The sequence below is a fragment of the Marinospirillum alkaliphilum DSM 21637 genome (genome assembly GCF_900119735.1).
GTDB lineage: Bacteria > Pseudomonadota > Gammaproteobacteria > Pseudomonadales > Halomonadaceae > Marinospirillum > Marinospirillum alkaliphilum.
In genome coordinates this window covers 1-57671 of sequence record NZ_FPJW01000008.1, presented here as the reverse complement: position 1 = coordinate 57671, position 57671 = coordinate 1, and the positions used below count along the sequence as shown (strand labels likewise).

The window sequence follows — 57671 nt, the reverse complement described above, 5'->3', positions numbered from 1 at the left end:
CGATTGCCCGGCGGGTGCTGCACCTGTTACAGGATGCCGGTCATGCCCATCCCTGCTGCCCGGACAGCTTTCAGCGCAACTGCTGGCTGACAGCACCACTGCCTGCTGACAGCCAACTGCCGACATCCCTGCAACGTTTTGGTTTTGATCAGGTGCAGCTACTGCCTGAACAGACCCTGCAGCCAGTCGCTGCCGACCTGACTGAACCCCATACCTGACATTCCTTCTGCAAGAGATCACAACCACTTATGTCATCCACCCTGCCGCAGGTGAATCCCGCACTTTATGACCAGCAACTGGCAAACAAGGCTGAGCGTCTGCGCCAGCAGTTTGCCCAGTTCCAGCCTCCGGAACTGGAAGTGTTTGCCTCACCACCCAGTCACTACCGACTGCGCACTGAATTTCGCATCTGGCATGAAGGGGAAGACCTGTTTTATGTGATGTTTGAGGTCGGTGAAGATCCGAAAAAAGACCGCACGCTGGTGCGCATGGATCAATACCCGGTGGCAGGCACAGCCATCAATCGCCTGATGCCGCTGTTGCTGGATTCCATTCGGGACCAGCCACTGCTGCGACGCAAACTGTTTCAGGTGGAGTTCCTCACTACCCTGTCCAACCAGGTGCTGATCACCCTGATTTACCACCGCCCGTTGGATGATGCATGGGAAACTGCGGCACGTGAACTGCAACAACAGCTGGGCGTGATGCTGATCGGGCGTTCGCGGGGGCAGAAGCGGGTGTTACAGCAGGATTTTGTACTGGAAACCCTGCAGGTCAACGGACGCTCACTGACCTACAAACAGGTGGAAGGCAGTTTCACCCAGCCCAACCCCTGGATGGGCCAGAAGATGCTGGAATGGGCACTCGATGCCTCGCGCCCGACAACCGATGAAACACCACGAGATCTGGTGGAGCTTTATTGCGGCAATGGCAACTTCACCCTGGCACTGGCACCCAACTTCCGCCGGGTGCTGGGCACCGAAATCAGCCGCACTTCGGTGGCTGCCGCCCAGTACAACATCACCGCCAACAACATCAGCAATGTCCGCATTGAGCGCATGGCAGCAGAAGACTTTTCTGTGGCACTGGACAACCCCACATCTGCAGAAGCGATAAAATTTGAACTGCAGGATTACGATTTTTCCACGGTGCTGGTTGACCCACCCCGGGCCGGTCTGGATGCCGCCACCCTGGCACAGGTACAGCGCTTTGAGCGAATTCTTTACATCTCCTGCAACCCGGATACCCTGGCGGACAACCTCAACACCCTGACCCGCACACACCGGGTGGAACGCTTTGCCTTTTTTGACCAGTTCCCTTACACCCATCATGCCGAGTGCGGGGTGTATCTGGTTAAAGAGGCCTGATCATTATGCAATATCCGTCAAGGCTTCTTGCCCTTGTGTTTGAGGTCTTGCTCCAGCTGTTCGATTTCCTTCAGATCAGCGGCATCGGCGGCTTGAGCCTCCGCAATGCGCCGCTTCTGGTCGAAAGCCTCATAACGTTCACGGGCGATCCGTTCCATGTTCTCGCGGCTGACTGAGCCTGCACCTGCAAGAATGGGTTGATCATTGAATGCCAGCATCTTGTCGACGTTTTTGCGCCAGAAGTCCAGGGTCAGCTCTTTCTGCTGCTTAACCCGCAGCTCCGCTTGCTCCAGGAAGATCACCACCAGCCGGTTGAGTGTGTCGATCTCGTCAGCCGTAAGATAATTCTTAGCCACGATGACATCCTGCTTCCGTACCCTTGAACCGCTCCAACTGGTCAATGCCATGTTAGGTTGGTTGGAGTCCGAGCGCTTCAGGATCAGCTCAGCAGCGGTGTATCCGGTGGTGGCATATAACAGCTTGTTCTGTACCTCGGCAAAGAACTGGGCCGTCTCTCGCTCCCGGGCCTGGTAATCCGAACTAAGGGCAAACAGATCGCGAACCTTCTGATAGAAACGCTTCTCCGAGGCCCGTATGTCTCGGATACGCTCCAGCAGCTCATCAAAATAATCCCAACCACCGGGGTTCTTAAGGCGTTCGTCATCCATCACGAAGCCCTTAAGCAGAAACTCCTTAAGATGGGTGCTGGCCCATTGACGAAACTGCATGCCGCGAGTTGAGCGCACGCGATAGCCGATAGCCAGGATCAGGTCGAGGTTGTAGTAACTGATCTTCCGCTTGACCTGGCGGTTACCCTCGGATTGAACTGTCAAGGATTCCTTGACAGTTACCCTGGGGTCTAACTCTTTGTCCTCGAATATATTTCTGGCGTGAAGAGAAACATTCTGCTTGGTGGTCTGGAACAACTCAGCTATTTCCAGCTGGCTGAGCCAGATACTTTCACTGTCCACTCGAAGGTGTAGTTGGGTTCGGCCATCATCTGTAATATAGAGGATCAACTCACTCACGACCTTTCCCCTGCAACACTCGCAAGTGCTGCTTTAAGCACCTGAAAACAAACTTTCGCAGTATGCTCATCAGGCGAAAACCCTGACGACATCTGTTCATATGGATGGATATAATTACGAAAATCCCGAAGCCCATGACTGAACTTCTTTACATCAGGTTTCAACAGGCCAACCTCACACGCAACATCTATAAACTGAGCAAGACTCCAGTCATGAAAACGCTTTGCATTACCTCCGACCGTCTTTGGACAAGCTAAAGCCTGATTGAAACGCGCGGGAAATTTCTGCGCTGCTCCAAGTAGCACAGCTTCCAATACACTGCCACACAGGAATATCGTAGAAAGATAAGCGCCTGCCTCCATAGTTTTCCGAGCCTCGCTGAGTCGGCCTTCTATGATCGAGACAGCCATCGCTTCAATAGGGAGCTTACGGATGTTGGGTATTGTAAATTCGTTATGAAGAAAGTCATCAATGGTTTTGGGTAATACTGAGGATGTAGGCATGCCTGATAGTCGTGCAATAATCTCCCGAGCTTTTTTGAGAATGGGAGCATCCATATCACGGTTATTCAGGTCATAATCTGCCTCATAAGCATCCAGCATTTCACTCAGTACTCTGCTGACCAGCGCGTCTGACTCATGCTCCCAAAATGCCCGTATCTTCTTGGCTTTTGATGTGCCATAAGTCTGGTATTCAGGACCGTGAATGTTAATTTCATGACGATTGAAAAATTCACCGAATGTTGCATCAGAGTAGTCCAATACATAGCCACTTTGCATTCCAAGGAGCTTTTCAAGATAGCGCTTTTCAACGTCATTAAGGCTGCTCATATTTTACCCACCTTTTCTGTTTTGATCGGTGTGGTCATTTTGGCAATAAAGCCCAAACAGCTTCTCCAAACGTTCGGTGTTGGTCTGCAATACGCCACCGCAACCTGGTTTGTTGGATGCTGTTGCATGACAGTGATCATGGTAATGATTTCTAAAAGGCGACCAAGGAGTCTACGAAGCCACACGGGTGAGCGCAAGCCCTGGCCATGCCTGACTGTGAAACTAATGAATCATGGATTAAGGGGAGGTAGCTCATCCTCCTCTCGAATCCACCAGCGTTTAAAAAGGCGCAGTGCCAGCACCAGCAGCAAGACACTGATAACCAGCAACAACAATCCGGCCAGGCCGGTCCAGACCAGGCGACTCCAGTTCGGTGGTGGTGTACCACTGTCCAGCCCAGCAGGTGACAGGGTTTCAGGCACACCGCTCACCTCAGCAGCACCGGGCTGGACCAGCACGGCTGGCAAGGTTTTGCGCACCACGCGGGGTTGATGGGCCTGCACATCCCACCAGTGCACTGCCAGTTCTGGCAGTGCCAGACGACCCGATGCCTGAGGATGCAGCAACAATCGCTGACGCAGGCTACCGACCAGTAAGCCATCCACCAGTCGATCCCGCATTTCTTCACTCAGTGGCTCCACCCGCCATTGCCCCTGCATACCTCCGGCAAAACGGGGCAGGTTACGTGCCTGCTGCCCAACCACATCCAGCTCCACTTGCAGTTCCAGTGCCTGACCGGCAGCCAGTTGTTGTGAAGCACTGACACCCTGTACCGTCAGCTGTGCACCCAGTGCCGGTAACCAGGCACGCTCGGTCGGCCAGTCAGCCGGGATGGAGCGTATCCGAAGGGGCAGTGCAGCAACTTCAGCTTCATACCGGCGGCTGTCACTCTGGCCGGGTAAGTTCAGCCGGGCACTGAAGTAACGGGGTTGTACCTGTGCGCTGGTTTCATGCAACTGGATCAGGTGTTGCCAACGTGCTTCCTGCCAACGGGTACCGCGCTGGCTGAAACCCTGTTCACGCCCATCACCCAACTCACGTACTGTAGCGCCGGTGACCTCCAGTTGACTCAGACGTGGCTCCACCGGATAACCCTGATAACGAATCAACAATTCATAAAGCAGTGTCTGACCGACATAGGCCTCGCTGAAATCCACCCGATGCTGCATTTCCAGTGGTTGACGCGGGGTCTGAACCGGCGTTCCTGCAGGTCGGCGGGCGGCTTCAATCAGGATTTCAAATGGCGGGGATGCACGACCATCCACCCGCAAGGGCGGCAAGGACAGGGTACGACTGATGCTGTCTGGCTGACGATGCTGCAACAACAACAGCCAGCGGTGCTGGAAATCCCCTCGGGCACTCTGCTGTACCTGATGGGTCTGTTCCAGCAATTCAAAATGACTGCTCCAGCCATCCGGCCAGATCAGTGTTGGTGCCTGCTCGCGACTGCTGCGGGTTTCCACCAGCAGCTCCAGGGTTTCACCAGCGGTCAGGCGTGGCTGACTGACCGTCAGCAATACCGCCCAGGCGGCCGGGCTGATCAGCAAAAGCAATGCTGACCCGATGCTCAGCCAGCGCTTCATGGTTGCTGCTCCCGCAGTTCAGTCTGAAAGCGCAAACGCAACAGCCGCCAGGGGTCTTCCTGCAATTGTTCCAGCTGCTGCTCCTGGACGTCGTCCAGCGGTGTACAACCGGGACAGCTGGCCTGACGGCGGGGCTGCCATGGCTGAGGCTGGGTCTGTGAATCGGCCTCCCCGCTATCACCGGCTTCCGGCTGCCGCTCACTGCCACCACTGCAGGCCTGTTGCAAGGCTTGCTGATCCGGCAGGGGTTGTTGCGCCAGAAGGGCCTCTGCCAGCACACGGTTGATGCAGGGTTCAATGCGCTGCGGTTGCAGCAGCTCCACCTGACGCAACAGCACCAGTGCGCGCTCCACTTCTGCGGCCAATAACAAGCTGGTACCGGCATTAAACAGCAGATCAGCCTGACGTTTGCCGGTTTCGACTTCAGCGGCAGCCAGAACAAATGCCTCTGCCGCCTCAACATAACGCTGCAACTCAAACAGCGCATGACCTTTCAGTTCATTGCTGCGAGCCTGTTGCAAGGCCCTGGCTGGCTGTTGCTGCTGCAAGGCCTGCCAGGCACGATAATCCTTGTTAAAAGGCCCGCCTGCCAGTAATGGTCGCGGCATTAAAAAACCTGCACACAGCAACAACACCATACCTGGCAACAGGCTATACCTTATTTTTTCTGTCCAGCCCCGTGGCAAAGGCTGACCTGTTGCATGCCAAGCCAGCAGTAACAGACCCGGCAACAGCAGCCAGTGCCCCAGCTCCCGAAACAACGGAACACCGGCAGCCACCACTGCTGCGCCGGCTGCAGACTGATTGATTTGCTGCAGCCGGGCAGCAGCCTGTTGGGAGTGCAGCAGTTGCAGGCGGTCAAACTCCTGCCACTGCTGTTGCTGTGCCTGCGCGTCTGCCGGTGTGGCATCCAGCCAGACCAGCACCAGGGCATCCACCCGGTCTGGCATCAGGCGCATCAGACGCTGCATCTCTGCCGTGGAAGGCAGTACCGGTGTCAGCCACAGCCACTGCAGGCTGCCCGACAGGCGAGGGTCTGCCGCCAGTTGCCCGGTTGTGGCCGCCAACCGGAAGGCTGCTTCCGGCTGTTGCCCAGCGCGGGGCATCACACTGGGATGAGTCAGACTGAGCAACTGACGCAGGGTTGCCGCATCCTCGGTCATCGGACTGGCCAGATGAGCACTGCCGGCATAAAAAATCAGTGCCGTCTGCCCTTGCTCACGGCTGTTCAGCAGGGGTACCAGCAAACGCTGGCTCAGTTCCAGCCAGCGATGGGCATCCGCAGTGCCACGTATTGGTGGGGACAGTTGCTGCAGAATCACCAGTTCCTGACGCGGCTGGGTCAGGTTGTCTGAAGGCAGGGTATAACCCGGACCGGACAGTGCCAGTGTCAACAGCAAAGCCAACAGTCCGGCCATCAGTCGCGGAGCGATCAGAAGCTGAGCACTGCCGCTTTGCTGTTGTGCCGCCAGCAACAGGCGTGCAGCCAGTTCCGGTGGCAGGATTTTCTCCCAGCCACCCGTCTGTTGTTGTGAATGAACCAGTCGCAGCACCAGCCAATAGATCAGGGGTGCCAGTAACAGCAATAATGGACGGGCAATGAATTCATTCATGAGCGGCTACGCCTTTTTAACCCGCTCAGTGATGGGTGGCTCCATCCACTTTTTTTTGCACTGTTTCCTTTTCCAGACCAGACCAGCAACAGCGCAATCAACAGCGCCAGCAGCAACGGCCAGTGCGCGAGGGATTGAGAGGGATTAAAGCGTTCCACACGGGTCTGGGGTTCCAGATGGTTGATCTGCGCGTAAACCTGCTCCAGCTCCCGTCGTGAAAAAGCACTGAAAACTTCACCACCGGTCTGACGGATGGCTGAAGCCATGTCTGGCTCGGGATTGAGGTCCACCACAATCAGATGGGTGCGGATGCCGGAAGCTTCGGCCATCGCCAGTGCCTGCACCGGACTGAGCTGTCCGGCATTGTTGGCACCATCCGTCAGCAGCAGGATCGCTGCCTCTCCTTCGGTCTGACGCAGACTGCGTACTGCCAGGCCCACTGCATCACCAATCGCTGTACCAGGGCCGGCCATGCCCGGCTGCAAACCCTGCAACTGCTGCAGCAACAGGGCATGATCGAGGGTTTTGGGAACATAAAGATAAGACTGGCCACCAAACACCACCAGACCCATGCGATCATCCGGGCGGCCATTCACAAAAGAGCGCACCACCTGGCGCACCTGATCCAGCCGGGTACGCCCCTGCATCAACTCATTCATGCTGCCGGAGATATCCACCACCAGCATCAGCTGACGACTGTGACGATTGATTTCCAGCTCGGCATGACGCCATTCAGGGCGCGCCAGCGCCAGCACCAGCAACAGCCAGATCAGCAAACGCCAGTCAAGCCGCCGCCTGACCCCACCAGTGACAGCCTCAGCAGCAGACACCGGCAGATTGGCCAGCGGAAGTTTTAATGCGGATTGACCTGTCTTGGGGGTTACATCAGGGGCTGCACCGGCTCCAGCTCGAAGCCAGCGATGCAACAGCCAGGGCAGACCGGCCAGTGCCAGTGCCCAGGGCCAGACCAGCGTCAGGTTTGCCGACGTATCCATGCCCGAACCAGGCGCTGCAACTTGTCAGCATCAAAGTGATCCGGCTCGGCCTTGTAGGCTCCCCAGGCCAGCACCCGACCACTGCCTTCCCGGAAACCCGGATCATCACCCCGCTTGCGACCGCGGCTCCAATCCAGAAAATCCAGCCAGTCTTCACCGGTCAGGGCCGCCACCTTTTCACGACGGAAATTACGCACCGCAATGCGGCGCAGCAGCAGATTCAATTCATAGAGGTAACGCTGGGCGTCCCGGGTATCACTATAACGCTGCTGAATGGCTTCCAGCTCACGATAGGCATAACGCCGCACATGGGTACGCCGGTACCAGCGCAGCAACACCAGCAACACCAGCAGCAGCAACAGGCCACCCAGTACCGCCAGCAACCAGGGCTGAGGTGGCCAGGCATCGGGTACTTGCGGAGGAACAAGAGGGGCAATGCGTTGTTTCAGTTCTTCAAGATTCATGGCTGGATATTTTGTCAGTCCCTGCGGTAAGGCGGATATTCTACCTTGTTTATGCAAAGATTCCTGTTGTTTGAGGGTAACTTTGACGTGAAAAAAGCTGCTCCATCCAGTTTGATCCACTACTGGTATCCAGTTGCAGGTAGCTTCCACTCTGCCCCAGTGCCTGTCGCAGTGCCTGTTGACGGGCATGAAAAGCTTCAGACCACTGCTGCTGCAGGTGTTTGCTGACCCTTTCAAACTGGCCGTTCAGCCACACAGGCCCGGCATCAGCAGGCAGGGTGTGGTCCAGCGGATCGGTCAAATGCAGTACCTGAACCGGATGACGTCGAACCAGTTGTTTCAGCAGAACAGCAGACTGCCAGCCGACAAAATCACTGATCAGCATCACCAGACTGCCACGCGGCAAACGCCGGGCAAAGGCATCCAGCGCAGCATCCAACTGACCCGCTGGCCGCAACTGCATGTCCGCCAGTTGCGCAGTACAGTCTGCCAGCCGGGCCAGCCAGGGGCTGTAGGTCTGGGGCCGATCCACCGGCGCCTGCCAGTAACGCTGCTGGTCAGTTTCAATCCAGCCACCGACCTGATCCTTGCCCTGCAGCGCCGACCAGCCCAGCAACCCGGCCACCCTGGCAGCCAGCACTGCCTTGCTGCCCGCCTGACCAAACTGCAGTTGTGATGCCAGATCCACAAACAACATCAAAGGGCGACGATGCTCTTCATGAAAGGTACGGGTATAGGGTTCACCCCGCCGTGCAGTGACCTTCCAATCCAGATAACGTAGATCATCACCAGGTTGGTAACTGCGGATTTCCCGAAACTCCAGACCACGCCCGGTGCGCGGCCCGGCATGACCACTGCTGGCCTGATGCCCACGCCGGTAGAGCTGATCCAGCTGCAGGTGACGGGCTGCGGCCTGCAACCCCTGCAGCTCGGCCAGCGTCACCTGCAGTGCCAGTGTCATGCCAGTGCCACCAGACTCAGCAGGCGCTGAATCACAGCATCCGCACGCACGGCTTCGGCATCCGCTTCATAACTTAATAACAAGCGATGGCGCAGCACATCCGGCGCCAGCTCACGGATATCTTCCGGCAATACCTCCTGCCGCCCTTTTAACCATGCACGGGCACGGGCACAACGATCCAGTGCCAGGCAGGCACGCGGGCTGGCACCCAGTTGAATGTAACGGCCCAGCTGAGCATCATAACGCCCGGCATGACGGGTGGCCTGTACCAGATCCACAATGTAACGCTCCAGCGGCTCTGCCAGATGCACCTGCTGCACGGCACGGCGTGCCTCCAGTATTGCGTCACGAGTTAATGGCGACTCAGTGGCAGCAGGCTGAACCTGTTGCTCACTGCGCACCAGACGCATGATGGCCAGTTCCTGCTCAGCATCCGGATAACCCACCCAGGCATGCAGCAGAAAACGATCCAGCTGAGCTTCCGGCAAGGGGTAAGTACCTTCCTGCTCCAGCGGGTTCTGGGTGGCCATCACCAGAAACACCTCCGGCAAGGGGCGGGTTTTGCCACCGGCAGTCACCTGACGTTCAGCCATGGCTTCCAACAGGGCTGACTGCACCTTGGCCGGTGCCCGGTTGATTTCATCGGCCAGCACAAAGTGGCTGAACAAGGGGCCGGGACGAAAGGCAAACTCACCGGTCTGCGGACGAAACACTTCCGTACCGGTCAGATCAGCCGGCAACAGGTCCGGAGTGAACTGAATGCGCTGAAAACTCACCTCCAGTTGCCGGGCCAATGACTGGATGGCTCGCGTTTTGGCCAACCCCGGTGCACCTTCCACCAGCAGATGACCATCCGCCAGCAAAACCACCAACAAACGTTCAGTCAGGGCTTGCTGACCAATCACCGAACGGCTCAGCTGTTCATGAAGCTGTATAAAACGGGCATGGACACTCATCAGCTCTGGTCTATCCTCTTAACTAACAATCAGCCGGGTAAACTTGCTACAACAGCATCCGGTATACCGGGCTGGCATGAACACTTGATTCCGGAGTGAATCAGGCGTCTGATTGTAACAGCTGACCAGAGCGGAACAACAAAACAGGCATCAGGAGCTAACATGCAAAAAATGCAGACCGCATTACGGGAACTGATCGGAACACTGAAACAACCCCTGAGCAAACACCTGCCGGAAAGCACCTGTGACCAGGTGATCAGCTTTGCCTCACAACTTTATGAAAATGCCGCAGTGGATGAGTTGGCACTCTGGCCGGAAGAAACCTTTTATGGCACCACCCTGTCCCTGTGGAACTTCCTGCAGGAATACAAAAAGGGCGCCCCCCGACTGGAAGTCTTCAACCCGGATTTTGAAAAACACGGCTGGCAATCTTCCCATACCCTGATCCAGGTGCTGAATCCCGACATGCCGTTTCTGGTCGATTCCCTGCGCATGGAGCTGAACCGCCGCAACCTGACCGTACACACCATTCACAATGCCATTTTCGGTTGCCAGCGTAACAACAAGGGACTGCTGCAACAGGTCGGACGTGCTGATGCTGAAAAGCTGTTACCTGAATCCCTGATCCTGATCGAAGTGGATCGCATCAGTGATGACAAGGAGCGCCATGAACTGCGTGATGGCCTGCTGGACGTGCTGACTGAAGTGCGCACGGCAGTGGAAGACTTTGCCGCCATGCGTAACAAGGCCCTGGAGTGCAGTAAAATCCTGGCAGGCAAGCCGCTGCAGAAAAAACTGGCAAAAGCGCTGGATGCCAGTGCACTGGACGAAGCCGCATTGTTTTTTGAGTGGCTGGCCGACAATCACTTCACCTTCCTGGGTTATGACGAATACCGCCTTGAAGATCAGGATGGCATTCGCCAGCTCTGCAAGGTCAAGGGTTCCGAGCTGGGGCTGCTGAAACTGCCGGACAATCCGGCAGCCCGCTGTGTGCCGGAAAGTGATCCGAGCCATCACAACTTCATCCTGATCCCCGATCTGCTGAGTTTTGCCAAGGCACCGGCTGCCGCCCGCGTGCACCGACCAGCTCACCCCGATTACATCAGCATCAAAACCTTTGATAGCCAGGGGCAGATCATTGGTGAACAGCGTTTCATGGGGCTTTACACCTCTGCGGTTTATAACCAGACCCCGCGTGACATTCCGGTATTGCGCCAGAAGGTACGGGCGGTGATGGAGCGTATTGGCATGGTGCCCTCCACCCACAACGGCCGCCAGCTGATGCAACTGCTGGATGTTTACCCTCGTGATGACCTGTTCCAGATTGATCTGGATGAACTGACCAGCACTGCGCTGGGCATCTTTAACCTGCGTGAGCGCCGCAAGGTACGCGTTTTTATCCGCAAGGACAGTTACGGCAAACTCTATTCAGCGCTGGTGTATGTACCACGTGATATTTACAGCACTGAACTGCGCCGCAAGACCCAGAAGGTCTTGTGTGAAGCCCTGGATGCCGACTTCATTGAGTTCACCACCTACTTCTCCGAGTCGGTGCTGTGTCGCACCCAGTTCATCCTGCGTTTCCGCAAGGATGAAGCGGTGGACTACGACCTGAAAGAAATTGAACAACGCATCATCCAGGTCACTCGCTCCTGGAATGACAGCCTTTATTCAGCCCTGTCCGAAATCCAGGGAGAGGAACAGGCCAACCAGTTGATTCGCCTGTACCGGGATGGTTTTTCTGCGGCCTATTGTGAAGACTTCACCCCGCGCCATGCCGTGAATGACATCAACCATTTTGAAATGCTGAAAGATGGCAAGGTCATTGCCCTGAGCCTGTACCGCACCCTGGAAGAAGCCGACCAGTTGCGCTTCAAGCTGTACCAGAAAGGCCAGCCGCTGCTGCTGTCCGACGTGCTGCCGGTGCTGGAAAACCTCGGCCTGAAAGTACTGGGAGAGCGCCCCTACGAAATCATCCGTGACGGCGAAACCTGCTGGATGCATGACTTTTCACTGAACCTGGCACTGAAAGGCAATGACTCACTGGATCTGGCTCAGATCAAGGACACCTTCCAGACCGCCTTTCTGAAAACCTGGCTGGGGCAGGCAGAAAGTGATGCCTTTAACCGGCTGGTGCTGGCTGCCGGACTGGACTGGCGCAAAGTGGCCATGCTGCGGGGTTATGCCCGTTACATGAAACAGATCGGCTCCACCTTTTCACAGGATTACATTGCCGCCACCCTGGTGAATCATCCTGACATCACCCGCAAGCTGGCCCAGCTGTTCAGCCTGCGTTTTGATCCGGACCAGAAACGCTCTGAAGCAGCCTGCAACCAATGCATCAGCCAGATCGATCAGGCCATGGAAAAGGTCGACAGCCTCACGGAAGACCGCATTCTGCGCCGTTATCTGGAGCTGATCCAGGCCACTCTGCGCACCAACTTCTTCCAGCTGCAGTCCGATGGTCAGCCCAGGGCCGCCATCAGCTTCAAGCTCAATCCTGCTGCCATCAGTGACATCCCGCAACCCTGCCCGCGCTTTGAGATTTTTGTTTATTCCCCCAGGGTGGAAGGGGTGCACCTGCGTTATGGCAAGGTGGCACGAGGTGGTCTGCGCTGGTCGGATCGCCACGAAGATTTCCGCACCGAAGTGCTGGGACTGGTGAAGGCCCAGCAGGTGAAAAACGCAGTGATTGTTCCGGTGGGTGCCAAAGGCGGCTTCATCTGCAAACAGATGCCCGACAACCCCGACCGGGAAACCTTCATGGCTGAAGGCATTGCCTGTTACCAGACCTTCATCCGCTCGCTGCTGGATGTGACCGACAACCTGATCCAGGACCAGATTGTACCGCCACAACGTGTGGTACGGCAGGACGAAGATGACCCCTACCTGGTAGTGGCTGCCGACAAGGGCACCGCCACCTTCTCGGACATTGCCAATGCCATTTCCGCTGATTATGGCTTCTGGCTGGGTGATGCCTTTGCCTCCGGCGGCAGCGCCGGTTATGACCATAAAAAAATGGGCATCACCGCCCGCGGTGCCTGGGTGAGTGTGCAGCGCCACTTCCGCGAACTGGGAGTGGATGTACAAAAAGACGAATTCACCGTGCTGGGTATCGGTGACATGAGTGGTGACGTGTTTGGCAATGGCCTGCTGTTGTCAGACAAAATCCTGCTGACGGCAGCCTTCAACCACAAACACATCTTTGTGGACCCGAATCCGGATGCGGAAAAGAGCTTCAAGGAGCGCCAGCGGTTGTTTGCCCTGCCGCGCTCCGGCTGGGATGACTACAAGGCCGAACTGATCTCCGAAGGCGGCGGCATCTTTTCCCGCGAAGCCAAAAGCATTGTCATCACCCCCCAGATGAAAGAACGTTTTGCCATCACCGCTGATCGACTGACACCGGCCGACCTGATCTCAGCACTGCTGCAGGCACCGGTGGACCTGATCTGGAACGGCGGTATCGGCACCTACGTCAAGAGCCGTCTTGAAACTCACGCCGATGCCGGCGATAAAGCCAATGACGTGCTGCGCATAGACGGTCACCAGTTACGCTGCAAGGTGATCGGTGAAGGTGGCAATCTGGGTTTCACCCAGAAGGGTCGTATCGAAGCCGCCCGCGCCGGTGTCAAGGTGAATACCGACTTCATTGACAATGCCGGTGGTGTGAACTGCTCAGACCATGAAGTCAACATCAAAATCCTGCTGCAACAGGTGATGCAGGCCGGTGATCTGACCCTGAAGCAGCGGGATGAACTGCTGGAGCGGATGACCGAAGAGGTGGCACAGCTGGTACTGCGTGACAACTACTCACAAGCCCAGGCGCTGGCCATTGCCCAGCTCGACAGCCGCAACGGACTGGGGCATTACCGACGCCTGATTTCCACCCTGGAAGAAGAAGGCAAACTCAACCGGACACTGGAAAATCTGCCGGATGATGCCAGCCTGCAAGAGCGTGAAGCCGAACGGACAGGGCTGACCCGTCCTGAACTTGCGGTACTGCTGGCCTATGCCAAGGCTGACATCAAAAACGCCGTGCTGGAGTCAGAAGTACCGGAAGACCCCTGGTTGGGCCTGGCCATCAAACGCGCCTTCCCGGAAGTCATTCTGGAGCGTTATGCCGAGCCGCTGAGCCACCACCGCCTGAAGCGTGAACTGATCACCACCATGCTGGTCAACGAGCTGGTGGATCACATGGGCATCACCTTTGTGCATCGCCTGAAGGACACTGCCGGGCTCAGCGTACCGGACATCGTGCGGGGTTATGCCGTCAGCCGGGATGTATTTGACATTGTCAGCCTGTGGAATGCCATTGAAGGTCTGGATCACCGGGTGGATGCGGCCCTGCAACTGCAGTTGATGCATGATCTGACTCGCATGATGCGCCGTGCCACCCGCTGGTTTGTGCGCAACCGCTTCACCGGACTGACGGCCCGTGAAGCGGTGGACCACTTTGCACCACGGGTGCAACTGATTGCTGAACAGATTGGTCAGCGCCTCAGCGGTGATGACAAGCTCCACTGGGAGGCTCGCCGCGATCAGTTACTGGCCAGCGGCGTACCGGAGCAGCTGGCCGAACGTCTGGCGGGCATTGGGCTGCTCTACTCGGCACTGAACATCATTCAGGCTGAACGGGATACCGGGCAGAATCTGGCACTGGTCACCGAGGCTTATTTCCTGCTGGGACAAAGCCTGCAACTGCCATGGCTGAAACAGCAGATCACTGATCTGGCAGTGCATGACAGCTGGGAAGCCATGGCGCGGGAAGCCTATCGGGATGAACTGGATGATCGCCATCGCCTGCTCACCGTCAGTCTGCTGACTCTGGAGGACGGTGCCAGCGATCTGCAGGTGCGCATGGAGCAATGGCTGACCCACTTTGGCAATCAGACCGAACGCTGGAACAGCCTCTTGCACGAAGTGCGTGGTGGCAGTAATGTGGGCTACCCCTTGTTTGCCGTGGCCATGCGTCAGCTGGCCGTTCTGTCGATGAGTGACATCGAGTAGCCTGTAAGCTGTTGACTGCAATGCCCAGTGTGTATGTACGTATCAAAATGTCTGCGGCTGAGTGCCTGGCCTTCTACACCAGCCAGGCACCCAATGTGAAAACCACCACAGTGGATGGCCGCAGCATCATTTTTCCACGACGCATCATCCGCCAGATGGTTGACCAGACCGGCATCAATGGTCTATTCCGGCTCAACTATTCGGACACTGGGCAATTCCTTTCCATTGAGCGGGTATCCAATTGAGTGAGGAAGAAGTCGCCTGTGCACACCTTTCTGATCGCTGATGATCACCCCTTGTTCCGTGAAGCCATCATGCAGGTGATCGCCGGGCACTTTCCTGAATCACGCCTGCTTGAAACCCAGAACCTGGAAGCAACACTGGCGCTGCTGAATCAGAATGACAACCTCGATCTGCTGTTGCTGGATCTGAACATGCCGGGCATGCAGGGATTACAGGGACTGACCCGTCTGCACCATGAACACCCCGGTGTACCCATTGTGATGGTCAGTGCCGAAGAAGATCGCAAGGTGGTTTTGCAGGCATTGGCAGAAGGTGCTGTCGGATTTATTTCCAAAGCATCATCACGCCAGCAGATTCTGGCAGCATTGGAGCAGTTGCTGGCAGGCCAGGTTTATCTGCCACCCCAGATCCTGCGCCAGACAGAAACAACTGCCCCCACTGAAACCCGGTTGCTGGACCCGGAACGCCTTAACAGCCTGACACGTAAACAACGACTGGTGCTGGAGCGTATGGCGCTGGGTGAATCCAACAAGCAGATTGCCCGACACCTGCATCTGGCTGAAACCACCATCAAGGGGCATGTATCCGCCATTCTGGATCGATTGGGGCTGAGCAATCGGGTGCAGGTGGCACTGGCTGCAAGGGAAATCCTGCCACCGGATGCCTGAAGCATCACTCACCGGTCTGACGCTATCTTCAACAGGTGCACCAGCAGCTGACGCAAACGCAGCGGTTTGACCGGTTTATACAATAACTGATAGCCGCGTTGCTTCACTTCGGCCTTCAGCTGATGACTGTGATTGGCCGTGATCACCAGTACCGGCAGCTCCACACCGGTTTTCTGCTGCAGGTTCTGCACCAGATCCAGACCGGACACCCCGGCACTCAGGTGGTAATCCACCACCAACACGTCTGGCAAGGCTCGCTCTTGTGACAACAGCAGATCCAGCCCTTCGGCATGTTGTGCCGTTCGAACGCCACAGCCCCAGGTGTGCAGCAAACGCTCCATGCCTTCGCAGATGGACAGGTCGTTATCCAGAACCCAGATGCGGGCACCACTCAGTTGCAGACGAGGCAGGGTGCCCACAGCAGTACGAAGCTGTGGAAACTGCCCTTCCGGTGCCAGTGGCAAGGTCACACTGAACATGGAACCTCGCTGTAGGCAGGAGCGAACGGACACGGGATGTTTCAGCATGCGTGCCATGCGATCCACTATCGCCAACCCCAGCCCCAACCCCTGATCACGGTGATTGGCAGGGTTGGGCTCCAGACGCTGAAACTCCTGAAAAATCATCCCCAGCTTGTCTTCCGGTATTCCCGGCCCGGTATCCAGCACCTGCACCACCACTACACCGGACTGACGACGACACCCCAGCAACACCTTGCCCCCGGGCGGTGTGTAACGCATGGCATTGGCAAGGAAGTTACGCAGGATACGCGCCAACAGATGCAGGTCCGTCTGCACCGGTACACTGCAGGCAACATAACAAAACTCAATGCGTTCACTGCGAGCCACCTGACGGTATTCAGCAGCCAGGTTATCCAGCAGGTCGCGCAGGGTGAACACACTGAGGTCCGGCTGAATCACCCCGGCATCCAGTTTGGAAATATCCACCAGCGTACTCAACAGGTATTCAACATCAGCCAGCGAATGGCTGACCGATCGCACCAGATGCTGCAACCCTGTATCCAAAGGTTGCTCCTCCAGGGCGCTGGTAAATAGGCGAGCAGCATTTAAAGGCTGCAACAAGTCATGACTGACGGCCGCCAGAAACCTGGTTTTGGACAAATTCGCCTGCTCTGCATCCTGCTTGGCTTCCAGCAACCAGCCTTCGATCCGTTTACGATCACTGATCTCTTGCAGCAGTTGCTCATTCAGGTGTGTCAATTCTGCCGTGCGCGCTTTTACCTGTTCCGCCAGGGCTGCAGCCTGCTCAAAACTTGCATAGGGCGAAGAAGACAAACCACTGCCTGCTTCCACCCGCTCAATCAACGCCTGATTAATTTTATTCAGTCGGGCATTTTCGACCTTTAATGCCTGTAGTTCCTGCTCCCTCGCATTCATCCATTCATTCCTTTTCCACCTTGCCCCGCCCCAGCACCACACCCGTGAAGGTCTGATTAACATGCAAACCGGCATGATGCTCACCGTAAGTGTTGAACCCAATCACCCGGTGCTTCGCCAGAAAAGCTGACGTCTGCTCGCGCTCCCCGCGCTGCTCACTCTCCAGGCGTCGCAAAAAACAATCACAGCCCAGGGTGATCAGTGGCTGACCGATGCGGGACTCAATATCACTTAAACAGGTCTCCAGGTCTTGCAGCATGGCCTGAGGCTGCATACGCGTCAGTACACTGCCCTTGCCGACAGCACAATAAAAATCAAGGCTCAGGTCCGGGTTCACCCGCTGGATGGAACGGACGTAATAATCCTGCCCCAGCTTCACCGCCAGCGGGTGCAGAGCAAAAATATCCGGTGTCAGTTGTTCTGGTGTCAGCCCAATCAATCGGGCATAAGCCTCGGCTGCCGGTTCAGCATTCAATTCACTGACTCGCCGGGTCAGCGGGTCTGCTTCAGTCACCACCAGCTTGCTGTCCAGTGGTTGCATGTGATGGGTAGTGAACACGTCAAACGGCAGTGATGTTTCTACCAGAATGACCACCGCAGCCTGGGTGTGGAAAGCCCCATCATGAAAAACATGGGTATTGGTCAGATGAATATCATCCCCGGCAGAGCCACCAAAATGTGGCGTACTGCCCAGAGCAGCATCCAACGCTGCCAGCACCAGCTCTTCCTGACTGGACAGACCGTCAAACAGGGTTAAAGCAAAATGCCGCCAGTCCGCCCGATGTGGATGGTCAGACTGCAGTAGCCGGTTGATCAGCTGCTGAGCTTCAGCCAGGGCAAAACCATCCAGCGGCTGGATCAGGGCAGCATTCAAATGAAAAAAATTGCGATGAAAACCCAACGCCACAATCGAGCCACAGGCATAACCATCAGGGGTCAGCTCACCTGCTGTGGTACAACCACTGAGGGGAACACCGGAAAAAACCTGGTTGAGCGCCTCAGCCAGTTGCGGAAGGTTGTATTCAGCCGAACAGAAAAACACCACCCGGTCGAGATCCGGGTGGTGCAGTGTGCCAGCCAGCTCTCTGGCTGCCTTGAAAGGATCGGCGGCGGAAGAAGCCGCTGTCAACACAGGGGGACTGATCTCGGACAAGGCGCAGGCTCCATCAACAGCAGCATTGTTTAAGGTTTCAGCATACATGCCACTGTTGATTGAAGCCAACCCTGACCCGAATCAGATCAGAAGAACCCCAGAGGGTTTACGTCATAACTGACCAGCAGGTTTTTGGTCTGCTGGTAATGATCCAGCATCATCTTGTGGTTTTCCCGACCGACACCGGATTTTTTGTAACCACCAAAGGCCGCGTGTGCCGGGTAATGGTGATAACAGTTGGTCCACACACGCCCTGCTTCAATGCCACGACCCATGCGATAGGCGCGGTTCATGTCACGCGTCCAGACACCGGCACCCAGACCAAACTCCGAGTCGTTGGCAATCGCCAGTGCCTCAGCCTCATCTTTGAAGGTGGTAACAGAAACCACTGGGCCAAAGATTTCCTCCTGAAATACTCGCATGCGGTTGTTGCCTTTTAACAGTGTGGGCTGAATGTAATACCCCTGACTGAATTCTCCATCCAGCCGTTCGCTGCCCCCACCAATCAGGACTTCTGCCCCTTCCTGGCGACCAATATCCAGATAACCCAGAATCTTGTCATACTGCTCCTGTGAAGCCTGAGCACCCACCATCACCTCGGTATCCAGTGGATTACCACGCTTGATCTGCTGACTGCGCTCAATCACCCTGGCAATAAAGGCATCATAAATATCTTCCTGAACCAGCAAGCGGGAAGGACAGGTACAAACTTCACCCTGATTGAAGAAAGCCAGTACCACCCCTTCAATGCACTTGCTCAGATAGCTGTCTTCAAAGTCCATCACATCCTTGAAGAAAATATTGGGTGACTTGCCACCCAGCTCCACCGTGGACGGAATGATGTTTTCAGCCGCACACTTCATGATGTGGGAACCGACCGGAGTGGAGCCGGTAAAGGCAATTTTGGCAATGCGTTTACTGGTGGCCAGCGCCTGACCGGCTTCAGCACCATAACCATTCACCACATTCAACACACCGGGTGGCAGCAGGTCTTCGATCAGCTCAATGAACTTCAGAATCGACCAGGGTGTTTGCTCGGCCGGTTTCAGAACAATGCAGTTGCCGGTGGCCAGTGCCGGAGCAATTTTCCAGGCCGCCATCAATAGCGGGAAGTTCCAAGGAATGATCTGCCCCACCACTCCCAGTGGCTCGTGAAAATGATAAGCCACGGTGTTGTTGTCGATTTCACCAATGGAGCCTTCCTGCGCACGAATCGCACCGGCAAAATAACGAAAGTGATCCACGGCCAGCGGCACATCAGCGTTCAGGGTTTCCCTTACGGCTTTGCCGTTGTCCCAGGTTTCGGCCACGGCAATGGCTTCCAGATTCTGTTCCAGTCGATCGGCAATTTTTAGCAGCAGGTTGGAGCGCTGTGTAACGGACTGAGCACCCCAGGCGGCTTTGGCTGCATGGGCGGCATCCAGTGCCAGGTCGATGTCTTCTGCGGTGGAGCGCGGCACCTCGCAGAAGGCTTGCCCCGTCACGGGTGAAATATTGCTGAAGTACTGTCCCTTGACCGGAGCCACCCACTGGCCGCCGATAAAGTTCTCGTAGCGTGCTTTAACACTGGTCACTGCGCCCTGCTGGCCGGGTTGTACATAAATCATGATGCATTCCTCATTGTTGTTATTGGATGGATCATTGTTGCTTTTGATTAAAAGGGGTTTTGTTACCCGGTTCATAGTGGCAACACGGCCTGTGGTTTACCATTGCACTTCGGCACTGAAAAAAATCAGTACTTTGGTAGGTGGTTTGCGAGGGCACAAACACCTGCCAGCAGGTATAATGCCGCCAGACTTTGACCCCTGCTGCGGAGCACTCCATGTATTCTCTGGCCAGAAAAATCCTGTTCACCCTCTCCGGCGAAGCTGCACACCAATTGGCACTGGAAAGCCTCGATGCAGCAGCACGCCTGCATCTGATCAAAACCTTTGCCAGCCCGATGCTGCAGGCGCCGGTTGAGGTGATGGGATTAACCTTTCCCAACGCGGTGGGATTGGCAGCGGGCCTGGATAAAAATGCCGATCACCTGAACAGCCTTGGCCAGCTAGGTTTTGGTTTTATTGAAGTGGGTACGGTGACACCCAAACCCCAACCGGGCAACCCCAGACCCCGCCTGTTCCGCATCCCCGAACAGGAGGCGATCATCAATCGCATGGGCTTTAACAACAAGGGACTGGAACATCTGCTACAGCAGGTCAAAAAACGTCAGTACCAGGGACTGCTTGGCATCAATCTGGGCAAAAATCTGACCACACCAGTGGAAAAGGCCGTCGATGATTATCTGATCGGACTGGAAGCGGTTTACACCCAGGCGGACTATGTCACGGTTAATATCTCATCGCCCAACACCCCCGGCCTGCGCAGCCTGCAGTATGGCGAGGCCTTAAAAGACCTGTTGCAACCACTGAAAGAAGCCCAGCAGCGCCTGGCGGATCTGCACCAGCGTTATGTACCGCTGGTGGTGAAGGTGGCACCAGACATGAATGATGAAGAACTGCAGAGCCTTGCCAGAACCCTGCGTGAGTTGAAACTGGACGGCGTAATCGCTACCAACACCACGCTGGATAAAACGGCTGTTGAGGGTCTGCAATACGGTGATGAGCAGGGCGGTCTATCCGGCCGCCCCCTGACTGAAAAAGCCAATAGCATCACCCGCAAACTGGCTAATGCGCTGGAAGGTGAGCTACCGATCATTGGTGTTGGCGGTATTTTCAGTGCTGAAGATGCAGTGGCACGCATCAAGGCCGGTGCCAGTCTGATCCAGCTTTACACAGGTTTTATCTACCGGGGTCCAGGACTGATCCACGAATGTGCTGAAGCCATTGCAGCAATAAAAGACTGATGCCTCTTGCTTCCCACGGCCCAACTGGGGTTGAATAGAACATAACCATACAAAAAGTCACGGGAAGGGCGGCAAATGAGCAAACTCCTGCAGAATGTCAACCAGCGCACCCAGCTTGCTGGTGAAAACCGTCTGGAGTTATTGCTCTTCCGCCTGCAAAACGGCCAGCTTTATGGCATCAATGTCTTTAAAGTCAAAAAGATCATTCCCTGCCCCCCGCTCACCCAACTCCCTTACCACCACCCCCATGTGGTGGGTGTGGCCAATACCATGGATGGCCCGCTGCCCATCCTTGACCTGCTCAGTGCCATTCAATCCGGCAAGGTGACCGAACCCCGCAAACAGAGTGTGATTGTTTGTGAATACAATCGGCGCATGCAGGGGTTTCTGGTAGATCGCATTGAAAACATCGTCAACCTGCAGTGGAGTGACATTCTGTTGCCCCCCAAAGGCATTGGCCACCGCCATTATCTGACCTCTGTGACCCGGGTGAACAACCAACTGGTGGAAATCATTGATGTGGAAAAGGTGATTTCTGAAGTCACACCGGTCCCCGAACAGATGAACAGCAAAATATCGGAAGACTTTGCTGCCCTGAAGGAATCCAAAGTACCGCGCACTGTACTGGTGGTGGATGATTCGGTGGTGGCACGCAACCAGATCAAGCGCTGCCTGGCCGAAGTCGAACTGGACTCAGTGTTGTTAAAGGATGGCAAACAGGCGCTGGATCACCTGACCGAAATGGTGAATGAAGGCAAAAAACCTGCAGAAGAATACCTGATGGTGATTTCCGACATCGAGATGCCGGAAATGGATGGTTACACCTTCACTCGCAAGGTGAAGGAAGATCCACGCATGAAGGATATTTATATCCTGCTGCACACCTCACTGTCCGGGGTATTTAACAAGAGCATGGTAACACGGGTGGGAGCCGACAATTTTATTGCCAAATTTGATGCTGACGACCTGGCCAGCTCTGTACTGGACCACTTTCGCAAACGCAGTTCGCCAAGCTGAACTGACATCTGCAAGCCAGATAAGTCTGACAATCCCGGCAAACCTTTAAACCCCCTGCGGTGACCAACCCACAGTGTTCAACCCGCAGGCTGTCAGCCAGCCAGCAGCGCCTTGTTGATCACTTCAGCAACACGCACACCACTGAAAGGTTTCAGGATATAACCATTGGCACCGGCATCAATGGCCTGATTAACACTGCGCGCCTGTGCATCACCGGTAATCATGACCACCACTGTGTCAGGCTGCTCAGACTTGATGGTCTTTAATACATCCAGACCATTCATTTCCGGCATTTCAATATCCAGGCAAACCACCTCCGGTTTAAGACGACGAAACTCATCCAGCGCTTTTGTACCGTTGGACGCCTCACCAATCACCAGAAAACCCTGATCTTTCAGCAGCTGTCGCAGCAGGGTACGCATGACCGGGGTATCATCCACAATCAGCACACTGCGTTTTGCATCTTCAGTATTGATTTCGTTCACGCTGTCTTATCCAGTCATCAAATCAGGGACCAGTTTAGCGCCCTGCAGGAAGTTTCCAATGACACTCAATGTTACATTTTGTTATCATCAAGTGCTCATGTAAACCAGCAGTACAGGAGAAGCCCGGGTGAAGCAGTCCAGCGATCTTGCCATCCTTTATGATATCGCCCTGAGCATGGGCTCCAGTGCGGATCTGGACACCCTGCTGCAAGATGCACTGCAAACCCTGCTGACACGTCTGAATGCCAGTTGCATTCAAGTGCTGCAGGCCATTGAGCACCGTGAAGAAATCCGTCACGAAGGTCTGGGCGAGGAGGCTGTTTGCACCCTGCGACTGGAATGGCAACCCAGAACCTGCCTTCCCTGTTTATCACAACACCAAACCCTGAATTGTCCCGAACTACCACAACTACCCACCTATATCACTGACTGGCCGAGCTGGAGCCGTCAGTTACCCATGCAGCTTGATGTTGATCAAGGTCATTTATACCTGTTTAACCTGCCAGGGTTTGGGTTACTGCTTTTACTCAAAGAAGATCAACCGCTGTCCGATAGCCTGTTCCAGGCGCTACCACCGCTGATGGACAAACTGGGGCGCTTCTGCCGAGGCTGCCTGAATGAAGCGGAGCTTCATCGCCAGATTGAGGTTGCCCGCGCTGCCAGCAAGGCCAAAAGTCAGTTTCTGGCTAATATGAGCCATGAAATCCGCACCCCCATGAACGGCATTATTGGCATGCTGGAGCTGGTACTGGGTACCGAGCTGGAGAGGGAACAAAAAGAGCATCTGGATCTGGCGCGCATGTCAGCAGAGCACCTGCTGGAAATCATTAATCACCTGCTGGATCTGTCCAAAATTGAAGCAGGCAAGCTGGATCTGCAACCCCGCGTGTTTGATCTGCCAGAACTGATTGGCCTGACCATGCGCAGCCTGTCCAGCCGCGCGCAACTGAAGCAATTACAGCTGCACTATGACATGAGTCCGGACCTGCCACGCTATGTTTATGCAGATCCATCACGCTTACGCCAGATGCTGATTAACCTGTTGGGCAATGCCATCAAATTCACCCAAAATGGTGAGGTGCATTTAACGGTTGAGCGTCTGTCTGGATCAGACAACCCGCAGCCGGTTATTCGCTTTAGTGTCCGTGATACCGGCATTGGCATGTCCCCAGAGGCCCTGCAGAAGGTCTTTGAACCCTTTGAGCAGGTTAACAGCGAGCGTAACCGCCAATTTGAAGGCACCGGGCTGGGCCTATCCATTGTGCGTGAACTGACCCACATGATGCAGGGCGAGGTTTTTGCCAGCAGTGTGCCAGAACAAGGGTCCGTATTTACGCTGCAAGTGCCGATGAGTGAAGCTGAACAACCTGAAAGCGGTACCATCCAGAACATCAACCTGACTCGTTATCGGGTATTGCTGGTGGATGATCAACCGGTCAATCGGCGTGTTTTGTCTGCCATGTTAACGCAACTGGAAGTACCCCACGGCTTTGCAACCTCTGGCCCCGAGGCCTTGTTCCAGTTACGCCACGAAGCGGAACATCAACCCTATGATCTGGTGTTATTAGATGCCAACCTGCCTGGCATGGGTGGTTTTCAGGTTGCAGAGCGCATCACCAGAGACCCAGCCATCAAAAACACTCAGGTGGTGATACTCACCGCCTCTGCCGAAGCAGGTGATGCTCAGCGCTGTCGTGATCTGGGATTAACCGGCTACCTGACCAAACCCATCATCATGACGGAACTTCACGCCACCTTGAATCAGGTACTGGGGCAGGTGAAAGTCCATCAATCCGGCCTGCAAGGCAGTAATGATGAGCACTATAGCCGTGGATTGAACCTGCTGCTGGCGGAAGACAATCCGGTTAACCAGAAACTGGCCATTAAATTGCTGGAACGTTATCAACATCAAATCACCGTGGTTCCGGATGGCCAGACAGCGCTGGAACTTCTGCAACAGCAGGATTTTGACCTGGTGCTGATGGACGTAATGATGCCGGTCATGGATGGACTGGAGGCCACACGCCAGTGGCGCGAATATGAGCAGGCACACCATTTACCCCTGACGCCCATCCTGGCCATGACCGCTAATGCCATGCAAGGGGATCGTGAGCGCTGTCTGGCAGAAGGCATGCAGGGTTATGTTGCCAAACCGGTGGTTCCCACCCTGCTGTATGAAGAAATGGAGCGCGTCATGCAGCAGTATGCCCCCCAGAAACCGGAAGAAGAACGCCTGCAAGGCACTGGTGAACTGGATGATCTGCTCGACATGGCTGATGCCTTGCTGGCTGAGGTCATTCATCCTTCTACAGAAGAAGAAACCGAATCATCTGAAAACACCCCTATCCAATGGCAAAAAGCGCTGGACTCACTCGGTGGTGATGAAAGCCTGTTATTGCAGGTGTTGCAGATGTTTATTGATGATTATCCCAGCTACCAGCAGCAACTGGAACAGCACTGGCAACAACAGAATCAGGCAGAACTCGGGGCCACTGCCCACACCCTGAAAAGCCTGCTGGCAACCTTTGGCGCTGAAGCAGCAAGATCCACCGCTGCTGATCTGGAGCAAGGTGCCAAAAATGGTGTCTCTATGGCAGAACTGCAGCCTCTGTATGAAAACCTACAAGAACAGCTGCTCCAGCTCCTGCCCCAATTTAAAGCACTGACCCAGCAGAAAAACTTTAATAAGATATAAAATTAAAAAACCTTTAGATGCTTTTTGATGATAAAGCCTTGATATGGATCAATAGTTATTTGAGTCCTGAACGACTAAATTTGATGCGCATCAGCCCAGTCATTCCTTGTTCATAAAAATAAAGCAGACTGGTCTGGTTATTGCTAGGGAATAAAAGCAACTATAAAGCGGGGATTCACCAATGCGTATCAATGAACCTGTCACCGGCCAGGAACATCCGGTTGAAACAGACATCCAGCTCATCACCATCACCGACCTGCGTGGCATTATCACCTTTGCCAACGACGACTTTGTCAAGGTTTCTGGCTACAGCCGTGACGAACTGGTTGGCCAGAACCATAATTTGATCCGCCATCCGGACATGCCACCCGGTGCTTTTCAGGACCTCTGGAACACCATTGCTGCCGGTCGCTCCTGGAAAGGCATTGTCAAAAATCGCTGCAAAAACGGTGATCACTACTGGGTGGATGCTTATGTCACCCCCATCAAACAAGATGGCAAGATTGTCGAATACCAGTCAGTACGCACTGCCGCTCCCCGCGCGGCGATAAAGCGTGCAGACAGCCTTTACAGCCACTGGTCCAGAACAGGCCAGCTACCGGGCTATTTAACGCGTCCTCACATGTCACTGCTTCATGCCCTGCTGCTCACCATTCTGTTACCGGGTTTACTAGCCAGCGGCGGTATGCTGATGCTGGCACCAGGCATAACGGCCAGTTTGCCATTATTGGCAGCACTGGTTGCCTGCCTGGGTGCTGCAATGCAATTGCAAGGTTTGCGACAACTGCAAGCCGGAGCCCAACGTGTTGGTGCCAGTCGCATCATGAGCTACGTCTACACCGGCCGCCAGGATGAAATTGGCAACATAGGTTTTGCCTTGCGTACTCGCAGCTCTGAACTACGCGCTGTGGTAGCACGCCTGTTCAACAACAGTGGTTATCTGCGCCGCAGCAAATCCCGCTCTGACGAGCGCCTGCATGAAGCCTTCCATTACATTGAAGAACAAGGCAGCCGAATCACTGAAATTCGTCAAGCCATGCATGAACAGATTGAAAGCCTGGAACAGGTCATGGGCAGCACCGAACGCACCGCTGCTGCTGCCAGCCAATCTCAGGTTGCAACCCAGGAAGGGCAGCAAAAAATCCTGCAGGTGGCCAAGGCCATTGCCCATCAGTCCGAAGAGCTGGAGCTGGCACGCCTGCAGGTGGCCAGTCTGGCAGCCAGCAGTGAACAGATCGGGACGGTGATTGATGTGATCACCAGTGTTGCTGAACAAACCAACCTGCTGGCCCTGAATGCAGCCATTGAAGCCGCTCGCGCCGGGGAAGCCGGTCGTGGCTTTGCGGTGGTGGCCGATGAGGTTCGCAGTCTGGCGCAGCGCACCCATGACTCAACCCAGCAGGTACGCAGCATCATCACTCAGCTGCAGCACGACACCCAAGCCTCGGTAGAAGCCATTGGCAAGGGAGTTGATGCCTCCCAGGAAACCGTGGCGCTGGCTGAACAAATGCAACAATCCCTGCAGGAAGTGCTGGGTGCAGTGGATCAGATCAACCATCTGGCAGTTGAGGTTTCAGAAATGACGCGCCATCAGTCAGTACTGAGTGAACAGACCAGCCGCCAGGTCATGGAGCTTGCAGATCTGGCAGAGAAATCCGTATCTGCCGGAGATTCCGCCCGTGAGCAGGCAGACAAACTGGACATGCAAGTGGGCAACCTGCACCTGCTGGCCAGCAACTTCATTTCCAGCCTGAATGTGCAAAAACAGCAGTAAATAGTAACCTCTTATATCTCGGCATAACGGATATCCGTAATCACAAAAGCTGCCTCCCCCTCCGGGGTAGGCAGCAGCACTTCATCATCCAGCCGACGCCCCAGTAACAACCGGGCTCGTGGTGCATCAATGCTTAACAGTCCCTGACCGGCATCCGCTTCATCCGGCCCCACCAGACGCCAGCAGCTTTCTTCACCGGCCTCATCCTCCAGCGTGACCCAGGCACCAAAATACACCCGCTGTGGATCAGCCGGTGGGCGGTCCACCACCTTCAACACCTCCAGACGCTGATCCAGAAAACGGATACGCGCCAGCGTGCGATTCAACTCACGCTTGTTGTAAGTGTAATCGGCATTTTCACTGCGATCACCATTGGCAGCAGCTTCACGTACTTTCTGTGCCAGCTCAGGATGCCGCACCCGCCAGAGAAAATCCCGCGTGGATTGCATCCGCGCATAACCTTCCGGTGTGATCAAAGCGGTTTTTTCTTCCGCGCGCGGATCTTTGGCAGGGTCCCGCCAGCGGCTCATGTTACGGCCTTTCATTGTGTAAGCTTCCCGAAGTCTGTCATCATGCACGCTTGCCTCATTTTCGGCATCAGGAGCCACTTTCACCATGATCCCGACACCGTTCACTGCAGTCGATTATACCCTTGAAGCCGAACAACCGGTGTACCAGGGTTTTTTTGCCATGCACAAGCTGCGTCTGAAACATCGACGTTTTGCCGGCGGCTGGACCGACACCATGAGTCGTGAACTGCTGCTGCGTGGCCGGGCCGTGGGAGTGCTGGCTTATGATCCCTGGCAGGATCAGGTGGTGCTGGTTGAACAGTTCCGGGTTGGTGCCCTGCAGGATCAGGACAGTCCCTGGCTGCTGGAAATGATTGCCGGCATGGTGGAAGCAGGTGAAACCCCGGAAAGTGTTGCTCACCGCGAAGCCATGGAAGAAGCCGGCTTGCAATTGCTGGATCTGCAACACCTGTTCACCTATTATTCCAGCCCCGGCGGCACCGATGAACAGATCCTGCTTTATGCAGCCATAGTTGATGCCCGCGGAGCAGGCGGATTACACGGCCTGCAACACGAACATGAAGACATCCGTGTACTGGTGCTGCCGCGTCAGCAAGCCTGGCAACAATGCCAGCAAGGCCGCGCCCGTAATGCCATGAGCCTGATTGCCCTGCAATGGCTTGAAATGAATCACACCCAGATGCAACACCAGTGGCAAGCACAACGTCCCTTGCCCACCACTGAAACGGGAGAGTCTTGATGCCCCGCACCGCCTATGTGGCTGAACTGAGTCGCCTGCAAAGTGATGCAGCGGCCAGCTACCTGTTGTTGCAACGCCTGTGGCAGGCGGATGAGCAACAGGTTTGCCATATCGGTTTGCGACAACATGGACGCGATTTAGGCCAGTTACATCTGCAGCGGCTGGAACGCACGCCCTGGACTGAATTGATTGAACTGCGTTACAGCCAGCAGGTGGATCACCCCCTGCTGCATCCACTGCAGATGCAGATCCGGGTTTACCATGATGTGCGTCTGGCAGAAGTAGTCAGCTGCCAACAACAACAGCCACGGGAAGGACGTTATGCCTACCCCAATGAAGCCATGTTTCATCCGGATGAAAAGGTGCAGGTGAATGCCCAGTTGGTGGAGTGGCTGAAATTTGCTTTAAGTCGCGGTTACACCCCTCATGTCACTTTTGAACCCGATCACTGAATCAGGCGTGTTCCGGCTGGTTCAGCTCACCGATCCCCATCTGCTGGCTGATCCAACGGCCCGTTATCGAGGACTGGATACACGCCAGCGGTTTCTGGCCGGACTGCAACTGGCCCGTCGCCTGCAACCCGACTTGTTATTGCTGACCGGAGATCTGGCCCAGGACGAAGCGGCAGCCACCTACCAGTGGTTATACCAACAGCTACAAGCCAGTGGACTCACCTGGCGCTGGCTGCCCGGCAATCACGACGCCCCGGAACTGATGCAGGCCTGGTCCAGCAGTGTTTTTCATGATCAGACACCTCACTGGCAACTGCTGGGACTGGATAGCCACTGGCCGGGCCAGGTTGCCGGTTACCTGAGTGCCACCGAACTGGAACGCCTGCAACAGGCTCTGACTGACCCGCGACCACTGCTGGTGGCACTCCACCATCCCCCCATCAAGGTGAACAGCCGCTGGATGGATGCCATCAGCCTGGATAACGCCAGCAACTTCTGGCAGCTTGTGGACAAACTGGATCTGAAGCAGCAATTGAAACTCCTGATCTGTGGACATGTCCACCAACCCCTGAGCCGCCAGCAGGGTCATACCAGGGTGCTGGCCTGCCCATCCACAGCAGCACAATTCACACCCCAGCAAGATGAATTTTCCATAGATGACAAGGCCTTGCCAGCCTTGCGCCTGATCCGGTTAAATACCAGGGGTTGCTTTTCCAGCCGTCTGATCCATTATGATCCACAAGCGGTTACCCACAGTTCAAGTGGACAGGGGTGTGGATAACCCAAGTACAAACTGTCCTGAATCTGAAACCTGCTGGACTTGCCGGAGCTGATCAAAAAATGACCAACCCAACCGAAAAAATCATCATCGGTGCCAGGGAAGTGGTTTGTTTCCCGGCATTAAATCTTTGTGTGCGTGCCAAGGTGGACACCGGCGCCAAAACCTCTTGCCTGCATGCCACAGACATTCATGTTGAAGGCCGTAAAGGCCAGCAGCAGATCAGTTTTGTGACCCTGGATGAAACCAGTGCCACGCCGCGTACAGTTCGCTGCCAACTGCCTTTACTGGATCGTCGCAAGGTACGCAGCTCCAATGGCCACAGCGACTGGCGTTATGTGGTGGAAACGGAAGTGCTGCTCGGTGAGTTCAGAGAAAAAATTCAGCTGACACTGGCTGACCGCTCGCGAATGAAATACCCTATGCTGCTAGGACGCAGTGCCATGGAACAGCACCTGCTGGTCGCTCCCGGTGCGGCTTATTTGCAGGGATCCCTCTGAACCGGTTCGTTTGTCAGCGACTGGTTCACCTACCTTAAGTTTTTTTCTCTGGACCCAACTGATCCATGCATCTAGCTATTCTTTCCCGCAACGCCAGCCTTTATTCAACCCGCCGTCTGGTGGAGGCTGCTGAACAGCAGGGCCACACTGCCAGGGTCATTGATACCCTGCGGTGTTACATGAACATTGCCACCCACAAGCCAACCATCCACTACAAGGGTGCAGACCTTGAGCATTTTGATGCGGTGATTCCTCGCATTGGTGCATCCGTCACCTTTTATGGTGCCGCGGTGCTACGCCAGTTTGAAATGATGGGGGTCTACACCCTCAATGAGTCAGTCGCCATTACCCGCTCGCGGGATAAACTGCGCTCACTGCAATTATTGTCACGCAAGGGTATCGGTCTGCCGGTGACAGGATTTGCCCACTCCCCGGATGACATTCCTGACCTGATTCGTATGGTGGGTGGTGCACCGCTGGTCATCAAGTTGCTGGAAGGTACCCAGGGCATTGGTGTGGTGCTGGCTGAAACCGAAAAAGCTGCAGAAAGTGTGATTCAGGCATTCATGGGCTTAAAAGCCAATATCATGGTGCAGGAGTACATCAAAGAGGCTGGTGGTGCCGATATCCGCTGTTTTGTGATTGGTGAGAAGGTGGTTGCAGCCATGAAACGCCAGGCCATGCCCGGTGAATTCCGCTCCAACCTGCACCGGGGTGGCACTGCAGAGCTGGTGAAAATCACACCGGAAGAGCGCTCCACCGCAATACGCGCAGCTCGTGCCATGGGATTACGCGTCTGCGGCGTGGATCTGTTACGATCCAACCATGGACCCGTGGTGATGGAGGTCAACTCATCTCCGGGGCTGGAAGGCATTGAAGCCGCTACCGGCAAGGATGTAGCGGGCCAGATCATTGAATTCATTGCCCGCAATGCAGGTCCCAATAAAAACAGAACCCGTGGTCGAGGATAAATAAAAGGACAGGTCATGCTGGATGCCCAGATCGACTGGCAATCACTGCCAATACAGGAAGCTGCGCTGACACTCCACAAACATGAGCGAGTGCGGCGTACTCATGCCAATGCACCGCTGGTGGATGAGCTCATCGCCAGCAACTGGCTGGTGCCTGAAGATGAAGATGACAACTTCATGCTCAGTGTGCGTGGACGATCGGGCCTGGTGGAACTGCTGGACCTACGCCTGCCGGAATGGCGTGAATGGCTGGATGCGCTGGAAGGTGACCAGTTGATGCTGGGGGAAGCCTTTGAGCAGCGCTGGGGCTTCATCAAGGAGCAACTCCGTTCCGACCTGCCCAGAGTGCTCAACCGGCGTAGCTTGCAGCAGGCTTTATTGGGCAACCCGGAAACACCCTTACCGGAACACCTCTACAAAGAATTACCCCAGATTGAATTAAGTGACGACCGGTGTTTACACCTGCGTGGCAACATGGACCTGCGGCTGGTGCGCAAACACGGCACTGCCATTGAATTAAAAAAGATCTGGCGACAACTTTCTGAAGCCGTTTTGCCCGAGCGGGATTTTCGACAGATCCAGGAACTGGATGGTGAACTCCCCTATCTGGTCATGACCATTGAGGATCGTGGTGTTTTTCTGGATATCGACCTGCCGGAAAACCTGTTGGCCATCTGGGTTGCACCTGATCAACTGCCACTGGCAGGTGATTTTTTACGCTTCCTGCCGCAGTTTGTGCCCCATGTGCATTTTGGTGATCTGGATCACCAGGGACTGGTGATTGCCGAGCGCCTGGCCATCCAGAGCCAGCGCCCTGTAAGACGTTTCATTCCAGCCTTCTGGAAGGACTACCTGAAAGACTTTGCCAGCACCACCAGTGACAGTGGTAAAGGCAAAGGCGCAGCCTGGCGTGGTCCGGTATTATCCGTTCAACTGCTGCGTGATCTGATGACCAGCAATCGCTGGCTGGCTCAGGCGCCCTTGCTGCTGGACGCCCGCCTGCATGAAGAAATGCGCAAACTGATGGACTGACTCAGTAGCGGAAACGATTGACCAGCGCCTGCAGATCAGTCGCCAGCTGAGCCAGTTGTTGCCCTGCAGTATTGGTCTGACTGGCACCTGCAGCCGTCTGCTCAGACACATCATTGATATTGATGATGTTGCGATTGATCTCTTCAGCCACCGAGCTTTGCTCTTCCGCAGCAGAAGCAATTTGCTCATTCATTTCACTGATGCGACGAATGGCCGTGGTAATGCCTTCCAGTGCGGCAGAAACACCTGCCGCTTGTTGCACAATATTACGGGCATCCTGATGGCTTTGCTTCATCGAACCAACAGCTTGATGGGCACGATCCTGTAGCGCGTGGATCATCTTTTCAATTTCCTGGGTGGAGTCCTGGGTACGACTGGCCAGCGTGCGCACCTCATCCGCCACCACAGCAAATCCACGGCCAGCCTCTCCTGCACGCGCAGCCTCAATGGCGGCATTCAATGCCAACAGGTTCGTCTGCTCAGCCACACCCCGAATCACATCCAGCACCGAACTGATGCCTTCAATATCACGCCCCAGCAGATCAATCACACCGGAGGTGTTTTCCATGCCTTCAGCCATCTGCTCTATGGCACGAATGGTGCCGGTCACCACTTCACCACCCTGTGCAGCCTCATCATCAGCCTCACGTGCCGAAGCGGCTGCCGACTCGGCATTACGTGCCACTTCTTGCACCGTCGCTGTCATTTCATTCATTGCAGCAACCACCTGCTCAATTTCCTGGCGCTGCTGCTGAATGTTCAGATTGGTTTCTGCCGTGATTGAAGACATCTGTTCAGCAGCGGCTGACAACTGACCGGTTGAGCCTGCCACCTGACCCACCGTTTCCTGCACCCGGCCGGCAAAACGGTTAAAAGCACGCGCCAAATCCGTCAGTTCATCACGGCCCACAGCATCCATGCGACGGGTCAGATCGCCCTCACCCTCTGCAATATCAGCCATGGCAGCCACGGTATGCTGCAAGGGCTGCACAATCGTCCGGCCAATCAGCCAGGCCAGCAACAATCCCACCAGTAACGCCACCAAACCTATACCCAAAACAGTGTTTCGGGCTGCCGCCATGGCTGCCACATAACCGGTACGGTCCACCGCTACTTCCAGCACTCCAATCAACTCACCACTGAAATCACGAACCGGAGCGGCATACACAGCAGAGTCCACGCCTGCCAGTTGCAGGCTACTCAACACTGGTTGCTGCAATGCCTGTTGCAGCTTCGACATTTCCAGCAGATTTTTGCCATCCAGGGTGCTGGCGAAGGTTCGCAGACTGCGATCTGCCTGCAGGGTATGCAAAGCCAGCTGCAAACGCTGGGCTGGATCACTGTCAGCCTTGATGCGATCAAAAAAAGGCTGACCAAAAGACATGCCCAGCTCAGCCGAACCGATATGCTGACCAGCATGATAAACCGGCACCACGCCTCGAATACCCAAGCCAGCCACGCCCAGCTCCAGACCAGTCACCACCTGCTGGTTACGGTTAACAGCAACAACGGTATGACGGAAACCAGACAGGTCATCACCATAGGTTGCAGGTTGATGCACACGCAAAAAGGAGGTTGCAGGTGGCAAATGAAACTGGAACTGACGCACGGCATAATGCTGCATCAGAAAACGGTTGGCTGGCTCCAGCAATGCCAGCAGTCCGTCCCTATCCTGAGCCGCAAAGCGCTCGGTCACTCCTTCCAGCTGTGTTAAAGCACCTGCCAACGCAGAGGCTATACGCGCTTCATCATCAATGCTGGCCAGCACACTGGCATGGATGCCACTCAGTTCACGCTCTTCAGCTTCCCGCACGATGCCCTGAATCTGCTGCATCACGGCCCAGGCAATCAACAGGATAATGGCCAGCAACAGGGCAGCAATGCCCAGCATGATGCGTGTCCCGATTCTCATTGATTTCAGCATAGCGACCACCGCCTTTGTTATAATCTGTTTAAAAAGCCACGCCAGCATTACACCCAACAACAAATATAACGAATATTGCAACCAAACAACCACACCACTTAAGTGGTAATTCCGCGTTAAAAAACCAATGCCGTACTCAGTCGGCTTCCTGCAGGCTTTTAACGATATGGTGATAGCTGTTAAAGCGACTGGCGGCAATATGGCCCTGCTCCACAGCCTCACGCAAGGCACAACCAGGGTCTTGCTGGTGGCGGCAATCCCGGAAACGGCAATGGCCAAGATAAGGACGGAATTCACAAAAGCCCTGAGCCACTTCATCCGGTTGCAGAAAACCGAGGGAAAACTCACGGATGCCGGGCGAGTCAATCAACTGCCCACCGACGGGGAAGTGGAACAGTCTGGCGGTGGTGGTGGTGTGGCGCCCTTTGCGGGTATCTTCTGACAGGCTGCCTACCCGCAGATCCACTCCGGGCAACAGGAGGTTGATCAGGGATGATTTTCCAACCCCGGATTGACCAACAAACACACTGATACGGTCTTTTAAATGTTCCTGCAATTGTTGCAGATCTTCCTGCTGACGCTGTGTAGAGCTGATCAGCACCTGGTAGCCAAGCTTGCGGTAAGTCACCAATAACTGCTCGACCCGTTGAACCAGCACAGCATCCAGTCGACCCGCTTCCATCAGATCCCACTTGTTGATCACCAGCAAGGGGCTGATGCCGGTGTGTTCGGCAGCCACCAGATAACGGTCAATCAGGTTGGCGTGAGGTTCAGGTTCGGGTGCAATCACCAGCAACAGCTGATCCACGTTGGCGGCAATGGCTTTCATCACACCGCGCATGTCGGGTCGTGCCAACAGGCTGTGGCGGTCGTGGCGAGATTCCACCACACCACTTTCATCGGGCAGTAGATGAGGGCGCCAGCTAACCTTGTCACCGGTGACCAGGCTATCCACATTGGCCCGCACATGACAGCGTTGACGCTGACCCAGTAACTCACCCTCCAGCGCCTCAACCTCGACCTGGCGACCAAAATGGGCTGTCACCAGACCCGCTTGTGAAGCACCCAACTGCCCTTCATCCAGGCGACTGTCCTTGCGCTGGGCGCGTTCATTACGTTCCTGTTGTACCTTATCGATACGCCACTGTTGCTGGCGGGTCAGCTTGCGGCCACTCATTTAGCTGGGTTTTCCGGTAGGCGAATGAACTCTTCACGATAAAAACGCAGTTCCGCAATGGACTCACGGATGTCATCCAATGCCAGATGGGTGCCAGTTTTCTTGAATTTTTTTGGCAGTTCCGGATGCCAGCGTTTGGCCAGCTCTTTCAGGGTGGACACATCCAGATTGCGGTAATGGAAAAAAACTTCCAATGCAGGCATTTCCTGCTGCAGAAAACGCCGATCCTGATGCACGCTGTTGCCACACATCGGGCTGGCACCAGCTTTTACATGGCGCTGCAGGAATTCCAGTGTACGCGTTTCTGCTTCAGCGGTGCTGATAAGGCTTTCTTTCACACGCTGGGTCAGACCTGATGCGCCATGGGTACGTGTACACCACTCATCCATGGCATCCAGCAGGCTGTCTGGCTGATGGATAGCCATCACCGGGCCTTCTTCAATGATGTTCAACTCACTGTCAGTCACGATGGTGGCAATTTCAATGATGCGCTCTTTCACCGGATCCAGACCGGTCATTTCCAGATCGATCCAGATCAGGTTGGAAGGTGCTGCTTCTTGTTCGGCCATGCCGGGTAATCTTCCTTAACAAGGGTGGTTGATGGCGCGATCTTACCATCAGGTCCGGAACTGGGCCACCAGCCCCTTCAGCTGTTCCGCCAGATGCGCCAGGGATTCACTGGCCTCTGATGACTCCCTGACACTGCCTGCCGTCATTTCAGCCACTTCACTGATATTGTTGATGCTCTGATTGATGTCTCGAGACACCAGCGTTTGCTCTTCCGTGGCACTGGCAATCTGCTGGGCATTCTGGTCGATCTGCTGGACCGCATCGGCAATATGGTTAAGCTTTTCATCCATTTCACGCGCACTGGCCACACTGGAGTGAGTACCCTTGAGACTGACATCCATGGCCACCACCGCCCGATCAGCCCCCTTCTGCAAGCGTTCAATCATGGCTTGAATTTCGGTGGTTGAGGCCATGGTGCGGCTGGCCAGGCTACGCACTTCATCCGCCACGACCGCAAATCCACGCCCGCTGTCTCCGGCACGTGCCGCTTCAATGGCAGCATTCAGTGCCAGCAGATTGGTCTGTTCAGCTATCCCTTCGATCACCACCAGAATCTTGCCAATCTGATCGCTGTTTTCTTTCAGTTCATTGATGGTCTGTGTGGCATGCTCAACTTCCTGACTCAGCTCACTGATGCTATCCAGTGTTGAGCGTACTGCCTGACGCCCATTATTCGCTGCCGTCAAGGCATCCCTGGAGGCATCCGCAGTGTTCTGGGTATTACGCGCCACCTCCTCCAATGTGGCCGTCATTTCTGTCATGGCAGCCGCTGAGCTGCTGATTTCTTCGGCCTGGGTCTGAATACCCTGACTGGTCTGATCATTGATCTGAGCCAATTGTGTCGAAGCCGCCGCAACCTGATCGGAATAGCTGCCGATCTCACCAAGAATATGCCGCAGCTTCAGCTGCATGGTGTGAATGGAAGCCAGCAGACTGGTGTCATCGCCTTTTTTCAAGGCAATCGGTGTCACCAGATCCCCCTCGGAAACCAGATGCACCACATCAGCAGCATAAGCGGGATCACCACCCAAAGTGCGAGTGACAGAACGCACCAGCAACATACAAACCCCCATCGACACCACCAGCACCACCAGCGTCAAACCAACCACCAGCCATAACATGCGATACAACTCCGCCATGGCAACCCGGGACTCGGTTTCCACTGCCAGGCCCCAGCCCAGCAGTTCAATGAATGCCAGACTGCCAATCACTGGCTGCCCCGCCGCATTGGTATATTCACCAGTAAGGTTCTGACGGTTCCGAGCTGCAACTGCAGCTTCTGTTTGCAACTCGACTTCAGCATTACCAATGGAAGCAGCCGGTGTAATTGCCCGGCCATTACTGCCAATCATGTAAATTTCCGTACCAGCATCCCTTCGCAAGGCTGCCAATCGATCCACCAGAGTATTGATCTGCACTGCACCGCGCATCACGGCAACAATGCGGCCATCCTGCCGCACCGGAATGGCCACAGTGCTCACCTGATTACCGGTTGCCCGTGAAATCACCGGCTGCGAAAAGGTATCCCGCCCCGAGATGGCTGAACGAAACCAGTCACGATCTGCTACATTAAAGGCGTAAGCCTCATCACTGCTCATGATGCGCGCCCGACCGTTTTCAAGACTGACACCAGCCAGACCTCGCCCTTCAGGACTGACCAGAAAAATGGTGTCATAAAACCCGCCCAACTCTGTCATCCGTGCCATGAGTTGTGCACTGGCATCCGCATCCAGGTTCACCACTGCATCCACGGTGGCCAGATAGCGCATTTCATCCTGCCGCGCCAGCAGCCAGTCCGTAAAAGCTCCAGCATTACCCTGGCTTCGCGTTGTCATTTCATTTAATACATCCTGAGTCAAAGCCTGGCGGTATTGCAGCATCACCAGACTGATCAGCAGGGTGATGGACACCAGCAACAAGGCTAGAATCATCAATGTCAGACGCGCACCGAAACCCAGCCCGGAGCGATCGGCAGCATTTGAACGAGTCATGGGGATTTCCTTTTTCCGTTAATGGCTGTTGTTCTTCTTGATGGGTTGTTTCAACAGATATAGATACAGCAATTCAAAGATGCAAGTCCAACAGTGCACCGGTCCAGACCGCCAGGTCTTTTAAACGCTGCACTTCCCTGACATCAAACTGACGCGGCTGATGATCAGCAATACTGAGGCTGCCAAGCAACTGACGCCCGGCAAACACAGGTACGCCAGCATAACTGCGTACACCCAACGCCAGCGCCAAGTGTGGCTGCAACTCCTCAGGAAGCTGTTGCAAGTCAGGGATCACTATCTGTTCTGCCGGAATCGCTAGCGGCAAGCCACACAAGGCATCATCCACCAACAGGCGTTGCTGGCTTTCACCAGAAAAAAACAGGCGGATATGCCGGTCTTCCCGTAAACCGACTGCCGCAACAGGAACATTAAAAAGACGCTTGCAGTTAAGGGCTACCCGGCGAAAGCTGGGGGCACAAACCTCCCCCAGCCAGGGGGTCAGATGATCGATATTCAGGCGATGCTGAGATTTCATTGGCCTGAGACTCCAGTCTGCTTGCAAAGCTGCATCTGCCCGGACGTGCATGCCGACACAGAGGAAGGCTATAATTGTCGGCTACCGGGACAGCCGGGTTATCACTGATCAACACTGACTCCTGTATTCACCTTTGCTGAATCGACAGTGTTGATCGTGCCTCCCTGCTTTTTGTTGTTCCCAGTCAGTATAGAAAGCAGGGTTAATTTTTGCTGGAAGATTTCACTCTTTTTATGGGCGGCAGATGAATACTCAGGATCGCAGCATTGTGTTGATCAACTTGTCTGGGCATGACCGCCCCGGCATCACTTCGGCCATCACCGAGATACTGGCCGGTTATGGTGTCAATATCCTGGATATTGGCCAGGCTGTGATTCACGACACCCTGGCGCTGGGGCTGCTGGCTCACCTGCCTCCTCAGGCCCAGCACTCCCCTGTATTACAAGAGCTGCTGTTCAAAGCCCATGAGTGGGGCATGCAAATCCGTTTTACACCTGTGGCAGAAGCCAGTTATGAGCATTGGGTAGCCGGTCAGGGTAAAGGGCGTTACATCGTGACCCTGCTGGGACGACGCATCACCGCTGAGCAAATAGCCCGCGTCACCCGCACTGTGGCAGAAAATGGGCTGAACATTGATCGTATCCATCGCCTGTCCGGGCGTGTCAGCATGTCCAGGCTGGCCGAGCCTGGTCGTGCCTGTGTTGAGTTTTCAGTACGAGGCGACACGCTCGATACCGCTGAGCTGCGCCGTCATTTCCTGGCGCTGGCCGGTGAACTGGAAGTGGATATTGCGGTACAAGAAGACAACATCTACCGCCGTAATCGCCGCCTGGTGGTGTTTGACATGGACTCCACCCTGATTGAGGCCGAAGTGATTGATGAACTGGCCAAGGAGGCCGGTGTTGGTGAACAGGTGGCCGAAATCACCGAACGTGCCATGTGTGGTGAGCTGGATTTTAATGAAAGCTTCAAGGCTCGTGTGGCCTTGTTAAAAGGTCTGGATGCCTCGGTACTGGAAAAAATTGCCCAGCGCCTGCCGATCACCGAAGGTGCCGAAAAACTGGTATCCACCCTCAAGCGCCTGGGGTATCGCACCGCCATTCTATCGGGTGGTTTCACCTATTTTGGTGAGTACCTGCAGCAAAAGCTGGGTATTGATGAGGTACACGCCAACCTGCTGGAAGTTGAAGATGGCAAGGTCACCGGCCGGGTAGTAGGCCGCGTGGTGGATGGTCAGCGTAAGGCGGAGTTGCTGCAGGAGATTGCGCGTAACGAAGGCATCAATCTGGAGCAGGCGATTGCGGTGGGTGACGGTGCCAACGACCTGCCCATGCTGGGGCTGGCTGGCCTGGGAATAGCCTTCCGCGCCAAACCACTGGTCCGCCAGAATGCCAGGCATGCGCTGTCTACCCTGGGACTGGATGCCATCCTTTACCTGATTGGTTTCTCAGACCGGGATATCGATCAGGAACTTCATCACAACAACTGATGCAACCGGAAGCTCCACCAGTAGTCGAAGCCGTCTGGTACATCTATATGGTGGAGCAGGCTTCCGGAAAACTCTATACCGGTATCACCCTGGACGTAGCACGGCGTTTTGCTGAACATCAGGCCAACAACCAGCGATCAGCCAAGGCACTGCGTGGCAAAGGCCCGCTGAAACTGGTGTTCAGTCAGCCTGCCGGCAATCACCGCCAGGCGTTACAACTGGAATATCAGGTCAAAAAACTTCCCCGTTACAAAAAACTTGCGCTAATTACCGGTAAAACCTGTATTTCTTCCTTGCATATTAAAGAGCACTCGTCTAAAAGTACTTGACGTGGGGCCTCGATTAGCTCAGGCTATTTCCCGTAGGCAGCAAGGTAGCAACAAAGAAGTGTCGTAACGCCGTTGTAATCGAATTATCGGTAACATCAGTTCGTCATTCGTACTATCTTGATTCCCGCAAGACCGAGTCAAAAACCCTCAGGCTGGCTTTAACACCAACCCGGAGGACGACTCAAAAAACAAACGTAATACAGGAATTTTTGATATGGCAACTGGTACCGTTAAGTGGTTCAACGACACTAAAGGCTTCGGCTTCATTACTCCTGAAGACGGTGGCGACGACCTGTTTGTTCACTTCTCCGAGATCCAATCTCAGGGCTTCAAGAGCCTGGCCGAGAACCAGAAGGTTTCTTTCGAAGTAACCACTGGTCCTAAAGGCAAGCAAGCTGCCAAAGTGACTCCGATCTGATCATCCCGTATCAGACAGAAAAACCCGCCTCTGATGGCGGGTTTTTTTATGCCTCACTTCGCAGCCTTTCTTCAAGTATCCAACACAGCATCCGGCTGCATCTCTGGCACCGCTTTACTGAAAGCTGCCAGTGACTGACAGCGCTTATCCAGTGCAACCAGCGTGGGATAACTTTCCAGCGGGCAATTAAAACGCCTTGCATTGTAGAGCTGTGGCACCAGGCAGGCTTCAAAATAACCCGGCCGATTCCCTAGCGAAAAACCACCCTGACGGATCGGTAGATGCTGCTGCACCTGTTTTTCCAGAGCGGCCAGTCCTTCTTTTATCCAGTGGTGATACCAGCTGTTTCTGCTGTTTTCATCCAGACCCAGCTCACCTTCCAGGTATTGTAATACCCGCAGATTATTCAACGGGTGGATCTCACTGACAATAAACTGGGACCAACTGCGGATTCTGGCTCTGGCCCCCGCATCACGCGGCAACAGGGCTGGTTCAGGGTGAGTTTCTTCCAGGTATTCAATAATCGCCAGGGATTGAGCAATGCGCTGCTCACCATCCACCAATAGTGGCACCAGCCCCTGCGGGTTCAACGCCCGATACGCGGCATGGCGCTGCTCACCACCATCCTGCAACAGGTGCACCGCCTCCTGTTGATACGCCAACTGCTTCAGGTTTAATACCAGACGCACCCGCCAGGCTGCGGTGGAGCGCCAGTAACTGTATAAAGTCAGCATCTTGCACCTCCTGCTATCCGTCAGGCTGCCAGGCTTCGACCAACTGATCCAGTGCACCAAAAATACTGCGGCCCTCAGTATCCAGCATTTCAATACGCACCCTGTCTCCAAACCTCAGAAATGCGGTACTGGCCTGCCCGGTTGTCAGTATTTCCAGCATGCGTTTCTCTGCCAGACAAGCAGAACCCACCGATGAATCACGATTGGACACCGTGCCAGAACCGATGATGGTGCCACTGCCCAGCGGTCGCGTTTTAGCTGCATGTGCCACCAGCTGAAAAAAATTGAAGGTCATGTCCACTCCGGCATCAGGACACCCGAGAAGTTCATCATTCACCTGGCAAAGCAGCGGCAAATGAACACGTCCATCACGCCAGTGGCGACCTAATTCATCAGGTGTCACTGCCACCGGTGAAAAACTGGATGAAGGCTTGGACTGGTAAAAACCGAATCCCTTGGCCAGCTCAGCAGGAATCAGGTTGCGCAGTGAAACATCATTCACCAGCATCACCAGCAGGATGTGATGACTGGCCTGGGCGGCACTGATGCCCATGGGCACATCATCAGTGACCACCGCCACTTCACCTTCCAGATCAATTCCCCAGGCCTCATCAGCCAGCCTGATTGGATCATGTGGAGGAATGAAGGTATCCGAACCACCTTGATACATCAGCGGTTCTTCCCAGAAGCTGGCTGGCATCTCCGCACCACGCGCCTTGCGCACCAGCTCCACATGATTGACATAAGCACTGGCATCCGCCCAGTGGAAAGCTCTGGGTAGCGGGCAGTGGCAGGTCGAGGGGTCAAAAGCAAAGCTCTGCTGCAGCTGACCCTGATTCAAGGCCTGATAACGCGCTTCCAGCAAGGGTTGCAACCGGTGCCACTGATCCAGTGCAGCTTGCAGGGTAGGCGCGATATCGGCGGCTGAAACCGCCCGTTGTAAATCGCGTGAGACCAGTAACAGCTGACCATCACGCCCCTGCTTCAAGGAGGCCAGTTTCATGTTTGATCCTCCTGTTGCTGATGCAACCAGGCCGCATGACGCGGTGCCTTTCGGGTCAGGGACCATTCTTCCAGCATCAGCGGTGCAACTGCTTCCAGCAGCTGCAACTGCTCGGAGGTGCCGGTGCGACAGGTCAGCTCCAGACGGTGACCATTGGGATCAAAAAAATAGATGGATCGAATGATGCCGTGATCAGTGGGCCCCAGCACTTCAACACCCTTGCTGCGCAGTTCATCCATGGCATCCAGCAAGGCCTGCTCGTCAGCGAGTTCAAAGGCAATGTGCTGCACCCATTCCGGAGTGTTGGTATCACGGCCCATGGGAGGCGACTGGGGCAACTCAAAAAATGCCAGGATGTTGCCGCCACCGGCATCAAGAAAGATATGCATGTAAGGATCTTCAGCACCGGTGGAAGGCACCCGGTCCTCAGAAATGGCCAGCAGGAACTTCATGTTCAACATGCGGCGATACCACTCCATGGTTTCCTTGGCATCCTTGCAGCGATAAGCCACATGGTGAATCTGTTGCAACTGAATCATGGCAGCGCCCCTTGTTATTCTTATTGGTGCTCCAATCAGCATAGTCCGGGGATAAAAGGAGCACAAATACAGTCTATACCTGGGGTTCACGCCTTATTTTGCAAAGGAGCGGATGTTAGAATGCTGCCCAAACCCTTGATGGATGTACGCATGAATGTTTCTGGAATCATCAGCCTGTTGCTGCGCCTGGTACTGGCTGCTACAGTCTGGTGGCTGATCAGCGAAGGACGCAATGACAGCTGGGTACTGGGTGCCCCGGCAGTACTGCTGGCTGTCTGGCTCAGTCATCATCTGCATCCTCAGCCTGGGCGACGGCTTTCACTAGTTGGCTTGCTGGCTTTCTGGTGGTTTTTCACCCGCCAGTCATTGCTGGCCGGATTGGACGTAGCCCGCCGCACCCTGTCTCCGGAACTCCCCATTCAGCCAGGCGCAATCAGTGTTCCCCTCTACCTGCCTTCCGGTGCGCCTCGCTGGTTACTGGCAATGACCCTGTCACTGTTACCCGGCACCCTGAGTGTGCGCTTTGAAAAAGACCGCCTGTTATTGCACTGCCTGGATATGACCCAGCCAGTGGAACATGATGTTTTTGTTGCTCAACGCCAGATAGCGGCTGTTTTTGGTTTACCCGTTGCTGACTTGCTGGAACAGGAACAACGTCACCGGAGGCAGGAAACATGACACAGGTACTCTGGATCAGCACCCTGTTGTTGTTGCTGGCATTATTACTCGGTTTATGGCGTATCTGGGCCGGCCCCGGCAGGGCTGATCGCATGCTGGCAGCCCAGCTGTTCGGCACCACCGGGGTGGGCCTGTTGTTATTGCTGGCAGAATTGATGCAGCAACCGGCACTGCGTGATGTTGCACTGGTGCTGGCGCTGCTGGCCATCATGGCCACCGTTGCCTTTGTGGCTCGCACCCAACCGGCCGACCACCACAGTGAGCAAGACCATGATGCTGATTGATCTGCTGCGCGCCTTGTTACTCTTGTCCGGTGCTCTGTTTTTTCTGGTCGGCACGCTGGGCATCCTGCGCTTCCCTGACACCCCTTCTCGCATCCATGCCCTGACCAAGGTCGACAATCTCGGACTTGGCCTGATCGTGCTGGGTTTACTGCCCGGAGTGGAACACTGGCCAGTGGCCATCAAGATGATCCTGATCTGGCTGCTGGCCATTGCTGCCAGCGCCTTGGCCGGGCATCTGGTGGTACGTGTCTGCCGCGAGTTTCGCCCTTCCAATGCAGGAGAACAGCAAGATGATTGATCTGCTGCTGGCTCTGACCCTGCCGCTGGTGGCCCTCGGGGTACTACTGGCTCGTGAGCTGTTCCGCGCCGTGGTGATGTTTATTGCCTTTGGTCTGTTGATGGCACTGGTGTGGGTGCGCCTGCAGGCACCCGATCTGGCACTGGCTGAAGCAGCCATTGGCGCCGGACTGACCGGTGTGCTGCTGCTGGATGCGCTGGGGCATTTGCGTCAGCCGCATCCGCCGGGACAACCCTTGCGCAGCTTGTTACCACTACTCACCATACTGGCATTGGTGCTGGCTGGAGCCCTGGGACTGGTACTGCTGGGTGCTTTGCTGGAGCCCCTGCAACCCTCCGTGAATCTTCCCGCAGAAGTTGCCTTGCACATCGAGGCCAGCGGTGTGGCTCATCCGGTGACGGCTGTACTGCTGGCCTTCCGGGCCTGGGATACACTGCTGGAAGTGGCTGTCATTCTGGTTGCAGTGGTGGTGGGGCTGGCCCTGCGCTTCAGCCATGATGATGCCGCCGCAGAAAGTCGCGTCAGTTCACCCCTGCTGCAAGGCATGCTGAGCTGGCTGTTGCCACTGATGTTGCTGGTTGCACTTTACCTTTTGTGGATTGGCAGTTATCGCAGTGGCGGTGCCTTTCAGGCGGCAGCAGTGATGGCCGCCATGCTGGTACTGCTGCGCCTGTCCGGACAACAATTACCTGGGCAGAACCACCCATTATTGCTGCGTGCCGGACTGGTGGGTGGCCTGGGTACTTTCCTGTTACTGGGATCAGTGCAACTGCTGCAGGGTGGTGCGTTTCTGGCCTGGCCGGAACAGCTGGCCGGGGCATTCATCCTGCTGGTGGAAACAGCCCTGACCTTCTCGCTGGCACTGTTACTTTATGCACTTTTTGAGGCCAGTCCGGCTCCTGCCCGAAAAGGACACCCACCACGGACCGGAGATCAACCATCATGAACACCTTTTTACCCTATACCCTGGCAGGGGGCGCACTGGTGATTCTGGGGCTGACCGGTTTCATCCTGCACCGCCACCTGATTCGTCGACTGCTGGCATTCAACCTGACCGGCAGCGGCTGTTTTCTGGTGATGACCGGGCTGGCACAACAAGGTCAGGGTGTGGATGCAGTTCCCCAGGCACTGGTACTGACCGGTATTGTAGTGGCTGTATCAGCCACCGCGCTGGCACTGGTATTGATCCGGCGCTGGTATCACCTGACCGGCTTGACCGGCCTGCCGGAAGATATTGAACCTGAACTGCAACAAGGTGATAACCCTGCTGAAGGCAAGACTCAAGGAGCGCCCCACTGATGTTGTCATGGCTGACCGAAGGCCCTTCATTACTGCCCTGGCTGGTGATCCTGCCACTTCTCTGGTCCATCCTGTCACTCACTGCCGGGCAGCGACTGCAACCGCTGATTGCAACCACAGCCGTTGGACTTATTTTATTGGCGACACTGCTGGTGCTACTGCAATGGCTGCAGCGCGGTGATCATTTCTACAGTCTGGGCGACTGGGCCGTTCCTCTGGGTATTCGCCTGCGGCTTGATGGCCTTGCGCTGCTGCTGCTTTTACTGACCAGTGGCATTACCAGTGTCTGCACCCTGCATGCCGGACGCTATTTGCAGGAGTACCCACGCGCCAAAACCTACTTCTGGCCACTGCTGGCTTTCTGCTGGGCCGCCATGAATGTGATCTGGCTCTCCGCCGATCTGTTTAACCTCTATGTCGGTCTGGAATTACTGGGATTCAGTGCCGTGGGTCTGGTCGCCCTGACCGGTGAGAAAAAAGCCCTGGCGGCATCCTTGCGTTATCTTTATGCCGCCCTGCTGGGTTCACTGGCCTGGTTGCTGGGGGTGGCGCTGATTTATGGCCACCAGGGTCAGCTGGATATTTCCTCCCTGGCCCTGACTTTCACGGACAGCATCAGTGGTCAGGCGGCACTGGCTCTGATGACCCTGGGCCTGTTGCTGAAAATGGCCGCTTTCCCGTTGCACAGCTGGTTGCCTCCTGCCCACGCCAGTGCCTTGCCACCGGTCAGTGCACTGCTGTCAGGCCTGGTGGCCAAGGCTGCCTTTTATATTCTGGTGCGTCTGTGGCTGGAGATGGCCCCGGACAACCTGACCTTTTCTGCTGCCCAGTTGCTGGGAGCGCTGGGGGCTGCTGCAGTGTTCTGGGGTGGCTGGATGGCCTGCCGTCAGCAGCAGTTGAAAATGCTGGTGGCCTATTCCACGGTGGCCCAACTGGGTTACCTGCTGCTGCTGTTTCCTCTCACCACCGGTACCGGCGAAGAAGCGACTCGTCTGGCCTGGGAAGGTGGCTGGCTGCAACTGACTTCCCATGCACTGGCCAAGGCAGCAATGTTCCTGGCGGCCGGCAATCTGGTGCTGGCCATGGGCCGCCCGGATCTGCCGGGGCTGCACGGTGCCGGTCGTTACCTGCCTTTCTCCCTGCTGGGTTTTGGTCTGGCGGGTGTCAGTCTGATGGGCCTGCCGCCCAGTGGCGGGTTCATGGCCAAATGGCTGCTGCTGCAAAGCGCCTTGCTCAGCGGTCAGTGGTGGTGGATTCTGGTGCTGTTATCCGGCAGCGCCTTGAGTGCGGTTTATATCTTCAAGGTTTACCAGCAGTGTTATGTAGAGTCTGACAATCCAGACCGCTTCCGCCAACCGGCACTGGTACTGGATCTGTCAGCACTGGCGCTGGCGCTGCTGGCACTGGCACTTGGCATTCTGTCAGCCTGGCCACAATGGCTGATCTCCACTGCTTTACCGGGAGGTGCAGCATGATGGATCTGCACTTCTGGCTACCGGTACTGGTGCTGTTCACTTCGCTGGGTGCCGCTGCCATCATCTTCTGGCTGGATGAAAACAACAGTCGCATGCGCAGCAGCATCAACCTGGCTGCAGCCGGTATAAAAATCCTGCTGGTGATCTGGATACTGGTGGGTGTCTCCCAGGGTGAGGTTTATGAAACCCGCTTCACCCTGCTGACCGGCATCGACTTTGTGCTGCGTGCGGATGCACTGGGGGTGATGTTTGCCGGTCTGTCATCCCTGCTGTGGTTGTTCACCACCCTCTATGCCATCGGTTATCTGGAAGGCACACCGAACCGCCGCCGTTTTTTCGGCTTTTTCAGCCTCTGCGTGGCTTCAACCTTGGGCATTGCTTTTGCCGGTAACCTGTTCACCTTTCTGATCTTTTATGAATTGCTGACCCTGTCGACCTACCCGCTGGTGGTGCACAAGGGCACCGACAAGGCACTGCGGGCCGGACGCCTCTATCTGATCTACACCCTCGGTGGTGGTGTGGTGTTGCTGGCGGGGGTGTTGTGGATGCACAGCCTTGCCGGTGACCTGAGTTTTGCTGCCACCGGTCAACTCGATGCACTGCTACCGGAACAGGCCAGCACCTTGAAATGGATTTTCCTGTTATTGATCGGTGGTCTGGCGGTAAAGGCAGCCATGGTGCCACTGCATGGCTGGCTACCGGAGGCCATGGTGGCCCCGGCTCCGGTCAGTGCCCTGCTGCACGCCGTTGCCGTGGTCAAAGCCGGTGCCTTTGGTATTGTGCGGGTGGTTTATGATGTTTATGGCATCACCCTGAGTTATCAACTGGGCCTGTTATTACCGCTGGGCATTGCTGCCGCCATCACCATCCTTTACGGCTCCCTGCGAGCACTGGCACAACAGGACATCAAGCGTCGGCTGGCCTTTTCCACCGTCAGCCAGGTGTCCTACATTGCCCTGGGCATCAGCCTGTTCGGACCGGCAGGAACCATTGGCGGACTGGTGCACCTGCTGCACCAGGGCCTGATGAAGGTCACGCTGTTTTTCTGTGCCGGTAACTATGCCGAAACCCTGGGCATTCACAAGATTCAGCAACTCAACGGCGCTGGTCGCCGCATGCCCGGCACCAGCCTGGCCTTCACCATCGGTGCACTGGGCATGATCGGCCTGCCACCCATTGCCGGCTTCATCAGCAAATGGTATCTGGCAACCGGTGCGCTGCATGCGGACATGGACTGGGTACTGCTGGTGCTGATTCTCAGCAGCCTGATGAATGCCGGTTATTTCCTGCCACTACTGTACCGCATCTGGTTCTGCCCGCAACAGGGTGAGTGGCCTCAGGAACGTGTGCTGGGGCGTTGGGATACCAGTCTGTGGTTGCTGATTCCACCACTGGTCACCGCCAGCCTCAGTCTGCTGGCCGGACTGCTGGCAGCCTCAGACTTCAGCCCGCTGGCCTGGGTGCAACTGGTGACTACAAGGGAGTATCTGCCATGACCAGCCTGTTGTTGCTTTTAACCCCCCTGTGGCCCCTGTTGCTGGCACTGCCTTTGGTACTGCGGCTGTTACAGAGTGAACCGGCGGCCAGTCAACAGGCTTTTAATGCCCTGTGGCTGAGCGCTCCCTTACCTGCCCTGCTGCTGGCCCTGTATCTGGGTAGCGGCCTGTTTGAAACGGCTGCCAACTCCAGCCAGCAACTGCTGTTGCCCGGCCTGCTGCTGGGCGGTCACTGGCTGGTGGATGAAGTGCGACTGGTATTTCTGTTGATGACCAGTCTGCTGTGGTTACTGGCTGGCATTTATGCGCGGGGTTACATGCAGGGCAAACCTGCTGCGCTGAATGCCTTTGCACTGCTGTGGTTGCTGACACAAAGTGGCAACCTGCTGCTGATTCTTGCCGAGGATGTGGCCAGCTTTTATCTGGGCTTTGCCCTGATGACCTTTGCCGGTTATGGACTGGTGATTCACCAGCGCACCAGTGAAGCACTGCAGGCCGGACGCATTTATCTGGTGCTGGCGGTGCTGGGTGAAGCCCTGATGCTGGCCGGTTTACTGGGCACCACCGCCCGCTCGGCCACTCCCACCATGTCACAACTGGCCATTACCCTGGCCGAACCGGATGCCCCATTATGGCTGCTGACCTGCCTGCTGCTGGGGTTTGGTGTCAAAGCCGGTTTGCCCTTCCTGCATGTCTGGTTGCCACTGGCGCATCCGGTCGCACCAACCCCAGCCAGTGCAGTGTTGTCCGGCGCGATGATCAAGGCCGGTTTGCTGGGCTGGTGGCTGGTGCTACCGCTGGGTCTGACCAGCCTGCCACAGACTGGACATCTGCTCACGACGGCCGGTTTGCTGGCAGCACTGGCAGCGGCCCTGATTGGCATCATGCAAAGCCGTGCCAAAAGTGTGCTGGCTTATTCCAGCATCAGCCAGATGGGCATGATCACTGCCCTGCTGGGGGCCGGGTTGGCCGATCAACACCTGTGGCCACTGTTAGTGCCGGCACTGCTGTTATTTGTCGCCCATCATGGCCTGAATAAAGGCAGCCTGTTCCTGGCAGTGGGCATCAGTCAACATCCGGGTCGCCTGCCATTGCCGCTTTTAGTCTTGTTGCTGCTGTTACCGGCGCTGGCCCTGACCGGTTTGCTGGGCAGCGGCCTGATGACCAAATGGGAAGCCAAGTCAGGACTGTATCAACTGGAGTACACCGGGTTGATCAACTGGCTGACACTGGCTGCCGCAGGCACCACCTTGTTGATGGCTCGTTACCTGTGGCTGTTGTGGCAGGAATACAAGACCGCTTCCCAGCCAGACCAGCACCAGAGCAACCCCTGGATGCTGACTGGCTGGCTGATACTGCTGCCACTGGGACTGCTGGTGCCCTGGTGGTTGCCACTGCCGGATCAGGCACAACTCCTGTGGCCTGACCCTCAGAACTTCCTGCAACTGGCCCTGCCAGTCATGCTTGGCAGCCTGCTGGCACTGGCAGGTGGCTGGTTGATCGGTCGTTTCAGCAAGGACTGGCAAAGCCGTGCCATTCCCGGTGGGGATCTGGTATGGATTTACCTGAGCCTGCAGCAGCCGCTGCAACACCTTGGCCAGAAGCTGTTGAGCGCTTTGCAGCAAGCACAACAGCAGGTGTTGCAACTGGCACACAGCCTGTCACTGATCTGGCCACTGCTGCTGCGGTTGACGGATCGTGAAAGCCTGTTGCGGCGTGAAGCAGCACTGACTTTCGCCCTCCTGCTGGTGGTACTGGCTGGTTTGTTATTACTGTGATGATCGGAAAAGTTGCATGACCCTGACTGCTGATGTTGTTGTACTGGGAGCCGGTGCCGCCGGGCTGATGTGTGCCGCTACTGCCGGATATCAGGGTCAGCGGGTGTTGCTGCTGGATCACACTGACAAGCCCGGCAAGAAAATACTGATGTCCGGTGGTGGGCGTTGCAACTTCACCAACCTCAACACCACCCCGGCCAATTACCTTTCGGCCAATCCACACTTCTGCATTTCCGCGCTGAAACGCTACACCCCGCAACACTTTGTGGAACTGGTGGAGCGTCATGGTGTGGATTATGTCGAAAAGGCACCGGGCCAACTGTTCTGCAGCAACTCCAGCAAAGACATCCTGCAGGTGTTGCTGACCGAAGCCGAATGGGCCGGAATCGACCTGCGCATGAAAACTGCCATTCAGCAGGTGACAACCACTGCAGATGGCGTATGCCTGCACACCAGTCTGGGCAAGGTTGAAGCCGGTGCGCTGGTCATTGCCACCGGTGGTCTTTCCATCCCGACCATGGGGGCCACAGGTTTTGGTTATGACCTGGCGCGTCAATTTGGACTGGACGTGCTGCCCACCCGCGCCGGGCTGGTGCCCTTCACCCTGCACCCGGAATTAAAAAACTCACTGGCGCCCCTGTCCGGCTTAAGCACTGAAGTTGCAGTGAGCTGTCGCGGTAAAACCTTTCGTGAACCCCTGCTGATCACCCATCGCGGCCTGTCCGGCCCGGCCATGCTGCAGATTTCCAGCTACTGGCAACCCGGTGACAACCTGCTGATCAACTGGTTACCCACACTGGATGTGGTAAACCAGCTGAAAACCCTGCGCCAGCAACAACCTCGCAGCACCCTGGCGGGCTGGTTACAGGAACACCTGCCCAAACGCCTGGCCAGCACCCTGCTGACCTTGCTGCAAGAACAAGGAACAAGCCTGCCGGAACGCCTGGCCGACCTGTCCAATCAACAGATCGAAAACCTGGCAGAACAGCTGCACCAGTGGCCGATCAAACCAGCAGGCACTGAAGGTTACCGCACCGCCGAAGTCACCCTTGGCGGTGTGGATACCCGCAACATCTCATCACAGAACTTCGCAGTACAGGGGCTGGAACAGATCCGCTTTATCGGGGAGGTGCTGGATGTCACCGGGCAACTGGGCGGCTTCAACTTTCAATGGGCCTGGGCTTCAGGTTTTGCCTGTGGGCAGGGGCTTTGAGTGATTTTTCAACAAGCCCATCCAGCATGGTTATTCAAACCCATAAAAACCAGCAAATCCTGGCACTTCCTCTCGGGGGGTGATTAATTTGTTTTCCGGGGCATCCAGATCTTCAAAGCCCAGGGAGATAGCACACACCAGCAGGTGTTCATCAGCTAATGGAATATGGTGGCGGACAATGCGGTGAAAGGGTGCAAAAGCAGCCTGGGCGCAGGTGTGCAAATCATGCGCTCGGGCAACCAGCAAAAGGTTTTGAATGAACATGCCCAGGTCCACATAGCTACCCAAACTCAGGCGTCGATCCAGGCTGATAAACAGTGCCACCGGGGCATCAAAAAACTCAAAGTTTCGCAGTGTTTGCTGTTCTCTTGCCTCACGGTCCGCGCGGGCAATTCCTAGCTGTTCAAACAGCTCAAAACCAACAGCTCGGCGACGTGCCTGATAGGGTTCAAACCACTCTTCCGGGTAATAGTCATATTCTGCCTGGTGCTGGTCCGACTCAGTCTTGATGGCGTCCAGAATGTCCTTACTGATGGCCTGTTTCACCTGGCCAGTAACCACGTGCACGATCCAGGGTTGAATGTTGTTGCCACTCGGTGCTCTGGCTGCCAGCTCGAGCATGGCTTCAATCACATCTCGAGGAACCTTTTTTGGCAAAAAACGACGAACGGATTTGCGTGAACGTATGGCTTCTTCAAGGTGCATCAGTCATCTCCGGCATAGAGGTTCTGCAACCCGCCTGCAGCCGAGTGAGTGGTGTTGGCAGGCGAGTCACAGATAAAAGTTTCATTGTTCAAATCAGAAAAACGCCTGCAATCCTGTTTGAGCCCGACCGAGGATCAGTGCATGAACATCGTGAGTGCCTTCGTAGGTGTTGACCACTTCCAAATTCACCAGATGGCGGATCACACCAAACTCATCACTGATGCCATTGCCACCGAGCATGTCACGCGCTACACGGGCAATATCCAACGCCTTGCCACAAGAGTTGCGCTTCATGATTGAAGTGATTTCCACTGCTGCAGTGCCTTCATCTTTCATGCGCCCCAATCGTAGGCAACCTTGCAGTGCCAGAGTGATTTCAGTCTGCATATCAGCCAGCTTTTTCTGGATCAACTGGTTGGCTGCTAGAGGGCGACCAAACTGCTTACGATCCAGTACATACTGGCGGGCAGTGTGCCAGCAATCCTCGGCTGCACCCAATGCACCCCAGGCAATGCCGTAACGCGCCGAGTTAAGGCAGGTGAACGGACCGCGCAAGCCACGCACTTCAGGGAAAGCGTTTTCCTCCGGAACAAACACGTTATCCATCACAATTTCACCGGTAATGGAAGCTCGCAGGCCAACCTTGCCATGGATGGCTGGTGCACTGAGTCCCTTCCAGCCTTTTTCCAGCACAAAACCACGGATCTGCGCTTCATCATCTTTCGCCCAGACAACAAACACATCCGCTATCGGGCTATTCGTAATCCACATCTTGCTGCCGGTCAGGCTGTAGCCTCCCTCCACTTTGCGAGCACGTGTTGCCATGGAGCCAGGGTCAGAACCATGATCGGGTTCAGTCAGGCCAAAACAGCCGATGTATTCACCGCTGGCCAGTTTCGGAAGGTACTTCTGGCGGGTGGCTTCATTACCAAACTCATAAATCGGCACCATGACCAGAGAAGACTGGACACTCAGCATGGAACGATAACCTGAATCCACTCGCTCCACTTCGCGGGCAATCAGGCCATAACAAACATAGTTCATGCCACTGCCGCCATAGGCTTCCGGAATGGTAGCTCCCAACAAACCGGTTTCTCCCATTTCCCGGAAAATGGCAGGATCTGTTTGTTCATCACGAAATGCCTGTAACACACGAGGCTTGAGTCGGTCTGCAGCAAAGTCAGCAGCCGTTTTTGCCACCATACGTTCTTCATTCGTTAGCTGCTGGTCCAGTAACAAGGGATCTTGCCAGTGAAAAGAGGGTTGATTCGCCATGGGTGTTCTCCAGTTCTTCAGTTTTTGTTGTGTGATTCACACCGCTCCAAAACGCAGGCAATGCCCTGTCCCAGACCAATGCAAAGGCTGACAAGGGCAAAACGCCCGCCTGTTTGCTCAAGAAAATGTAAAGCCGTGGCCACCAACCTGGCTCCACTGGCTCCCAATGGGTGACCCAGAGCAATGGCTCCCCCCTTGGGATTGAGTCTTGGATCATCATCTGCCAGCCCCAGGCTGCGTGTGCAACCCAGCACCTGGGCTGCAAAGGCCTCGTTGATTTCGATGACATCCATGTCGGACAGCTTCAATCCGGCACGCAGTAAAGCCTTTTTGATGGCATTAACAGGGCCAAGCCCCATGAACCGAGGTTCCACCCCAGCGACTGCACCGGCCAACAGACGGGCACGTGGGCGCAAGTCATACCGCTGACCCACCGATGAATTGCCCATGATCACAGCCGCAGCACCATCATTGATGCCGGAAGCATTGCCTGGGGTTACAACCCCACCTTCATAAAGCGGCATTAACCTTGACAGCGATTCCAGCGTGGTGTCAGGGCGGGGATGTTCATCCTGCTCGATCAGAACAGGCGGCTTTTTTTTATGCTGTATCTGAACCGCTAACACCTCTGACTCAAAGTGACCAGCGGCCAATGCCTGGCTGTAATGGATCTGGCTGCGCAGTGCAAAAGCATCACAGTCATCACGACTGATACCCAGTTGCCGTGCTACATTGTCAGCGGTTTCTGGCATGGTATCGCTGCCAAACTGATTCTCGATCAATGGATTGGGGAAGCGTGCACCAATACTGGAGTCAAACACCTCAAACTTTCGACTGAACGCTGCATCCGCTTTACCCACCACAAAAGGAGCACGTGACATGGACTCCACGCCACCGGCCAGGAACAAGTCGCCTTCCTCACAGCGGATTGCCCGTGCGGCATCAAGAATGGCAGCCAGACCCGAACCACATAGCCGATTGACAGTAAGGCCGCCGACCTGCACTGGCAGTCCTGCCAACAAGGCGGCATGGCGTGCAACATTGCGGGCATCCTCACCAGCCTGGCTGGCACAACCTGCCACCACATCCTCATAGTCAATCAGATCAAAAGGATTGCGCTTGATCAGCTGCGCTATCAAGCCACCCAGCAGGTCATCAGGGCGAACACCAGCCAATACACCGGCATGGCGACCAAAGGGGGTTCGACCCGCATCGTAGATATACACACTCATGCGGCCTGCTCCTGTTTCAGCGCAATTCCCAGTAGAGCCCGTCGCTTCAACCAGGGGCTGCAACGATAACGAGGCTCTTGATAAAAACTGTAGAGGCCATCAAGAATCTGCTTCACACGCTCAGCACCCAACCGATTGCCCCATTCAATCGGGCCATGGGGGTAACCCAGCCCCAGCTTGACTGCCTGATCCAGGGTGTCTGGATCAGTCACACCCCGTTGAATCAACTCACTGCCCAGATTGATGATGCAGGCCACCACACGCTGCAATACAAAACCAGCCGAAGGCTGGATAACCTCCACGGGCACACCGTCAGCAGACAGGGCCGTTACGGCCTGACTTGTGAGCGCATGGGGCAGCGCGGGGTGTGTCATCAACACCCTGCGCCGATCAAACCCGGCAAGGGTTTCAAGACCGATGGTGCGCCTGGATGGCAAGCCAAGACGAATGATCGTTTCTGACAGGTCTTCTCCCAGTGGGGTCACCAGGCAAATGGCTTGCGGACTGGGAACAAGGGTTGCTTCCAGCACGGCACCAGCTGCTGATAACACCTTGGCAACCTTGGTGCGTAGCGCCTGATCCTGATGATCCAGCCAGAAAGTGTGGGTCACAGGTGTGGCTTCCAAAGGTGGCTCTTCTGGCAATTGCAACCGTCCTTGCAGATAAGTGTAAAAACCCTGTCCAGTCTTGCGTCCCAGCATCCCTGCAGCAACACGCGAAGCCAGCAGGGGTGAGGGACTGTAACGTGGGTCGTGGAAATACTGCTCATACACTGAGCAGCTGACGGCATGAACCACATCCAGACCGATCAGATCCATCAACTCAAAGGGCCCCATCCGGAACCCCAGACCATCCCTGAGAATGCGGTCAATCTGCGCTGGCGTGGCAACACCTTCCGCGGCCAGTCTCAGTGCCTCCGGTACATAAGCCCGACCGGCATGATTGATGATGAATCCAGGACTGTCATCGGTTACAGCAGCCAGATAACCCGCAGCGCTCACAATCTTTTCCAATCGCTCCATCACCGCAGGATGGGTATGAGCACCACGCACCAGCTCGATCACTTTCATCCGCGTCACAGGATTAAAAAAGTGCATCCCCAAAAACCGCTCAGGGTGTTTGAAATCCCTTGCCAGGCGGTTGATCGACAGTGAAGACGTGTTGCTGGCAATGATGGTTTGCGGGCTGACCAGGCTTTCCAGTGCCGCAAATAAAGGCAACTTGGCATCCAGCTGTTCAACGATCGCCTCCACCAGCAGATCACAGGCAGCCATGTCATGAAAGTCCGGGGATGGCTGAATACGCAGCAGTAAAGCTGCACGCTGAGCAGCCGTCAGTTGCCCCTTATCCACCCTTTGCTGGATTTCATCCGCAAGGGTTTTCATGGCAAGATCCAGTGCCTGCGGATCATGATCATGCAGCAGTACTGGACAGCCCTGTTCGGCGAAAAAGAGGGCGATCCCACGCCCCATCACACCACTGCCGATGACTGCAACACAGGAAAATGCTTTCATTGCTGCCTCCGATTCAGAGCTGTTGTTCCAGCGCCGGTACGGCTTCGAACAGGTCTGCCACCAGGCCGTAGTCTGCCACCTGGAAGATCGGGGCTTCTTCGTCCTTGTTGATGGCCACGATGACCTTGGAGTCTTTCATACCGGCCAGATGCTGGATGGCACCGGAAATACCGGCAGCAATGTACAGCTCCGGTGCAACGATTTTGCCGGTCTGACCGACCTGAAGATCGTTGGGGACATAACCGGCATCCACCGCAGCACGGGAAGCGCCCACAGCACCACCCAGCTTGTCAGCCAGCTTGTAGATGATGTCGAACTTCTCGGCACTGCCCACACCACGACCACCAGCAACCACCACCTTGGCGGCAGTCAGTTCCGGACGGTCAGAAGCAGCCAGCTCTTCACCGACAAAGCTGGACAGGCCAGCATCCTTGGCTTCAGCAACAGCTTCAACGGCAGCAGAGCCAGTGGCAGCCACGGCATCAAAGGCTGTACCGCGTACGGTGATCACCTTGATGGCATCACTGCTTTGCACGGTGGCAATCGCGCTACCGGCATAGATGGGACGCTTGAAGGTGTCAGCGCTTTCGACAGCGATGATTTCAGAAATCTGCTCAACATCCAGCAGTGCAGCAACGCGTGGGGCAATGTTTTTGCCGTTGGCCGTGGCACCGGTCAGGATGTGGCTGTAACCCTTGCCCAGCTCAGCAACCAGTGCAGCCACGTTTTCAGCCAGCTGATGGCCGTAAGCAGCGTTATCAGCCAGCAGTACCTTGCTCACACCTTCCAGCTTGGCCGCAGCATCAGCAGCAGCCTGAGCACCCGCACCGGCAACCAGCACATGAATGTCACCACCGATGGCTTTGGCCGCAGCCACCACGTTGGCAGTCACCGGGGTCAGATCAGTATTATGATGATCAGCAATAACCAGAATGCTCATTAGACCACCTTCGCTTCGTTTTTCAGTTTGTTGACCAGTTCTTCCACGCTACCCACTTTGATGCCCGCAGCACGTTCTGCCGGTGGCTCAACCTTCAGGGTTTTGACTTTGGAAGCCGTGTCCACGCCATAGTCAGCCGGGGTTTTGGTATCCAGCGGCTTTTTCTTGGCTTTCATGATGTCCGGCAGCTTGGCATAACGCGGCTCGTTCAGACGCAGGTCAGCGCTGATCACGGCGGGCAGTTTCAGCTCAACGGTTTGCAGACCCCCATCAATTTCACGCTTCACGGTGGCCTTGTCGCCTGCAACAGTCAGCTCGGAGGCAAAGGTGCCCTGGGCATAACCGGTCAGCGCAGCCAGCATCTGGGTGGTCTGGTTGTTATCGGTATCAATGGACTGTTTGCCCATCATCAGGATCTGCGGTTGCTCTTCTGCAGCGACCTTGGCGAGGATTTTGGCAACCGCCAGTGAGCCCAGCTGTTCGTCGGTTTCGACCAGAATACCGCGGTCGGCACCCAGCGCCATGGCGGTACGCAGTTGTTCCTGAGCGGTTTTAGGACCGATGGAAACAGCAACGATTTCAGTGGCAATGCCTTTTTCCTTCAGGCGTACCGCTTCTTCAACGGCGATTTCGCAGAAGGGGTTCATGGACATTTTGACATTGGTCAGGTCAACGCCTGACTGATCCGCTTT

At 55.6% G+C, this 57671-nt stretch carries 54 protein-coding genes (1 of these 54 running past the window's edge); 27 read left to right on the top strand and 27 right to left on the bottom strand.

The genetic code is table 11. The features are described 5' to 3' along the window. Together murI and trmA are read left to right on the top strand one after the other, a co-directional pair. Positions 1 to 218, top strand: partial view of a glutamate racemase gene (gene murI, locus BT114_RS11090; protein WP_072326537.1) — the end only. It extends 745 nt beyond the left edge of the window; 218 of the gene's 963 nt are visible here — the last part of the coding sequence; the start codon falls outside the window, past its left edge; the stop codon is at positions 216 to 218. Positions 219 to 248: 30 nt separating this feature from the next. Further along, a complete protein-coding gene (gene trmA / locus BT114_RS11085) occupies positions 249 to 1367 on the top strand; it encodes a tRNA (uridine(54)-C5)-methyltransferase TrmA (protein ID WP_072326536.1) in 1119 nt (372 codons plus the stop codon). 17 nt (positions 1368 to 1384) lie between these two features. Here the strand turns inward: trmA and BT114_RS11080 are convergent, their stop codons facing one another. The 8 genes from BT114_RS11080 to BT114_RS11045 form a co-directional block, all read right to left on the bottom strand. Further along, positions 1385 to 2395, bottom strand: a complete 1011-nt coding sequence (locus BT114_RS11080) for a virulence RhuM family protein (RefSeq protein WP_072326535.1) — start codon at positions 2393 to 2395, stop codon at positions 1385 to 1387. Continuing rightward, complete coding sequence (locus BT114_RS11075; RefSeq protein ID WP_072326534.1) at positions 2392 to 3225, bottom strand: hypothetical protein; 834 nt, start codon at positions 3223 to 3225, stop codon at positions 2392 to 2394. The genes BT114_RS11080 and BT114_RS11075 overlap by 4 nt, the downstream gene beginning before the upstream one ends. Positions 3226 to 3455: 230 nt before the next feature. After that, positions 3456 to 4808, bottom strand: a complete 1353-nt coding sequence (locus BT114_RS11070; RefSeq protein WP_072326533.1) for a BatD family protein — start codon at positions 4806 to 4808, stop codon at positions 3456 to 3458. Continuing rightward, positions 4805 to 6421 carry a hypothetical protein gene (locus tag BT114_RS11065; RefSeq protein WP_072326532.1) on the bottom strand — a complete coding sequence of 539 codons (1617 nt, stop codon included), beginning with the start codon at positions 6419 to 6421 and terminating at the stop codon, positions 4805 to 4807. Before BT114_RS11065 ends, BT114_RS11070 begins: the two co-directional genes overlap by 4 nt. Continuing rightward, the gene (locus tag BT114_RS11060) at positions 6418 to 7416 is read right to left on the bottom strand and encodes a VWA domain-containing protein (RefSeq protein WP_072326531.1); all 999 of its coding nucleotides are present in this window, start codon (positions 7414 to 7416) and stop codon (positions 6418 to 6420) included. The genes BT114_RS11065 and BT114_RS11060 overlap by 4 nt, the downstream gene beginning before the upstream one ends. Further along, positions 7395 to 7880, bottom strand: a complete 486-nt coding sequence (locus BT114_RS11055; RefSeq protein WP_072326530.1) for a DUF4381 domain-containing protein — start codon at positions 7878 to 7880, stop codon at positions 7395 to 7397. The genes BT114_RS11060 and BT114_RS11055 overlap by 22 nt, the downstream gene beginning before the upstream one ends. 49 nt (positions 7881 to 7929) lie before the next feature. Further along, positions 7930 to 8841, bottom strand: coding sequence for a DUF58 domain-containing protein (locus BT114_RS11050; RefSeq protein ID WP_072326529.1), 912 nt, complete (start codon positions 8839 to 8841; stop codon positions 7930 to 7932). Next, on the bottom strand, positions 8838 to 9797 hold the full coding sequence (locus BT114_RS11045) for an AAA family ATPase (RefSeq protein ID WP_072326528.1): 960 nt from the start codon (positions 9795 to 9797) through the stop codon (positions 8838 to 8840). Before BT114_RS11045 ends, BT114_RS11050 begins: the two co-directional genes overlap by 4 nt. Positions 9798 to 9959: 162 nt before the next feature. On the opposite strand from BT114_RS11045, the gene BT114_RS11040 reads away from it, so the two are divergent. From BT114_RS11040 to BT114_RS11030, 3 genes are read left to right on the top strand one after another with little or no spacing between them, the layout of a single operon-like run. Further along, entirely contained in the window at positions 9960 to 14804 is a 4845-nt protein-coding gene (locus tag BT114_RS11040) for an NAD-glutamate dehydrogenase (protein ID WP_072326527.1), read from the top strand. Between the two features lie 20 nt (positions 14805 to 14824). Then, positions 14825 to 15049 (top strand): DUF2835 family protein, encoded by a 225-nt coding sequence (locus BT114_RS11035; RefSeq protein WP_072326526.1) that lies wholly within the window; start codon positions 14825 to 14827, stop codon positions 15047 to 15049. A gap of 18 nt (positions 15050 to 15067) precedes the next feature. Further along, positions 15068 to 15715, top strand: coding sequence for a response regulator (locus BT114_RS11030; RefSeq protein WP_072326525.1), 648 nt, complete (start codon positions 15068 to 15070; stop codon positions 15713 to 15715). A gap of 8 nt (positions 15716 to 15723) precedes the next feature. Here the strand turns inward: BT114_RS11030 and BT114_RS11025 are convergent, their stop codons facing one another. The 3 genes from BT114_RS11025 to exaC form a co-directional block, all read right to left on the bottom strand. Next, entirely contained in the window at positions 15724 to 17112 is a 1389-nt protein-coding gene (locus tag BT114_RS11025) for an ATP-binding response regulator (RefSeq protein WP_072326524.1), read from the bottom strand. Between the two features lie 4 nt (positions 17113 to 17116). After that, positions 17117 to 18265: a nitric oxide-sensing protein NosP gene (gene nosP / locus BT114_RS11020; RefSeq protein ID WP_072326688.1), complete on the bottom strand. Its 1149-nt coding sequence runs from the start codon at positions 18263 to 18265 to the stop codon at positions 17117 to 17119. An 86-nt stretch (positions 18266 to 18351) separates the two neighbouring features. Continuing rightward, positions 18352 to 19872, bottom strand: coding sequence for an acetaldehyde dehydrogenase ExaC (gene exaC / locus BT114_RS11015; protein WP_072326687.1), 1521 nt, complete (start codon positions 19870 to 19872; stop codon positions 18352 to 18354). Between the two features lie 215 nt (positions 19873 to 20087). Between exaC and BT114_RS11010 the strand changes: the two genes are divergently transcribed. Both BT114_RS11010 and BT114_RS11005 read left to right on the top strand, forming a co-directional pair. Beyond that, complete coding sequence (locus tag BT114_RS11010; RefSeq protein ID WP_072326523.1) at positions 20088 to 21110, top strand: quinone-dependent dihydroorotate dehydrogenase; 1023 nt, start codon at positions 20088 to 20090, stop codon at positions 21108 to 21110. Positions 21111 to 21185: 75 nt separating this feature from the next. Beyond that, entirely contained in the window at positions 21186 to 22127 is a 942-nt protein-coding gene (locus tag BT114_RS11005; protein ID WP_072326522.1) for a chemotaxis protein CheV, read from the top strand. A gap of 92 nt (positions 22128 to 22219) precedes the next feature. Here the strand turns inward: BT114_RS11005 and BT114_RS11000 are convergent, their stop codons facing one another. After that, positions 22220 to 22612 carry a response regulator transcription factor gene (locus BT114_RS11000; RefSeq protein WP_072326521.1) on the bottom strand — a complete coding sequence of 131 codons (393 nt, stop codon included), beginning with the start codon at positions 22610 to 22612 and terminating at the stop codon, positions 22220 to 22222. 127 nt (positions 22613 to 22739) lie between these two features. Here BT114_RS11000 and BT114_RS10995 point away from each other — a divergent pair, with 127 nt between their 5' ends. Beyond that, positions 22740 to 25307 (top strand): response regulator, encoded by a 2568-nt coding sequence (locus BT114_RS10995; RefSeq protein ID WP_072326520.1) that lies wholly within the window; start codon positions 22740 to 22742, stop codon positions 25305 to 25307. A 181-nt stretch (positions 25308 to 25488) separates the two neighbouring features. Continuing rightward, complete coding sequence (locus BT114_RS10990; protein WP_072326519.1) at positions 25489 to 27081, top strand: methyl-accepting chemotaxis protein; 1593 nt, start codon at positions 25489 to 25491, stop codon at positions 27079 to 27081. 11 nt (positions 27082 to 27092) lie between these two features. Here the strand turns inward: BT114_RS10990 and greB are convergent, their stop codons facing one another. Next, positions 27093 to 27626: a transcription elongation factor GreB gene (gene greB / locus BT114_RS10985; protein WP_072326686.1), complete on the bottom strand. Its 534-nt coding sequence runs from the start codon at positions 27624 to 27626 to the stop codon at positions 27093 to 27095. Positions 27627 to 27696: 70 nt separating this feature from the next. Here greB and BT114_RS10980 point away from each other — a divergent pair, with 70 nt between their 5' ends. From BT114_RS10980 to BT114_RS10955, 6 genes are all read left to right on the top strand, one after another. Beyond that, a complete protein-coding gene (locus BT114_RS10980) occupies positions 27697 to 28350 on the top strand; it encodes an NUDIX domain-containing protein (protein ID WP_072326518.1) in 654 nt (217 codons plus the stop codon). Beyond that, positions 28350 to 28802, top strand: a complete 453-nt coding sequence (locus BT114_RS10975; protein ID WP_072326517.1) for a DUF1249 domain-containing protein — start codon at positions 28350 to 28352, stop codon at positions 28800 to 28802. Before BT114_RS10980 ends, BT114_RS10975 begins: the two co-directional genes overlap by 1 nt. Further along, entirely contained in the window at positions 28777 to 29583 is an 807-nt protein-coding gene (locus BT114_RS10970) for a metallophosphoesterase (protein ID WP_072326516.1), read from the top strand. Before BT114_RS10975 ends, BT114_RS10970 begins: the two co-directional genes overlap by 26 nt. Positions 29584 to 29642: 59 nt before the next feature. Continuing rightward, a complete protein-coding gene (locus BT114_RS10965) occupies positions 29643 to 30080 on the top strand; it encodes an ATP-dependent zinc protease family protein (protein WP_072326515.1) in 438 nt (145 codons plus the stop codon). 65 nt (positions 30081 to 30145) lie between these two features. After that, the gene (rimK, locus tag BT114_RS10960) at positions 30146 to 31051 is read left to right on the top strand and encodes a 30S ribosomal protein S6--L-glutamate ligase (protein WP_072326514.1); all 906 of its coding nucleotides are present in this window, start codon (positions 30146 to 30148) and stop codon (positions 31049 to 31051) included. Positions 31052 to 31066: 15 nt separating this feature from the next. After that, positions 31067 to 32083: a hypothetical protein gene (locus BT114_RS10955; protein ID WP_072326513.1), complete on the top strand. Its 1017-nt coding sequence runs from the start codon at positions 31067 to 31069 to the stop codon at positions 32081 to 32083. Position 32084: 1 nt separating this feature from the next. Here the strand turns inward: BT114_RS10955 and BT114_RS10950 are convergent, their stop codons facing one another. The 5 genes from BT114_RS10950 to BT114_RS10930 form a co-directional block, all read right to left on the bottom strand. Then, a complete protein-coding gene (locus BT114_RS10950) occupies positions 32085 to 34007 on the bottom strand; it encodes a methyl-accepting chemotaxis protein (RefSeq protein ID WP_072326512.1) in 1923 nt (640 codons plus the stop codon). 136 nt (positions 34008 to 34143) lie between these two features. After that, the gene (gene rsgA / locus BT114_RS10945; RefSeq protein ID WP_072326511.1) at positions 34144 to 35184 is read right to left on the bottom strand and encodes a small ribosomal subunit biogenesis GTPase RsgA; all 1041 of its coding nucleotides are present in this window, start codon (positions 35182 to 35184) and stop codon (positions 34144 to 34146) included. After that, positions 35181 to 35753, bottom strand: coding sequence for an oligoribonuclease (orn, locus tag BT114_RS10940; protein ID WP_072326510.1), 573 nt, complete (start codon positions 35751 to 35753; stop codon positions 35181 to 35183). Before orn ends, rsgA begins: the two co-directional genes overlap by 4 nt. A gap of 48 nt (positions 35754 to 35801) precedes the next feature. Further along, positions 35802 to 37745 carry a methyl-accepting chemotaxis protein gene (locus BT114_RS10935; protein ID WP_072326509.1) on the bottom strand — a complete coding sequence of 648 codons (1944 nt, stop codon included), beginning with the start codon at positions 37743 to 37745 and terminating at the stop codon, positions 35802 to 35804. Positions 37746 to 37818: 73 nt separating this feature from the next. Further along, on the bottom strand, positions 37819 to 38280 hold the full coding sequence (locus BT114_RS10930) for a GAF domain-containing protein (protein ID WP_072326508.1): 462 nt from the start codon (positions 38278 to 38280) through the stop codon (positions 37819 to 37821). Positions 38281 to 38524: 244 nt separating this feature from the next. Between BT114_RS10930 and serB the strand changes: the two genes are divergently transcribed. From serB to BT114_RS10915, 3 genes are all read left to right on the top strand, one after another. Beyond that, positions 38525 to 39769 carry a phosphoserine phosphatase SerB gene (gene serB / locus BT114_RS10925; protein WP_072326507.1) on the top strand — a complete coding sequence of 415 codons (1245 nt, stop codon included), beginning with the start codon at positions 38525 to 38527 and terminating at the stop codon, positions 39767 to 39769. Then, positions 39769 to 40098 carry a GIY-YIG nuclease family protein gene (locus BT114_RS10920; protein ID WP_072326506.1) on the top strand — a complete coding sequence of 110 codons (330 nt, stop codon included), beginning with the start codon at positions 39769 to 39771 and terminating at the stop codon, positions 40096 to 40098. Before serB ends, BT114_RS10920 begins: the two co-directional genes overlap by 1 nt. A gap of 214 nt (positions 40099 to 40312) precedes the next feature. Further along, the gene (locus BT114_RS10915) at positions 40313 to 40516 is read left to right on the top strand and encodes a cold-shock protein (RefSeq protein WP_072326505.1); all 204 of its coding nucleotides are present in this window, start codon (positions 40313 to 40315) and stop codon (positions 40514 to 40516) included. Between the two features lie 71 nt (positions 40517 to 40587). Here BT114_RS10915 and maiA read toward each other — a convergent pair whose 3' ends face one another. The 3 genes from maiA to BT114_RS10900 are packed head-to-tail and all read right to left on the bottom strand — an operon-like array spanning position 40588 to position 42792. After that, positions 40588 to 41250 carry a maleylacetoacetate isomerase gene (gene maiA, locus BT114_RS10910; RefSeq protein ID WP_072326504.1) on the bottom strand — a complete coding sequence of 221 codons (663 nt, stop codon included), beginning with the start codon at positions 41248 to 41250 and terminating at the stop codon, positions 40588 to 40590. A gap of 13 nt (positions 41251 to 41263) precedes the next feature. Beyond that, the gene (locus BT114_RS10905) at positions 41264 to 42253 is read right to left on the bottom strand and encodes a fumarylacetoacetate hydrolase family protein (RefSeq protein ID WP_072326503.1); all 990 of its coding nucleotides are present in this window, start codon (positions 42251 to 42253) and stop codon (positions 41264 to 41266) included. Continuing rightward, positions 42250 to 42792: a VOC family protein gene (locus tag BT114_RS10900; protein ID WP_072326502.1), complete on the bottom strand. Its 543-nt coding sequence runs from the start codon at positions 42790 to 42792 to the stop codon at positions 42250 to 42252. Before BT114_RS10900 ends, BT114_RS10905 begins: the two co-directional genes overlap by 4 nt. 120 nt (positions 42793 to 42912) lie before the next feature. Here BT114_RS10900 and BT114_RS10895 point away from each other — a divergent pair, with 120 nt between their 5' ends. From BT114_RS10895 to BT114_RS10855, 9 genes are read left to right on the top strand one after another with little or no spacing between them, the layout of a single operon-like run. Next, positions 42913 to 43470 carry a Na+/H+ antiporter subunit E gene (locus BT114_RS10895; protein WP_218163503.1) on the top strand — a complete coding sequence of 186 codons (558 nt, stop codon included), beginning with the start codon at positions 42913 to 42915 and terminating at the stop codon, positions 43468 to 43470. Continuing rightward, positions 43467 to 43754 carry an MrpF/PhaF family protein gene (locus BT114_RS10890; protein WP_072326501.1) on the top strand — a complete coding sequence of 96 codons (288 nt, stop codon included), beginning with the start codon at positions 43467 to 43469 and terminating at the stop codon, positions 43752 to 43754. Before BT114_RS10895 ends, BT114_RS10890 begins: the two co-directional genes overlap by 4 nt. After that, positions 43741 to 44052 (top strand): monovalent cation/H(+) antiporter subunit G, encoded by a 312-nt coding sequence (locus BT114_RS10885; RefSeq protein ID WP_072326500.1) that lies wholly within the window; start codon positions 43741 to 43743, stop codon positions 44050 to 44052. Before BT114_RS10890 ends, BT114_RS10885 begins: the two co-directional genes overlap by 14 nt. Then, positions 44045 to 44998, top strand: a complete 954-nt coding sequence (locus BT114_RS10880; RefSeq protein WP_084662162.1) for a DUF4040 domain-containing protein — start codon at positions 44045 to 44047, stop codon at positions 44996 to 44998. The genes BT114_RS10885 and BT114_RS10880 overlap by 8 nt, the downstream gene beginning before the upstream one ends. Then, entirely contained in the window at positions 44995 to 45351 is a 357-nt protein-coding gene (locus BT114_RS10875; protein WP_072326498.1) for an NADH-quinone oxidoreductase subunit K, read from the top strand. Before BT114_RS10880 ends, BT114_RS10875 begins: the two co-directional genes overlap by 4 nt. Beyond that, positions 45351 to 46826 carry a complex I subunit 5 family protein gene (locus BT114_RS10870; RefSeq protein ID WP_072326497.1) on the top strand — a complete coding sequence of 492 codons (1476 nt, stop codon included), beginning with the start codon at positions 45351 to 45353 and terminating at the stop codon, positions 46824 to 46826. Before BT114_RS10875 ends, BT114_RS10870 begins: the two co-directional genes overlap by 1 nt. Then, positions 46823 to 48322 carry a complex I subunit 5 family protein gene (locus BT114_RS10865; protein ID WP_245770434.1) on the top strand — a complete coding sequence of 500 codons (1500 nt, stop codon included), beginning with the start codon at positions 46823 to 46825 and terminating at the stop codon, positions 48320 to 48322. Before BT114_RS10870 ends, BT114_RS10865 begins: the two co-directional genes overlap by 4 nt. Next, positions 48319 to 50100 (top strand): complex I subunit 5 family protein, encoded by a 1782-nt coding sequence (locus BT114_RS10860; protein ID WP_072326495.1) that lies wholly within the window; start codon positions 48319 to 48321, stop codon positions 50098 to 50100. The genes BT114_RS10865 and BT114_RS10860 overlap by 4 nt, the downstream gene beginning before the upstream one ends. A 16-nt stretch (positions 50101 to 50116) precedes the next feature. After that, positions 50117 to 51313, top strand: coding sequence for a BaiN/RdsA family NAD(P)/FAD-dependent oxidoreductase (locus BT114_RS10855; protein ID WP_072326494.1), 1197 nt, complete (start codon positions 50117 to 50119; stop codon positions 51311 to 51313). A 30-nt stretch (positions 51314 to 51343) separates the two neighbouring features. Here BT114_RS10855 and BT114_RS10850 read toward each other — a convergent pair whose 3' ends face one another. From BT114_RS10850 to BT114_RS10825, 6 genes are all read right to left on the bottom strand, one after another. Next, positions 51344 to 52018: a nitroreductase gene (locus BT114_RS10850; protein WP_072326493.1), complete on the bottom strand. Its 675-nt coding sequence runs from the start codon at positions 52016 to 52018 to the stop codon at positions 51344 to 51346. A 93-nt stretch (positions 52019 to 52111) separates the two neighbouring features. Further along, complete coding sequence (locus BT114_RS10845; protein ID WP_072326492.1) at positions 52112 to 53293, bottom strand: acyl-CoA dehydrogenase; 1182 nt, start codon at positions 53291 to 53293, stop codon at positions 52112 to 52114. 17 nt (positions 53294 to 53310) lie between these two features. Beyond that, positions 53311 to 54525 (bottom strand): 3-oxoadipyl-CoA thiolase, encoded by a 1215-nt coding sequence (locus BT114_RS10840; protein WP_072326491.1) that lies wholly within the window; start codon positions 54523 to 54525, stop codon positions 53311 to 53313. Then, a complete protein-coding gene (locus tag BT114_RS10835; protein ID WP_072326490.1) occupies positions 54522 to 56039 on the bottom strand; it encodes a 3-hydroxyacyl-CoA dehydrogenase in 1518 nt (505 codons plus the stop codon). Before BT114_RS10835 ends, BT114_RS10840 begins: the two co-directional genes overlap by 4 nt. Before the next feature lie 13 nt (positions 56040 to 56052). Continuing rightward, positions 56053 to 56979 (bottom strand): electron transfer flavoprotein subunit alpha/FixB family protein, encoded by a 927-nt coding sequence (locus BT114_RS10830; protein ID WP_072324829.1) that lies wholly within the window; start codon positions 56977 to 56979, stop codon positions 56053 to 56055. Further along, on the bottom strand, positions 56979 to 57671 hold a 693-nt coding region (locus BT114_RS10825; RefSeq protein WP_072326489.1), incomplete at its 5' end, for an electron transfer flavoprotein subunit beta/FixA family protein. The genes BT114_RS10830 and BT114_RS10825, both read right to left, overlap by 1 nt.

Bases quoted from the DNA above. Each gene is read 5' to 3' on its own strand.
- BT114_RS10990 (WP_072326519.1), top strand. From the start codon at position 25,489: ATGCGTATCAATGAACCTGTCACCGGCCAGGAACATCCGGTTGAAACA.
- BT114_RS11045 (WP_072326528.1), bottom strand. From the start codon at position 9,797: ATGAGTGTCCATGCCCGTTTTATACAGCTTCATGAACAGCTGAGCCGT.
- BT114_RS10950 (WP_072326512.1), bottom strand. From the start codon at position 34,007: ATGCTGAAATCAATGAGAATCGGGACACGCATCATGCTGGGCATTGCT.
- trmA (WP_072326536.1), top strand. From the start codon at position 249: ATGTCATCCACCCTGCCGCAGGTGAATCCCGCACTTTATGACCAGCAA.
- rimK (WP_072326514.1), top strand. From the start codon at position 30,146: ATGCATCTAGCTATTCTTTCCCGCAACGCCAGCCTTTATTCAACCCGC.
- BT114_RS11010 (WP_072326523.1), top strand. From the start codon at position 20,088: ATGTATTCTCTGGCCAGAAAAATCCTGTTCACCCTCTCCGGCGAAGCT.
- greB (WP_072326686.1), bottom strand. From the start codon at position 27,626: ATGAAAGGCCGTAACATGAGCCGCTGGCGGGACCCTGCCAAAGATCCG.
- BT114_RS10890 (WP_072326501.1), top strand. From the start codon at position 43,467: ATGACACAGGTACTCTGGATCAGCACCCTGTTGTTGTTGCTGGCATTA.
- BT114_RS10970 (WP_072326516.1), top strand. From the start codon at position 28,777: ATGTCACTTTTGAACCCGATCACTGAATCAGGCGTGTTCCGGCTGGTT.
- BT114_RS10895 (WP_218163503.1), top strand. From the start codon at position 42,913: ATGCTGCCCAAACCCTTGATGGATGTACGCATGAATGTTTCTGGAATC.
- BT114_RS10880 (WP_084662162.1), top strand. From the start codon at position 44,045: ATGATTGATCTGCTGCTGGCTCTGACCCTGCCGCTGGTGGCCCTCGGG.
- BT114_RS10905 (WP_072326503.1), bottom strand. From the start codon at position 42,253: ATGAAACTGGCCTCCTTGAAGCAGGGGCGTGATGGTCAGCTGTTACTG.
- BT114_RS11065 (WP_072326532.1), bottom strand. From the start codon at position 6,421: ATGAATGAATTCATTGCCCGTCCATTATTGCTGTTACTGGCACCCCTG.
- BT114_RS10865 (WP_245770434.1), top strand. From the start codon at position 46,823: ATGATGGATCTGCACTTCTGGCTACCGGTACTGGTGCTGTTCACTTCG.
- exaC (WP_072326687.1), bottom strand. From the start codon at position 19,872: ATGATTTATGTACAACCCGGCCAGCAGGGCGCAGTGACCAGTGTTAAA.
- BT114_RS10915 (WP_072326505.1), top strand. From the start codon at position 40,313: ATGGCAACTGGTACCGTTAAGTGGTTCAACGACACTAAAGGCTTCGGC.
- BT114_RS10855 (WP_072326494.1), top strand. From the start codon at position 50,117: ATGACCCTGACTGCTGATGTTGTTGTACTGGGAGCCGGTGCCGCCGGG.
- rsgA (WP_072326511.1), bottom strand. From the start codon at position 35,184: ATGAGTGGCCGCAAGCTGACCCGCCAGCAACAGTGGCGTATCGATAAG.
- BT114_RS10830 (WP_072324829.1), bottom strand. From the start codon at position 56,979: ATGAGCATTCTGGTTATTGCTGATCATCATAATACTGATCTGACCCCG.
- BT114_RS11040 (WP_072326527.1), top strand. From the start codon at position 9,960: ATGCAAAAAATGCAGACCGCATTACGGGAACTGATCGGAACACTGAAA.
- BT114_RS10885 (WP_072326500.1), top strand. From the start codon at position 43,741: ATGATGCTGATTGATCTGCTGCGCGCCTTGTTACTCTTGTCCGGTGCT.
- BT114_RS10965 (WP_072326515.1), top strand. From the start codon at position 29,643: ATGACCAACCCAACCGAAAAAATCATCATCGGTGCCAGGGAAGTGGTT.
- BT114_RS10955 (WP_072326513.1), top strand. From the start codon at position 31,067: ATGCTGGATGCCCAGATCGACTGGCAATCACTGCCAATACAGGAAGCT.
- BT114_RS11050 (WP_072326529.1), bottom strand. From the start codon at position 8,841: ATGACACTGGCACTGCAGGTGACGCTGGCCGAGCTGCAGGGGTTGCAG.
- BT114_RS10845 (WP_072326492.1), bottom strand. From the start codon at position 53,293: ATGGCGAATCAACCCTCTTTTCACTGGCAAGATCCCTTGTTACTGGAC.
- BT114_RS10870 (WP_072326497.1), top strand. From the start codon at position 45,351: ATGTTGTCATGGCTGACCGAAGGCCCTTCATTACTGCCCTGGCTGGTG.
- BT114_RS10875 (WP_072326498.1), top strand. From the start codon at position 44,995: ATGAACACCTTTTTACCCTATACCCTGGCAGGGGGCGCACTGGTGATT.
- BT114_RS11070 (WP_072326533.1), bottom strand. From the start codon at position 4,808: ATGAAGCGCTGGCTGAGCATCGGGTCAGCATTGCTTTTGCTGATCAGC.
- BT114_RS11055 (WP_072326530.1), bottom strand. From the start codon at position 7,880: ATGAATCTTGAAGAACTGAAACAACGCATTGCCCCTCTTGTTCCTCCG.
- serB (WP_072326507.1), top strand. From the start codon at position 38,525: ATGAATACTCAGGATCGCAGCATTGTGTTGATCAACTTGTCTGGGCAT.
- BT114_RS10900 (WP_072326502.1), bottom strand. From the start codon at position 42,792: ATGATTCAGTTGCAACAGATTCACCATGTGGCTTATCGCTGCAAGGAT.
- BT114_RS10975 (WP_072326517.1), top strand. From the start codon at position 28,350: ATGCCCCGCACCGCCTATGTGGCTGAACTGAGTCGCCTGCAAAGTGAT.
- BT114_RS10860 (WP_072326495.1), top strand. From the start codon at position 48,319: ATGACCAGCCTGTTGTTGCTTTTAACCCCCCTGTGGCCCCTGTTGCTG.
- BT114_RS11075 (WP_072326534.1), bottom strand. From the start codon at position 3,225: ATGAGCAGCCTTAATGACGTTGAAAAGCGCTATCTTGAAAAGCTCCTT.
- BT114_RS10835 (WP_072326490.1), bottom strand. From the start codon at position 56,039: ATGAAAGCATTTTCCTGTGTTGCAGTCATCGGCAGTGGTGTGATGGGG.
- BT114_RS11005 (WP_072326522.1), top strand. From the start codon at position 21,186: ATGAGCAAACTCCTGCAGAATGTCAACCAGCGCACCCAGCTTGCTGGT.
- orn (WP_072326510.1), bottom strand. From the start codon at position 35,753: ATGGCCGAACAAGAAGCAGCACCTTCCAACCTGATCTGGATCGATCTG.
- BT114_RS10935 (WP_072326509.1), bottom strand. From the start codon at position 37,745: ATGACTCGTTCAAATGCTGCCGATCGCTCCGGGCTGGGTTTCGGTGCG.
- BT114_RS11060 (WP_072326531.1), bottom strand. From the start codon at position 7,416: ATGGATACGTCGGCAAACCTGACGCTGGTCTGGCCCTGGGCACTGGCA.
- BT114_RS10920 (WP_072326506.1), top strand. From the start codon at position 39,769: ATGCAACCGGAAGCTCCACCAGTAGTCGAAGCCGTCTGGTACATCTAT.
- maiA (WP_072326504.1), bottom strand. From the start codon at position 41,250: ATGCTGACTTTATACAGTTACTGGCGCTCCACCGCAGCCTGGCGGGTG.
- BT114_RS10840 (WP_072326491.1), bottom strand. From the start codon at position 54,525: ATGAGTGTGTATATCTACGATGCGGGTCGAACCCCCTTTGGTCGCCAT.
- BT114_RS10850 (WP_072326493.1), bottom strand. From the start codon at position 52,018: ATGCACCTTGAAGAAGCCATACGTTCACGCAAATCCGTTCGTCGTTTT.
- BT114_RS10930 (WP_072326508.1), bottom strand. From the start codon at position 38,280: ATGAAATCTCAGCATCGCCTGAATATCGATCATCTGACCCCCTGGCTG.
- BT114_RS11025 (WP_072326524.1), bottom strand. From the start codon at position 17,112: ATGAATGCGAGGGAGCAGGAACTACAGGCATTAAAGGTCGAAAATGCC.
- BT114_RS11035 (WP_072326526.1), top strand. From the start codon at position 14,825: ATGCCCAGTGTGTATGTACGTATCAAAATGTCTGCGGCTGAGTGCCTG.
- BT114_RS10980 (WP_072326518.1), top strand. From the start codon at position 27,697: ATGATCCCGACACCGTTCACTGCAGTCGATTATACCCTTGAAGCCGAA.